Here is a 41,802-nt window from a genome sequence, read left to right as displayed (position 1 = left end):
CGCAGCATCGCCATCAGCGGATAGGCGGGACGACCGCCTTCACCCTTCGGGTAGTGCGGCTCGATCAGGGCGATCAGGCCCTGCCACGGCACCACCTGTTCCATTTCGATCAGGAACAGTTCCTTGCGGGTCTGCTTGCGCTTGCCGGCGTACTCGGCGTCGGCGAAGGTCATCTGCTTCATCGGAAAGCTCTGCGGGTGAAGTCGGCGGATTTTGCCAAATCAGGAAGTCTTTTTCAGAGTTTCCCTAACGGTCTAGACCCCAGGCATCAATCCCAGCTCAGAGCACCACCCGTCTGATACTCGATCACGCGAGTCTCGAAGAAGTTCTTCTCCTTCTTCAGGTCCATGATCTCGCTCATCCACGGGAACGGGTTGGTCGCCCCCGGGAATTCTTCCTTGAGGCCGATCTGGGTCAGCCGGCGGTTGGCGATGAACTTCAGGTATTCCTCCATCATCGCCGCGTTCATGCCCAGCACGCCGCGCGGCATGGTGTCGCGGGCGTATTCGATCTCCAGCTGGGTGCCCTGGAGAATCATCTGGGTGGCGTCGTCCTTCATCTGGGCATCCCACAGGTGCGGGTTCTCGATCTTGATCTGGTTGATCATGTCGATGCCGAAGTTCAGGTGCATGGACTCGTCGCGGAGGATGTACTGGAACTGCTCGGCGGTGCCGGTCATCTTGTTGCGGCGGCCCATGGAGAGGATCTGGGTGAAGCCGCAGTAGAAGAAGATGCCTTCCAGCACGCAGTAGTAGGCGATCAGGTTCTTGAGGAACTGGCGGTCGGTCTCCGGGGTGCCGGTGGTGAAGGTCGGGTCGGAGATCGAGCGGGTGTACTTGAGGCCCCAGGAAGCCTTCTTAGCGACGCTGGGAATCTCGTGGTACATGTTGAATATTTCGCCTTCGTCCATGCCCAGCGATTCGATGCAGTACTGGTAGGCGTGGGTGTGGATGGCTTCCTCGAAGGCCTGGCGCAGGATGTACTGGCGGCATTCAGGGTTGGTGATCAGGCGGTAGACGGCGAGCACCAGGTTGTTGGCCACCAGGGAGTCGGCGGTGGAGAAGAAGCCGAGGCTGCGCTTGACGATGCGCCGTTCGTCCTCGGTGAGGCCGTCCTTGCTCTTCCACAGGGCGATGTCCGCATTCATGTTGATTTCCTGCGGCATCCAGTGGTTGGCGCAGCCGTCCAGGTACTTCTGCCAGGCCCAGTCGTACTTGAAGGGCACCAGCTGGTTGAGGTCGGCGCGGCAGTTGATCATGCGCTTTTCGTCCACCTGCACGCGGGCGGCGGCGCCTTCCAGGTCGTTGAGGCCTTCCTGGATGTCGAGGTCGTCGAGGGCCTTCTTGGCGCGGGCGACGGCGTCGGAGTCGGCGGAGGAGACGGCGCGGGCGTCTTCCACGGAGCCGGCGGCTTCGTCGTCGAGCCTGTCGAGGGCGGCGGTGACTATGGGGGCCGCGGGCTTGGCGGCTACCGCTTCGGCGCCGTCTTCCTTGTCGAATTCATCCCAGCTGAGCATGTCGGGGCTCCTTTCTGGTGCAGCCGGCTGGCTGCGCTGTGGTTCGGTACGGGGGCCGGGAAGTCCCGGCCCCTTTCTCTAGGCTGTGCACGCTTTGGCCATGGCGGGCGGCTGCCGCTTGTGGCTCGCAGCTTGCCGTGTTGTTACTGGCAGGCTTCGCAGTCCGGGTTGTCGATGCTGCAGGCCTTGGGCACCGGGGCCGGTTGCGGGGCGGCCTGCAGGCTTTCGTCGATCACCGAGGACACGGCGTTGAGCTTGCCGGTGTTGATGGTGGATTTCTCGGTGCTGGTGGCGGCCAGGGCACGGAGGTAGTAGGTGGTCTTCAGACCGCGGTACCAGGCCATGCGGTAGGTGACGTCCAGCTTCTTGCCCGAGGCGCCGGAGATGTACAGGTTCAGCGACTGGGCCTGGTCGATCCACTTCTGCCGGCGGCTGGCGGCTTCGACGATCCAGCGCGGCTCGACTTCGAAGGCGGTGGCGTAGAGCTCCTTGAGATCCTGCGGCACCCGTTCGATCTGCTGCACGGAGCCGTCGTAGTACTTCAGGTCGTTGACCATGACCGCATCCCACAGGCCGCGGTTCTTCAGGTCGCGGACCAGGTAGGGGTTGATCACGGTGAACTCGCCGGAGAGGTTCGACTTCACGTAGAGGTTCTGGTAGGTCGGCTCGATGGACTGCGACACGCCGGTGATGTTGGCGATGGTCGCGGTCGGCGCGATGGCCATGATGTTGGAGTTGCGGATGCCCTTCTTCACGCGCTCGCGCACCGGAGCCCAGTCCAGGGTGCTGCTGCGGTCGACTTCGATGTACTTCTCGCCGCGCTGCTCGGCGAGGATCTGCAGGGAGTCGAGCGGCAGGATGCCCTTGCTCCACAGCGAGCCGTCGAAGCTGCTGTAGGCGCCGCGTTCGTCGGCCAGGTCGCAGGAGGCCTGGATGGCGAAGTAGCTGATGGCCTCCATGGACTTGTCGGCGAACTCCACGGCGGCGTCGGAGCCGTAGGGGATGTGCTGCAGGTACAGGGCGTCCTGGAAGCCCATGATGCCGAGGCCGACCGGGCGGTGCTTGAGGTTGGAGTTCTTCGCCTGGGGCACCGAGTAGTAGTTGATGTCGATGACGTTATCGAGCATGCGTACCGCGGTGCGGACGGTCTTCTCCAGCTTGGCCAGGTCGAGCTTGCCGTCGACGATGTGGTTGACCAGGTTCACCGAACCCAGGTTGCACACGGCGATCTCGTCGGCGTTGGTGTTCAGGGTGATCTCGGTGCACAGGTTCGAGCTGTGCACTACGCCCACGTGCTGCTGCGGGCTGCGCAGGTTGCACGGGTCCTTGAAGGTCAGCCAGGGGTGGCCGGTCTCGAACAGCATCGAGAGCATCTTGCGCCACAGATCCTTGGCCTGGACGGTCTTGTACAGCTTGATCTTGCCGTACTTGGTCAGCTCCTCGTAGTACTCGTAGCGCTCCTCGAAGGCCTTGCCGGTGAGGTCGTGCAGGTCCGGTACGTCGGAGGGGGAGAACAGGGTCCATTCGCGGTCCTCGAAGACGCGCTTCATGAACAGGTCCGGAATCCAGTTCGCGGTGTTCATGTCGTGGGTACGACGGCGGTCGTCACCGGTGTTCTTGCGCAGCTCGAGGAATTCCTCGATGTCCAGGTGCCAGGTTTCCAGGTAGGCGCACACGGCGCCCTTGCGCTTGCCGCCCTGGTTGACCGCCACCGCGGTGTCGTTGACCACCTTGAGGAAGGGCACGACGCCCTGGCTCTTGCCGTTGGTGCCCTTGATGTAGGAGCCCAGGGCGCGCACCGGGGTCCAGTCGTTGCCCAGGCCGCCGGCGAACTTGGAGAGCATGGCGTTGTCGTGGATCGCCTGGTAGATGCCGGAGAGGTCGTCCGGCACGGTGGTCAGGTAGCAGGAGGACAGCTGCGGGCGCAGGGTGCCGGCGTTGAACAGGGTCGGGGTGGACGCCATGTAGTCGAACGACGACAGCAGGTTGTAGAACTCGATGGCGCGCTCTTCCTTCTGCGGTTCCTCGATGGCCAGGCCCATGGCGACGCGCATGAAGAACACCTGCGGCAGCTCGAAGCGGATGCCGTCCTTGTGCAGGAAGTAGCGGTCGTAGAGGGTCTGCAGGCCCAGGTAGGTGAACTGCTGGTCGCGCTCGTGGTTCAGCGCGGCGCCCAGCTTGGCCAGGTCGAACTCGCGCAGCTTGGGATCGAGCAGTTCGAACTCGATGCCCTTTTCCACGTACACCGGCAGGGCCTTGGCGTAGAGCTCGGCCATCTCGTGGTGGGTGGCGCTCTCGGCGACGCCGAGGAAGCCCAAGGCTTCGGCGCGCAGGGTGTCCATCAGCAGGCGGGCGGTGACGTAGGAGTAGTTCGGCTCGCGTTCCACCAGGGTGCGCGCGGTCATCACCAGGGCGGTGTTGACGTCCTTCTCGGAGACGCCGTCGTAGAGGTTCTTCAGGGTGTCGCGCTCGATCAGCGCGCCGTCCACCTCGGCCAGTCCTTCGCAGGCCTCGCGGATGATGGTCTGCAGGCGGCCCAGGTCGAGCGGCTGCAGGCTGCCGTCCTCGCGGGTGACGCGGATGCTCGGGTGCGGCTGGGCCACTTCTTCGGCCGCGGCGGCGCTGCGCTTGCGCTCCTGAGCGCGGGCCTCGCGGTACAGCACGTAGTCGCGGGCGACCTTGTGTTCGCCGGCACGCATCAGGGCCAGTTCCACCTGGTCCTGGATCTCCTCGATGTGGATGGTGCCGCCGGAGGGCATGCGCCGCTTGAAGGTGGCGGTGACCTGTTCGGTCAGGCGCCGGACGGTCTCATGAATGCGCGAGGAGGCTGCGGCAGTACCGCCTTCCACAGCGAGAAAGGCCTTGGTGATGGCCACCGTGATCTTGTCGTCGGTGTACGGCACCACGGTGCCGTTGCGTTTGATCACGCGCAGCTGGCCGGGAGCAGTGGCGCTCACGTCCGGGGTTGCGTCGGCGACCGGAGGCACGCCGGCCTTAGGCTTCTCACTGGTGGTTTCGGTCTGCATGGGAGGTCTCCGCGATCTCTGAAATGGCTACGGCACCTCTGGGTGCCCTTGCACTTTGTTGACAAAAACACCCGGCGCGCGGCTTCAACCGAACGATCGGGAACTGCTTTGGGAATAGGGAAGATGTCTGGACTTCGGCACTTCCCTGGCTCCAAGTCTCGCTGGCGATTTTCGTGCCAGCACTACTACATCTTGTGGTGCGTCCTTGGGCACGGGTACACCGGAAAAGGCTCCCCGACGCGTCGCTCGCGATCCTCGGGGCATTGGCCGGCGCGGTTGCGCTGGGCCGGAATCTGGACGCTTTCTATGCACTTTCCGGGGCTCCGTGCCTGCCGCTGGTGCAACTTCTTTTAGTGTTGCGCTGTGAACCTGACCACAACATCTAGGGGGCGGTTACGGTGGCGATACAAGATAGTGCGGTGTGCCGGGGAAGGCAAGCCGTCGATCTGTGGATAACCTTGTGGGTTACTTTGGGGTAAGTTTCGCAAGCTCCGATGGTTGCTGGGCGAGATCGGAACGTGCCATTCGTCGTGCCTTTCGCGAGATTTTTTCTTGCCATCGGGCGCCCCGTGGGCCTGGTGGCCGAGACACAAGATATAGGGATTGGTCAAGAGTGGCGTGACGTCGTCCGGGGCATTGCTACAATGCCGCGCGTCGGCGGATCGGGGAGGCATAGATGGAGCAGACAGCCTGGCACATTCTGATCGTCGAGGACGACCAGCGCCTCGCCGAGTTGACCAGGGACTACCTGGCGGCCCACGGCCTGCAGGTGACCATCGAGGCCGATGGCGCCAGGGCGGCGCAGCGCATTCTCGCCGAGCGTCCGGATCTGGTGATCCTCGACCTGATGCTGCCGGGCGAGGACGGCCTGTCCATCTGCCGCAAGGTGCGCGACCGCTACAAGGGGCCGATCCTGATGCTCACCGCGCGTAGCGACGACATGGATCAGGTGCTCGGCCTGGAAACCGGCGCCGACGATTACGTGTGCAAGCCGGTACGCCCTCGCGTGCTACTGGCGCGCATCCGCGCCATGCTGCGCCGCCTGGAGGCGCCGGCCGGCGGGGAAGGGCCGCGGCGCCTGGAGTTCGGCCCCCTGGTGATCGACCAGGGAATGCGCGAGGCCTGGCTGCGCGGCGCGCCCATCGAGCTGACCAGCGCCGAGTTCGATCTGCTCTGGCTGCTCGCCTCCAACGCCGGGCGCATCCTCTCTCGCGAGGAGATATTCAGCGTGCTGCGCGGCATCGAGTACGACGGCCAGGACCGCTCCATCGACGTGCGCATTTCGCGCATCCGCCCGAAGATCGGCGACGACCCCATGCACCCGCGGCTGATCAAGACGGTGCGCAGCAAGGGCTACCTGTTCGTCGGCGAAGCGGCCGAAGGGCCGCTGTGAGCGTCCTGCGCATGTCCCGGACCGGCCGGCGCCCGGACGTCTGCCAGCCATATAGGAAGCCGCGGTGATGAAATCGATCTTCCTGCGCATCTACGGCGGCATGCTCGCCGTGCTGGTCCTGGTGGCGATGCTCGGCGTGCTCAGCCTGCACCTGGTCAACGAGGTGCGCTTCGAGCAGTACCGCGAGCGCCTGGCGCGCGGCACCTTCAATCTGATGGCCGACAACCTGCGGGACATGACCCCGGTGGAGCGGCGTCGTGCCACCGCGATCTGGGGGCGCCTGCTGGGTATCCCGCTGGGCATCGAGCCGCTCGCCGAGCAGCCCCTGGACCAGAGCATGCGCAACCGCCTGCTCGGCGGCCAGGTGCTGGTGGAGCTGACCGGCCCCCATGCGGCGCGGGTCTACCGCCTGGTCAGTGCCGAGCAGGGCCTGGTGCTGGTCGGCGAGATCCGGCAGATCAGCGAGCAGCTGGCGCGGGCCACGCTGTTCCTGCTCGCCGACGAGCTGGTGCGCTACCCGGCCGCCGAGCAGCCGGCGCGCCTGGCGCAGCTCAAGGAGGACAAGCGCTTCGGCTTCGATCTCAAGCTGGTGCGCCTGGAGAACGCCGGGCTGGATGCCGACCAGAGCCGCCGGGTGGAGGAGGGCGATACCGTGATGGCGCTCGGCAAGGGCGGCGACTCCATCCATGTGTTCGCCGGGCTGGTGGGCACGCCCTGGGTGCTGGAGCTCGGCCCGCTGTACCAGATGAATCCCTATCCGCCGCAGCTGCTGGTGCTGATCACCGTGCTCGGCCTGAGCCTGATCGGCCTGGTGGTCTACCTGCTGGTGCGTCAGCTGGAGCAGCGCCTGCAGGCGGTGGAAAGCGCCGCCACGCGGATCGCCAGCGGGCGCCTGGAGTCGCGGGTGCCGACCGGCGGTGCGGATTCGGTGGGGCGCCTGGCCGCGGCCTTCAACGCCATGGCCGAGCACCTGCAGAGTTCGCTGAACATGCAGCGTGAGCTGGTCCGCGCGGTGTCCCACGAGCTGCGCACGCCGGTGGCGCGCCTGCGCTTCGGTCTGGAGATGATCGCCGACGCCGAGACCGAGGAGGCGCGTCGCAAGTACCTGGAGGGCATGGACAGCGACATCCAGGAGCTCGACAAGCTGGTCGACGAGATGCTGGTCTATGCGCGCCTGGAGCAGGGCTCGCCGGCCCTGGAGTTTCAGAAGGTGGACCTGGCGGCACTGCTCGACCAGGTGATCGCCGACCTGGCGCCCCTGCACGGCCACATCCGCGTCGAACGCGGCCGGCTGCAGCCGGCGGAGGATGGCAGCAGCCTGGTGGAGGCCGAGCCGCGCTACCTGCAGCGCGCCCTGCAGAATCTGGTGAGCAACGCCCTGCGGCACGCCGAGAGCCGCGTGCGGCTGAGCTACCGCATCGAAGGGCAGCAGTGCCGGCTGGACGTGGAGGACGACGGCCCGGGCGTGCCGGAAAGCGCCCGCGAGCGCCTGTTCCGCCCCTTCATGCGCCTCGACGACAGTCGCGCCCGGACCTCCGGCGGCCACGGTCTGGGACTGTCCATCGTGCGGCGGATCATCTACTGGCATGGCGGCCGCGCCCTGATCGGCGACAGCCAGAGTCTCGGCGGTGCCTGCTTCAGCCTGGTCTGGCCGCGCTTCCAGGCGAGCCGGGAAGGCTGAGCCGGTAACGTCGTTGCGCCTACGTGGGGTGGAAGGAAACGCCGGGCACCATCGTGGGGCGTTTTTTCGGGTATCCGGAAAACCGGTCTAGCCCGCCAGGCCGCGTCGTTTCTGGGCTTGTTGGAAGCGGGCGCGAATATTGCTTTAAAAATCAGTTTGCGCGACCTTTCGTTTGTTCATCTTTTTTCGAGTCTGTCAAGGCATCCGTCAGCTTCCGCCAATGCATTTGTAATTAGTTGTCGCATTGTGGAAATAACGACCCCGGGGCTGCCGCTAGAATGCCGCTCACTCGACTGGAACCGCTCCCGTGACCCGCTTCCGGGCCCGGGGCGGAGACTCTTTCTACAATTCCATTTCCAGGCACGGGCCTTGGCGTATGCTGCCCCTCGCTAACCAATTCCCAGGAGTCAAAAGATGAAGAAGATCGCACTTCTCGGCGCACTGGCGCTGTCCGCCCTCTCGGCCTTCGCCACTGCCGAGGACGCCAAGCCGCTGCGCATCGGGATCGAGGCGGCCTACCCGCCCTTTGCGTCCAAGGCTCCGGACGGCAGCATCGTCGGTTTCGACTACGACATCGGCAACGCCCTGTGCGAGGAAATGAAGGTCAAGTGCGTGTGGATCGAGCAGGAGTTCGACGGCCTGATCCCGGCGCTCAAGGTGCGCAAGTTCGACGCCATCCTGTCCTCCATGTCGATCACCGAGGAGCGCAAGCGCTCGGTGGACTTCACCGGCAAGTACTACGCCACCCCGGCCAAGCTGGCGATGAAGGCCGGCAGCGTGATGAATGCCCCGGAAGACCTCAAGGGCAAGAAGGTCGGCGTGCAGCGCTCCTCGGTGTATGACCGCTACGCCACCGATGTCTTCGCCCCGGCCGGCGCCGAGATCGTCCGCTACACCTCGCAGAACGAGGTGTTCCTCGACCTGGCCGCCGGCCGCCTGGATGCCACCCTGGCCGACTCGGTGAACATCGAGGACGGCTTCCTGAAGACCGACGCCGGCAAGGGCTTCGCCTTCGTGGGCCCGGACTTCACCGACAAGAAATACTTCGGCGAAGGCCAGGGCATCGCCGTTCGCAAGGGCGACACCGAGCTGCGCGACAAGATCAGCGCGGCCATCCTGGCGATCCGCGCCAGCGGCAAGTACAAGGAAATCCAGGACAAGTACTTCAGCTTCGACGTCTACGGCGAGTAATGCCGCCTCGGGGGAGGGTGCAGGCCCTCCCCGTCAGCCCCTCAGGGGAGCACTCCGCCCGGCGCTTCGCCGTTCTCTCGAGGATTGATTCATGCTCCACGGCTACGGCTCGACCATTCTCGATGGCGCCTGGCTCACCTTGCAGCTGGCGCTGTTGTCCATGGCCCTGGCCACCGCGCTCGGCCTGCTCGGCGCGGCCCTCCGTCTGTCGCCGGTGCGCTGGCTGGCCGTGCTCGGCGACATCTACGCTACGGTGATCCGCGGCATCCCGGAACTGGTACTGATCCTGCTGGTGTTCTACGGCGGCCAGGACATCCTCAACCGGGTGGCGCCGCTGTTCGGCTACGAGGACTACATCGACATCCACCCGTTCGCCGCCGGGGTGCTCACCTTGGGCTTCATCTACGGCGCCTACCTGTCGGAAACCTTCCGCGGCGCCTTCATGGCCATTCCCCGCGGCCAGGCCGAGGCCGGCATGGCCTACGGCATGAGCCCGGCGCGGGTGTTCCTGCGCATCCTGGTGCCGCAGATGATCCGCCTGGCCATCCCCGGCTTCACCAACAACTGGCTGGTGCTCACCAAGGCCACCGCGCTGATTTCCCTGGTCGGCCTGCAGGACATGATGGCCCGGGCCAAGAGCGCCGGCGACGCGACCCGCGAGCCCTTCACCTTCTTCCTCGCCGTGGCCGCCCTGTACCTGGTGCTGACCAGCGTTTCGCTGCTGGCCCTGCGCTACCTGGAAAAACGCTATTCGGCCGGCATCAAGGTCGCCGAACTCTGACGGAACGCCCGCATGATTCTCGACTTCTCCGTGATCTGGGACAGCCTGCCGCTCTACTTCAGCGGCGTGCTGGTAACCGTCAAGCTGCTCTTGATCTCCCTGGCCCTGGGGCTGCTGGCGGCCGTGCCGCTGGCGCTGATGCGCGTCTCCAGGCAGCCATGGGTGAACTTCCCGGCCTGGCTGTACACCTACGTGATCCGCGGCACGCCCATGCTGGTGCAGCTGTTCCTGATCTACTACGGCCTGGCCCAGTTCGAGTCGGTGCGCGAGAGCGCTCTGTGGCCGTACCTGTCCAACGCCACCTTCTGCGCCTGCCTGGCCTTCGCCATCAACACCAGCGCCTACACCGCGGAAATCCTCGCTGGCAGTCTCAGGGCCACGCCGCCCGGGGAGATCGAGGCGGCCAAGGCCATGGGCATGTCGCGTGCCAAGCTATACCGGCGCATCCTCCTGCCCTCGGCGCTGCGCCGCGCGCTGCCGCAGTACAGCAACGAGGTGATCATGATGCTGCACACCACCAGCCTGGCCTCGGTGGTGACCCTGGTCGACATCACCGGCGCGGCCAAGACCGTCAACTCGCAGTTCTTCCTGCCGTTCGAGGCCTACATCACCGCCGGCGTCTTCTACCTGATCCTGACCTACATCCTGGTGCGTCTGTTCAAGCTGGCCGAGCGCCGCTGGCTCGCGTACCTGGCACCGCGCAAGCACTGAGCGAGAGCCGCCATGTACAAACTCGAAGTCCAAGACCTGCACAAGCGCTACGGTGATCACGAGGTGCTCAAGGGCGTCTCGCTGGCCGCCAAGGCCGGCGACGTGATCAGCATCATCGGCTCCAGCGGCTCGGGCAAGAGCACCTTCCTGCGCTGCATCAACCTGCTGGAGCAGCCGCATAGCGGCAAGATCCTCCTCAATGGCGAGGAACTCAGGCTGGTGCCCTGCAAGAACGGCGGGCTGAAGGCCGCCGACGCCCGCCAGCTACAGCGCATGCGCTCGCGTCTGGCCATGGTCTTCCAGCATTTCAACCTGTGGTCGCACATGAGCGCCCTGGAGAACGTCATAGAGGCGCCGGTGCATGTGCTGGGGGTGCCGAAGAAGGAGGCCATCGAGAAGGCCGAGCACTACCTGGCCAAGGTCGGCGTGGCGCACCGCAAGGATGCCTATCCGGCGCACATGTCCGGTGGCGAGCAGCAGCGCGTGGCCATCGCCCGAGCCCTGGCCATGGAGCCGGAGGTGATGCTGTTCGACGAGCCCACCTCGGCGCTCGATCCGGAGCTGGTGGGCGAGGTGCTCAAGGTGATGCAGGACCTGGCCACCGAGGGCCGCACCATGGTGGTGGTGACCCACGAGATGGGCTTTGCCCGCGAGGTATCCAATCAGCTGCTGTTCCTCCACAAGGGCCTGGTGGAGGAGCGTGGCTGCCCCAGGGAAGTGCTGGCCAACCCGCAGTCCGAGCGGCTCAGGCAGTTCCTGTCCGGCAGCCTGAAATAAGCGCGAACGGCTAGACTGCCCGACATGACCATCCATCGAATCGCGTTTCTGCTCTGGCCCAGCACCCGGCCGATGACCCTCGCCCTGGCCGAGGAAGCCCTGCGGACCGCCCAGCGCCTGCATCCCGAGGTGGTGTACGAGCAGCTCTTCCTGCAGGCCGAGCCGGTTGAGGACACAGGCGGCTGGCGCCTGCCGGGCGAGCCTTGGACGGGCCGTCTGGACGGCTTGCAGAAGCTCTTCCTGGTGGCCGACGAGCCGCCGGCGAGCCTCGCCCCGCCGCTGGCCAACGCTCTCAAGCAGCTGGCGCGCAGCGGCTGCACTCTGGGTGCGCTGTCCGCCGGGGTCTACCCGCTGGCCCAACTGGGCCTGCTGGATGGCTACCGGGTCGCCGTGCACTGGCGCTGGCAGGACGACTTCGCCGAGCGTTTCCCCAAGGCCATCGTCACCAGCCATCTGTTCGACTGGGACCGTGATCGCCTGACCGCCTGCGGCGGCCTGGCGGTGCTCGATCTGTTGCTTGCCGTGCTCGGTCGCGACCACGGCTCGGAGCTGGCCGGTGCGGTCAGCGAGGAACTGGTGGTCGAGCGCATCCGCGAGGGTGGCGAACGCCAGCGCATCCCCCTGCAGAACCGCCTCGGCTCCAGTCATCCGAAGCTGACCCAGGCGGTGCTGTTGATGGAGGCGAACATCGAGGAGCCGCTGACCACTGACGAGATCGCCCAGCATGTCTGCGTGTCGCGCCGCCAGCTGGAGCGTATCTTCAAGCAGTACCTGAACCGGGTGCCCAGCCAGTATTACCTGGAGCTGCGCCTGAACAAGGCCCGCCAGCTGCTGATGCAGACCAGCAAGTCGATCATCCAGATCGGTCTGTCCTGCGGTTTCTCCTCCGGGCCGCACTTCTCCAGCGCCTATCGCAACTTCTTTGGCGCCACCCCGCGCGAGGACCGCAACCAGCGGCGCAATGCCGGCCCCTGCGAGCAGGGCTCGGCGGTGGAGCGTGGCTGAGCCCTCTGCTGATCCAGGTCACGCCGGCGGCGGCCGTGGTGGGCTAGGTTGGCTCCAGAGGCCGGGGTTTCCTTGCGATACCTCGGAAACAGCCTCTAAGCTGCAATCAAGAGCGGCCCGCGAGTAGTGGCCGCCGGACCCGGCCACCTTGAGGAGGGGCATCATGAAACGTCGACTGAACGCATGGCTGTGGCAACTGGGCGTGGCCCTGGGGCTGATCGAGGCGCCGCGTCTGCAGCCGGTACCGGTCCGCAGCGACGAGCAGCGTCGTCAGGCCGAGGCGCGTCGGCGCCGCTGAGGCCGTCGCAACCCCTCTGATCCGGCGCCCGTCCGGGCGCCGCGCGCAGACTGCGTGCCGCTGACCTCGCAGCGGTTTCTCATCTCCATCTTTCCCCGCTTTCCGCCCGTTCCGCAGGCCGTGGCATGACCGCTGGTCGGCTCGTTGTGCTTCTCTCTCAAGCTTTTTCTGGCTTGGCTGATGCATAGAAGAGATGTCGCCCGCGTGTGCAATGGCATTGTGCTATTTGTGGATGGAATCGTGCCCGGATATCCCGGGATGGCCTGCGTGCCTGTACTAACAAGAAAAAGCCTGATGGATGGAGGCGGCAGCATGAAATGGCAATACGGACGGTTGCAACTGGGAGCCTTCCTACCGGGAAGCACTTCGAATCAGGCTTTCCGGCAGACCCTGGAGCAGGCGCTGGATGCGGTTGTGTGCATCGACGAGCGCAATCGCATCACCTTCTACAACGCCGCCGCTGAGCGCCTTTGGGGGTATTCCCGCACCGAGGTGCTGGGGCGCAACGTGAAGCTGCTGGTGCCCCGCGCCATCCAGGACCAGCACGATGCCTACGTCGATGCCAACCGGCAGAGCGGTCAGGACCGCATCGTCGGCACCAGTCGCGAGGTGGAGATCGAGCGAAAGGATGGCAGCAAGGTCTGGGGCAGCCTGTCGCTGTCGAAGATCCGCCAGGGCGAGCGCATCACCTACACCGCCTTCGTCAAGGACATCACCCGCGAGCGCGAAGCGCGGGAGATGATCAACCAGACCCTGGAGCAGGCGCTGGATGCGGTTGTGTGCATCGACGAGCGCAATCACATCACCTTCTACAACGCCGCTGCCGAGCGCCTTTGGGGGTATTCCCGCGACGAGGTGCTGGGGCGCAACGTGAAGATGCTGGTGCCACGGATGATCCAGGGGCAGCACGACGCCTTCGTTAACGCCAACCGCGAGAGCGGCCGGGACAAGATCGTCGGCACCAGCCGCGAGGTGGAGATCGAGCGCAAGGACGGCAGCAAGGTCTGGGGCAGTCTGTCGCTGTCGAAGATCCGCCAGGGAGAGCGCATCACCTACACCGCCTTCGTCAAGGACATCACCCGCGAGCGTGAGGCGCGGGAGATGATCAACCAGACCCTGGAGCAGGCGCTAGACGCGGTGGTGGCCATCGACGAGCACAACGCGGTGACCTTCTTCAACGCCGCTGCCGAGCGCCTCTGGGGCTATTCCCGCGGCGAGGTGCTGGGGCGCAACGTGAAGATGCTGGTACCGCAGATGATCCAGGCTCAGCACGATGCCTTCATCAATGCCAACCGCCAGAGTGGCCGGGACAAGATCGTCGGCACCAGCCGTGAGGTGCAGATCGAGCGCAAGGACGGCGGCAAGGTCTGGGGGCAGCTGTCGCTATCCAAGGTCCACCTCGGCGAGAAGATCGTCTACACCGCCTTCGTCAAGGACATCACCCGCGAGCGCGAGGCGCGGGAGATGATCAACCAGACCCTAGAGCAGGCGCTGGACGCGGTGGTGACCATCGACGAGCACAACGCGGTGACCTTCTTCAACGCCGCTGCCGAGCGCCTCTGGGGTTATTCCCGCGACGAGGTGCTGGGGCGCAACGTGAAGATGCTGGTGCCGCAGATGATCCAGTCCCGGCACGACGGCTATGTGGAGGCCAACCGGCGCAGCGGCCAGGACAAGATCGTCGGCACCAGCCGCGAGGTGCAGATCGAGCGCAAGGACGGTGGCACGGTCTGGGGCCAGCTGTCGCTGTCGAAGATCCGCACGGAGGGCAGGATCGCCTACACCGCCTTCGTCAAGGACGTCAGCCAGGAGCGCGAATCGCGCGACACCACCAACGCGGCCATGGAGGCGGTGCTCGCTTCCAGCAGTCGGATCGGCCAGATAGTCGCGGCCATCGATGGCATCGCTGCGCAGACCAGCCTGCTGTCGCTCAACGCGGCCATCGAGGCGGCGCGTGCCGGCGAGCAGGGGCGCGGCTTCGCGGTGGTCGCCGACGAGGTGCGCACCCTGGCCAAGCGCTCGGCGGACTCCGCGCGGGAGATCAACGGGCTGGTGGAGGAGACCAAGCAGCGCATCAGCGAACTGGCCGCGGCGCTGGAGCGCCTGAGTCGCTGAACCGTCTGCCGGGCGGCCGCGGTGCCGGCTGGCAGCTCAGCGGGTCAGCGGCAGGGCCGCGCCCAGCAGCCCGAACAGCCCGCCGCAGCAGCGATTGAAGCCCTTGCCGGCGCGCTCCAGCCAGGGCCGCACGCGGTGGGCGAGGCGCGCCAGCAGGTATTCGGTAAGCCCCTCGGTGGCCGCGAAGGTGAGTGCCATGATTGCGAACTGGCTCCACAGGGAGCGTGCCGGGTCGAGGAACTGTGGCAGGAAGGCGCCGTAGAAGAGGATTACCTTGGGATTGGAGACGGCCGAGAGCAGGCCCTGGCGCAGCAGTGCCGGACCGGACGGCGGCGTGCTGCGCGCGCTGGCCGTCAGGTGCAGTGGCGGGGCGCGCCAGATCTGCACGCCCAGCCAAATCAGGTAGGCGCCGCCGACCCACTTGAGGATGCTCAGGGCGTGGGCGGAGGTCTGCAGCAGCACGCCGATGCCGAACATCGACAGGGCCATCAGCAGGACGAAGCCGCTGACCCCGCCGACGATGGTCCACTGGGTGTGGCGGTGGCCGTACAGTGCGCCGTGGGTGAGAGTGAGCAGGCCGTTGGGGCCAGGGGTCAGCGACAGGCCGATGACCGCGACCAGGTAGAGCAGCCAGGTGTGCAGGGCCATGCTTCAGCTCCGTCCGGCCAGCGACAGCTTGACGCCGAGCGCGATGAACAGCCCTCCGATGGCTCGGTGCAGCCAGCGACCGAGGGCCTCGCCGGGACGCAGGCGGGCGCTGGCCCGGGTGGTGGCGACGGCCAGCAGCAGGCACCAGAGCAGGCTGTTGAGGTTGAAGATGCCGCCCAGGATCAGGAAAGCAAGGGTCTGGTCCGGGCTGTCCGGGGCGATGAACTGCGGCACGAAGGCCAGGAAGAACAGTGCCACCTTGGGGTTCAGGGCGTTGCTCAGGAAGCCCTGCAGGAAGACTCGCCGCAGGCTGACCGCCGACGTTCCGGCCGGCTTCGCCCGGGTGTGCGGGCGACGGAACAGCAGACCAAGGCCCAGCCAGACCAGGTAGGCGGCGCCCATCAGCTTGACCAGGGTGAAGGCGGTGGCCGAGGTGGCGAGCAGGGCGGACAGCCCGAGGGCGGCGGCGAGGATGTGCAGGCAGGTGCCGGCGGCGATGCCCAGGGCCGCTGCGGCGCCGGCCAGCCAGCCTTGGGCGGCGCTGCGGGTGATCACCAGCAGCGAGTCCGGGCCAGGCGTCAGGTTGAGCAGCAGGCCGGAGAGGACGAACAGGGTGAGGTCGTGGATTCCGAACATGGCGGGCGTCCGCAGGGCTGGGAGGCAAGTTTGGCGGATCGCGGGGAACCGGTCAAAAGAGGCGCGGAAGATGGCGTGGACGGCGAGAAAACTGTCGGACTTGTTGGCCATGGGCTATAGTCCGGCGGACTCTCAGGAGCTGGTGAGTTCTAGATTAGATCGCTGCCCGGGTTGGGCATCTTGCTAGGGATTGATCGCGAAGCGATGAACGAGCGCCGATCGAGAAATACGGCCAGACCGGGACTGTCCTTCGTGCGCCGGGCCTTCTGGCCGCGGGCCATCGGTCTGGGCGTGGGCTTTCTCGCCGTGGCCGGGGTGCTCTGGGGACTCGACGCACCGGTTTGGCTGTGGTGTCTGCTGGTGCTCTACTGCGGCGTCTGGCCGCCGCTGGCCTACTTCATCGCCGTGCGCTCGCGGGTGCCTTACGCCGCCGAGCAGCGCCACGTGCTGTTCGACTCCCTGGCCGGCGGTTTCTGGATCGCCACCATCCAGTTCAACGTGCTGCCCACGGTGATGATGCTGGCCATGCTGGCAATGAACAACACGGCGGCCGGCGGGGTGCGCTTCATCGGACTCGGTGCCCTGCTGCAACTGGCCGGGATGGGGCTGTCGATCCTCGTCTTCGGCTTCGGCTTCGCTCCGGAAACCACCCCGCAGCAGCTCTATGCCTGCATTCCCATGCTGGTGGTGCATCCGCTGACCATCGGCCTGGTGCTCTACAAGCTGGCCATCCAGCTCGGCAAGCACAAGAAGGCCCTGCGCGAGCTGAGCCGCATCGACAGCCTGACTCGCCTGTACAACCGCGGCTACTGGAAAGAGTGCCTGGTCGGCGAGTTCGAGCACTACCGGGAGACCTGCCAGCCGGCCAGTCTGGCGCTGATCGACGTCGATCACTTCAAGATAACCAACGACCGCCACGGGCACATCACCGGCGACAACGTGCTGAGTGCGGTGGGCGAGCGGGTTCGCCGCAATCTGCGCAGCGGCGACCTGGCCGGCCGCTATGGCGGCGACGAGTTTTGCATCGTGCTGCCGGATGCTGACCCGCTGCAGGCCCGGGAGATCCTCGAACGCCTGCGCGACGAGGTGGCCGGGTTGCGTTTCGAAGAGGTGCCGGAGCTGCGCATCAGTCTGAGCATCGGCGTAGCCGGCTTCGATCCGCGCATGGCCAATGCCACGGCCTGGCTGCGACCGCGCCCTCTATCAGGCCAAGCGCGCGGGGCGCGACCGCATAGTGCTGTCTACCGAGCTGGACGAGGAGGGGGCCCTGGAACCGGGCAGCGCGTCAGCCTGAGGGCTGGTCCCTGCTTTGCATGATTTCGTCTTCTCCCGCTGTCGGCCCCGGTCGCCGGCAGCAGGAGGCATTGCGTCGCGGCCCCGGGGTCGCGGGAACCAAACAACCGGAATCGAGAAGGAGTAGATATGGTCAGGCGGTGGATCGGATTGCTGACCCTGGGGTTGATCGTGGCGTTGCCGGTGCGCGCCGAAACGCTCAAGGTGGCCATGGAGGGCGCCTATCCGCCGTTCGAGGAGATCGGCGAGGATGGCCGGCTGAAAGGCTTCAACGTGGACATCGCCAACGCCCTCTGCGCGGAGATGCGGGCCCAGTGCGAGCTGGTGCGCCTCGAGTGGGACGACCTGATCCCGGCGCTCGACGACGGCCGCGCTGACCTGGTGGTCTCCTCCATGTCGATTACCGCCGAGCGCATGCAGCTGGTGGACTTCACCGAGAAATACACCCAGACCCCGGCGTTCTTCTTCGCCAGGGAAGGGCTGGTCAACGAGGTGATCCTCAGCCCGCGACGGCTGGCCGGCAAGCGCATCGGGGTGCAGCGTGACACCACCTTCGACAATTTGCTCAGCGCGCGCTACGAACCGCATGCCACCATCCTCCGCTACGACAGCGCAACCCAGGCCTACGAGGCCCTCTACAACGGCGAGGTGGACCTGGTGTTCGACGACGCGGTGTCCGGCTACATGGGCTTCCTGAACACCCCGCGCGGCGTCGGCTTCGAGCGGGTTGGCGGCAAGATCGTCTCGCCCAAGTACCTCGGCCGCGGCGAAGGCATCGCCGTGCGCAAGGGCAATGTCGAGCTGAAGGAGCGCATCAACCGGGCGCTCAGCGCGATCCTGGAGAACGGAACCTACAAGGGCATCGAACGCAAGTACTTCCAGCAGTTCTCTGTGTACTGAACGGTCCGGGACCCGGCGTTGCCGGGTCCCCTCGGGAAAGTCTTCCATTCCCCGTCTGGGGCAATGGTGACGTTTTGGGGCACAATAGTCGCCATTCGATCAATAACCCTCTCGAGAGGAACGACCGTGCATAACGTCGTCATCAGCGGTACCGGCCTTTACACTCCTGCCAACAGCATCTCCAACGAAGAACTGGTCGAGTCCTTCAACACCTACGTCCGCCAGTTCAATGCCGATAACGCCGCCGCCATCGAACGCGGCGAGATGGAGCCGCTGGCTGAGTCCAGCGCGGCTTTCATCGAGAAGGCATCGGGGATCAAGAGCCGGTTCGTGATCGACAAGGAAGGTATTCTCGATCCGCAGCGCATGGTTCCGCGCATTCCCGAGCGTTCCAACGAGGAGTGGAGCATTCTCTGCGAGATGGCCGTGAGCGCCGCCCGCGAGGCCCTGGAGCGGGCCGGGCGCACCCCCGCCGACATCGACGGGGTGATAGTCGCCTGCTCCAACCTGCAGCGACCCTATCCGGCGATCGCCATCGAGGTGCAGGCCGCCCTCGGCATCCAGGGCTTCGGCTACGACATGAACGTCGCCTGCTCCTCGGCCACCTTCGGCATCCAGGCCGCCACCGCCGCGGTGCAGAGCGGTCAGGCCCGAGCCATCCTGATGGTCAACCCGGAGATCTGCACCGGCCACCTGAACTTCCGCGACCGTGACAGCCACTTCATCTTCGGCGACGCGGCCACCGCGGTGATCCTCGAACGCGCCGACCACGCCACCTCCAGGTACCAGTGGGAAGTGGTGGGTACCAAGCTGCTGACCCAGTTCTCCAACAACATCCGCAACAACTTCGGCTTCCTCAACCGCTGCGCCGAGGAGGGCATTGGCCAGCGCGACAAGCTGTTCGTCCAGGAAGGCCGCAAGGTGTTCAAGGACGTCTGCCCCATGGTCGCCGCGCTGATCGCCGAGCACCTGGCCGAGCAGCAGCTGGATGCCTCCGACGTGAAGCGCTTCTGGCTGCACCAGGCGAACCTCAACATGAACCTGCTGATCGCCCGCAAGCTGCTCGGCCGCGACCCCGAGGTCCACGAGGCGCCGGTGATCCTCGACACCTACGCGAACACCAGCTCGGCCGGTTCGGTGATCGCCTTCCACAAGTACCAAGACGACCTGCCGGCCGGCAGTCTGGGCGTGCTCAGCTCCTTCGGCGCCGGCTATTCGATCGGCAGCGTGATCCTGCGCAAGCGCTGATCCGGCGTACCGCGGCCGGTCCCGTCCCGGCCGCGCACCCTTCGGCAATTCCCTTTCCGCCAGTGCCCGGCCGCGTGCTGCGCGCACGCGGCGGGGCCGGCGCACCTACATCTCCAGGATCACCTTGAGGGCGTGGCTCTCCGCCGCCTTGCCGAACACCGCGTAGGCCTTGAGCGCCTCGTCGAAACCGAAGCGGTGGGTGATCATCCGCTGCGGGTCGAGCTTGCCGGTTTCCACCATCTTCATCAGCTGCGGGGTAGTCACGGTGTCCACCAGGCGGGTGCGCAGGGTGATGTTGTGACTCCACAGGGTCTCCAGGTGCAGGTCCACCTTGACGCCGTGCACGCCGAGCACGGCGATGCGTCCGCCGGGGGCGATCAGCTGCTCGCAGAGCGCGAAGGTGGCCGGTACCCCCACCGCCTCGATGGCCACGTCCACGCCGCGGCCGTCGGTGAGGTTCTTCAGGGCCTCCACCACGTCCTCGTGGCTGCTGTTCAGCACCCGGCTGGCGCCGAAGCGCTCGGCCACCGCCAGGCGGTTGGCGTCGAGGTCGATGACGATCAGCTCAGCCGGCGAGTAGAGCTGCGCGGTGAGCAGTGCGGAGAGGCCGACCGGCCCGGCGCCGACGATGGCCACCACGTCGCCGGGACTTACCTCGCCGTTGAGCACCCCGCATTCGTAGCCGGTGGGCAGTATGTCGCTGAGCATCACCAGGGCTTCGTCGGGGATGCTCTCCGGCAGCGGGTGCAGGCTGCCATCGGCATGGGGAATGCGCACGTACTCGGCCTGGGTGCCGTCGATGCGGTGGCCGAGGATCCAGCCGCCGTCGGCGCAGTGCGAGTACATGCCCTTCTTGCAGTAGTCGCAGCGTCCGCAGGAGGTGATGCAGGAGATCAGCACGCGGTCGCCAGGTTTGAAGCGGCTGACGCCGTCGCCGACGCTCTCCACCACGCCGACCCCCTCGTGGCCGAGGATGCGTCCCGGCTCGCAGGTCGGCACGTCGCCCTTGAGGATGTGCAGGTCGGTGCCGCAGATGGTGGTCTTGACCAGCTTCACGACGGCATCGGTGGGTTGCTGGACCTGCGGCTTCTCGCGTTCTTCGACGACCAGCTGGCCGGGGCCCTGGTAGACGATGGCTTTCATGGCATACCTCCGCTCATGGGGTTGGGGTTCGATCCGGGGTGAAACGCCTGACCACCCACTTCTCCAGTTCCGCTACGCCGAACAGTAGCAGGCCGGCGGCGATGACCCGCAGCCATTCCTCGCCGCTCAGGCCGACCGAGCCGAACAGTTTCTGTAGGGGTGGGGCATAGGTGTAGAGCAGCTGCAGCATGGCGCAGCAGGCCAGGGAGAGCAGCACGTAGGGGTTGCCGAACAGGCCCTCGCGGCTGAGCACCGTGTGCAGGATGTGGCGGCTGTTGAGCAGGTAGAACATCTCGCAGACCACCACGGTGTTGACCGCCATGGTCCGCGCGTTAGCCAGGCTGGTACCGCGTTCCAGCTCCCAGAGGAACAGACCCAGGGCACCGGCCATCATCACTACCGAGACCATGCATACCCGCCAGACGAAGAAGCCGGACAGCAGCGCCTCGTTCGGGGCGCGTGGCGGGCGTTGCATCAGCCCCGGCTCGCCGGGCTCGAAGGCTAGGGCCAGACCCAGGGTGCTGGAGGTGGCCAGGTTGATCCACAGCACCTGGGCCGGGGTCAGCGGTAGGGTGAGCTGGAAGAGGATCGCGGCGATCACGATCAGTGCCTCGCCGCCGTTGGTTGGCAGCATGAACAGCACGAACTTCTTGAGGTTGTCGTAGATCGCCCGGCCCTCGCGCACCGCGCGGCCGATGGTGGCGAAGTTGTCGTCGGTGAGTACCACCTCGGCAGCCTCCTTGGCTGCCTCGGTGCCCTTGCGGCCCATGGCCACGCCGACGTCGGCGCGCTTCAGGGCCGGGGCGTCGTTGACCCCGTCGCCGGTCATGGCCACCACCTGGCCGCTGGCCTGCAGGGCTTCCACCAGGCGCAGCTTGTGCTCGGGGCTGGCCCGGGCGAACACTTCGACGCCGGGCAGGGTGTCGCGCAATTCCTGGTCGTCGAGCATCTCGATCTCGGCACCGGTCATTGCAGGCTGGTCGCGGCCGATGCCCAGCTGGGCGCCGATGGCCCGGGCGGTCTCGACATGGTCGCCGGTGATCATCTTCACCGCCACCCCGGCGCTGCGGCATTCGGCCACCGCGGCGATGGCCTCCTCGCGGGGCGGGTCGATGATCCCCACCAGGGCCAGCAGGGTGAAGCCGCCCTCGGTGTCTGCGAAGCTCAGGCTCAGCTGCCCGCCGTCCACCGGCTTGATCGCCAGGGCCAGCAGGCGCAGTCCGCGGGCGGCGATGTCGGTGGCCATGCGTCGCCAGTAGTCCGGGTCGAGGGGCGCGGCGCTGCCATCGAGCATTCGCTGGCTGCTGCACATCTCCAGAACCCGCTCCGGAGCGCCCTTGAGGCAGATGAAGGCCTGCCCCTGGTGGTCGTGGTGCAGGGTGGCCATGAAGCGGTGTTCCGACTCGAAGGGGATCAGGTCGCGGCGCGGCAGCTCGCTGCTGAGCAGTGCCGGATCGTAGCCGAGCTTGAGGGCCAGGGTGCACAGCGCCCCTTCGGTGGGGTCGCCTTCCAGTTGCCAGTGGCCGTCTACCTCGTGGACCCGGGCATCGTTGCAGAGCAGGGCGACCCGGCCGAGCTCGGCGAGCGTCAGGTGGTTCGCCGGGTCTATCGGCTGGCCGCTATCGAGGCAGAAGCCGCCCTGAGGCACGTAGCCGGCGCCGCTGACCTCGATCACCTGGTCGGCGGTGACCACCCGCTGCACGGTCATCTCGTTGCGGGTCAGGGTGCCGGTCTTGTCCGAGCAGATCACCGTCACCGCGCCCAGGGTCTCCACCGCCGGCAGGCGGCGGATGATGGCGTGCTGCTGGGCCATGCGCTGCACGCCGAGGGCGAGGATGATGGTCATGATCGCCGGCAGGCCTTCGGGGATTGCCGAGGCGGTCAGCGCCACCACCATGAGGAACATCTCCGCCGGGGGCTGCTGGCGCCAGAGGATGCCGAGCACGAAGGTGGCCGCGGCGCAGCCGAGGATCACCAGCGCCAGCCAGCGGCTGAAGCGGTCGATCTGGCGCAGCAGCGGAGTGCTGCCGAGCTGTACCTGTTCCAGCAGGGCGCCGATGCGGCCCAGCTCGGTGGCGCTGCCGGTGGCCACCACCAGGCCGAGGCCCTGGCCGCTGGTCACTAGGGTGCCGGAGTAGGCCATGCTACGCCGGTCGCCCAGGCTGGCCTCGGCGGCCACCGGCTCGGCGCTCTTCTCCACCGGCACGGATTCGCCGGTCAGCGCCGCTTCGTCGATGTACAGGTTCTTCACGCCGAGCAGGCGCAGGTCGGCCGGCACCTTGTCGCCGGAGGCCAGGACCACCACGTCGCCGGGTACCAGTTCGGCGGCATCGATGGCCAGTCGGGCTCCGTCGCGCAGCACCAGGGTCTGCGGGGCGAGCAGGTCGCGGATGGCGTCCAGGGCCTGTTCCGCCTTGCCTTCCTGGAGAAAGCCGATCAGCGCGTTGACCACCACGGCGACCAGGATCACCAGGGTGTCGACCCAGAGGCCGAGCAGCGCGGTGATCAGCGCGGCGACCAGCATCACGTAGAGCAGCACGTTGTGGAACTGCCGCAGCAGGCGGCGCAGGGCGCTGGGCCGCGGTGGCTCGGGCAGGCGGTTTGCGCCGTGGCGGGCGAGGCGCTCGCTGGCCTCTGCCGTGGACAGGCCGGCCTGGCTGCTGTCTAGCGCCGCGAGGGCGTGTTCGACGGGCAGGGCATGCCAGTCACGGGTCGGAGGCATAGTGCTCTGCATGGGCTCGGTTCCGTCTTGGCCGTGACCTGCAACAGGTCCGGTGTCCGTTTTTTCGTGTTCTTCCAGCGTAGTTGCTCGACGGCCGGCTAGGCTTGATTTGAATCAATCGGGCCGGAGCGGTTCTGGGTTACAATAGGAGCTCGAGAAACCAGCATCCGAGGAGATAGCACAATGAACAAATTGTTGGTGGCCACCGACCTTTCCCCTCGCTCGGACAAGGCCGTGCAACGGGCTGCCCTGCTGGTCCGGCGCTTCGGATGCGAATGGACCCTGGTCCACGTGATCGACGACGACGCGCCGCAGCGCCTGATCGAGCGCCGTCTGAGCGACGCCCGGGAACTGCTCGAGGACCGTGTCGAGGGCCTCGCCTTGGTGGCCGGGCAGCGCCCGCGGGTGATGGTCGAGGTCGGCTCGGTGGAGTCGACCATCAATGAGATCGCCCTGGGCACCGGCGCCGAGCTGCTGGTCCTCGGCATGCACCGCAAGAACCTGCTGCGCGAGATCTTCGTCGGCACCAGCGCCGAGCGGATCATCCGCAGCAGTCGCTTGCCGGTGCTGAGGGTGGCCGGCAGCGGCGAGGACGACTACCGCAAGGCGCTGCTGGCCGTCGACCTGTCCGCCGACAGCGCCCATGCCATCCAGACCAGCCGTGCCCTGGGCCTGCTGGACGGCTGCGAGCTACACGTGGCGCACGTATTCGAGGCCTTCGCCAAGGGCGAGATCCTCATGTCCGCGGCCGAGGCCACAGTGGTCGCCGCCGCCACCCGAGAGGCCCGCGGCCAGGTGGAGGCGGAGCTGAGCAGCTTCCTCGCCGAGCAGCAGCTGGACCTGCCGGCTTCCCAGGTGCATCTCGAGGAGGGCTTCTCGGTGGTGCAGCTCAAGCGCTGCATGGAGAAGCTGGATCCCGACCTGGTGGTGATCGGCACCCACGGGCGCAGTGGCCTCAAGAAGCTGATGCTCGGCAGCGTGGCCGAGACCCTGCTCGGCGAGGTGGCGCGCGACATCCTCTGCGTGCCCATGCCGCCGCGCGACTGAGGCCCGGCCCTGGCGGGTAGGACGCCTGCCCGCCATCTACGCTTCTGCTGACCTGAATCACGGAGCCTGCCGCGGGGAGTGGTGACAATTCCCTGCAAGGACCTGAACACGAGGCATTCATGACGCGCAATGCACGCAAATGGTTGGGGCGTGGGGTCGTCGCAGTGATCCTGGCCGGCGCCGCCGCCCTGGCCTGGCAAGCCCTGAAGCCCAACGGCCTGCCCGAGGGTTTCGCCAGCGGCAACGGCCGCATCGAGGCTACCGAGGTGGACGTGGCTACCAAGATGGCTGGGCGGGTCGCCGAGCTGCTGGTGGACGAGGGGGATTTCGTCGAGGCCGGGCAACTGGTGGCCAGGATGGACACCCAGGTGCTTGAGGCCCAGCTGCACCAGGCCCAGGCCCAGGTGCGCCAGGCCGAGAACGCCCAGCTCACCGCCAGCGCCCTAGTGGCCCAGCGGGAGAGCGAGAAGCAGACCGCCGAAGCGGTGGTGCGCCAGCGCCAGGCCGAGCTGACCGCGGCGCGCAAGCGCTTCACCCGCACCGAGGCGCTGGTTCGCCGCAATGCCCTGGCCCAGCAGCAGCTGGACGACGACCGGGCCGTGCTGCAAAGCGCCGAGGCGGCCCTGGCCGCGGCCCGGGCCCAGGTGCTCTCCGCCGAGGCGGGTATCGCCGCGGCACGCTCCCAGGTGGTGGAGGCGCAGTCGGCGGTGGAGGCCGCCCGGGCCAGCGTCGCCCGCCTGCAGGCGGACATCGACGACAGCCTGCTCAAGGCGCCGCGCGCCGGCCGTGTGCAGTACCGCGTGGCGCAGCCCGGCGAGGTGCTGGGTGCCGGTGGCAAGCTGCTCAACATGGTGGATCTGGCCGACGTCTACATGACCTTCTTCCTCCCCGCCAGGCAGGCCGGGCTGGTGGAGCTGGGTCAGGAGGTGCGCCTGGTGATCGACGCGGCGCCGCAGTACGTGATCCCGGCGCGGGTCTCCTACGTGGCCAGCGTCGCTCAGTTCACTCCGAAGAGCGTGGAAACCGCCAGCGAGCGCGAGAAGCTGATGTTCCGCGTCAAGGCGCGCATCGACCCCGAGCTGCTGAAGAAATACATCACCTACGTGAAGACCGGCGTGCCGGGCATGGCCTACCTGCGCCTGGAGCCTGACGCCGAGTGGCCGGCCGAGCTGCAGATCAAGGTACCGCAATGAGCGTTCCGGTCGCCCGGCTCACCGGCGTTGGCCTGCGCTACGGCGAGACCCGCGCCCTCGACGCGGTGGACCTGGAGATACCGGCTGGCGGCATGGTCGGGCTGATCGGCCCGGACGGCGTCGGCAAATCCAGCCTGCTGGCCCTGGTGGCCGGAGCGCGGAGGATCCAGAGCGGCGAGGTGCAGGTGCTCGGCGGCGACATGCGTGATCGCCGCCACCGTCGGCGGGTCTGCCCGCGCATCGCCTACATGCCCCAGGGCCTCGGCCGCAACCTCTACCCGACCCTTTCGGTGTTCGAGAACGTCGACTTCTTCGGCCGCTTGTTCGGCCACGACCAGGCCGAGCGCAGGAGGCGCATCGCCGAACTGCTGGAAAGCACCGGACTGGCCCCCTTCGCCGAGCGTCCGGCAGGCAAGCTGTCCGGCGGCATGAAGCAGAAGCTCGGGCTGTGCTGCGCGCTGATCCACGACCCCGACCTGCTGATCCTCGACGAGCCGACCACCGGGGTGGACCCGCTGTCGCGCAACCAGTTCTGGGAACTGATCGGCCGCATCCGCGCCGGCCGCGCGGGGATGAGCGTGATAGTCGCCACCGCCTACATGGAGGAGGCCGAGCGCTTCGACTGGCTGGTGGCCATGGATGCCGGCCGGGTGCTGGCCACCGGCAGTCCGGCGCAGCTGCGCGGGCAGACCGGCTGCGACTCCCTGGAGGCGGCGTTCATCGCCCTGCTGCCGGAGGAGCGGCGCAGCGGCCACCGCGCCCTGGTGATCCCGCCGCGGCGGAGCACGGGCGGCACCCCGGAGATCGCCATCGAGGCCCACGACCTGACCTGCCGCTTCGGCGACTTCGTCGCCGTGGACCATGTGAGCTTCCGCATCGAGCGCGGGGAAATCTTCGGCTTCCTGGGCTCCAACGGCTGCGGCAAGTCCACCACCATGAAGATGCTCACCGGCCTCTTGCCGGCCAGCGAGGGCGACTGCGCGCTGTTCGGCCAGCCGGTGGACGCCAACGACATGGCGACCCGCCGGCGGGTCGGCTACATGTCCCAGGCCTTTTCCCTGTACCGCGAGCTGACGGTGCGCCAGAACCTGGTGCTGCACGCCCGGCTGTTCCACCTGGCGGAGAAGGAGATCGAGCCGCGGGTGGCGGAGATGCTCGAACGCTTCGACCTGGCCCGGGTCCAGGACGAGCTGCCGCCGAGCCTGCCCCTGGGTATCCGCCAGCGTCTGTCGCTGGCCGTGGCGGTGATCCACAGGCCGGAGATCCTGATCCTCGACGAGCCCACCTCGGGGGTCGACCCGGTGGCCCGCGACGGCTTCTGGCAGCTGATGGTGGAGCTGTCGCGCAACGACGGGGTGACCATCTTCATCTCCACCCACTTCATGAACGAGGCGCAGCGCTGCGACCGCATCTCCCTGATGCACGCCGGCAAGGTGCTGGACAGCGACACTCCGCAGCGCCTGATGGAGAAGCGCGGCCTGCCGACCCTGGAGGCCACCTTCATCGCCTACCTGGAGGAGGCCGCCGGCCTCGCCGGCAAGCCGCCGGCTGCGGCCGCGTCGCCGGTGCAGGCCGCCGCCGCGGTGCGCCCGCAGCGCAGCAGCTTCAGCTGGCAGCGGCTGTTCAGCTATGCCCGCCGGGAAAGCATGGAGCTGCGACGTGACCCCATTCGCCTGACCCTGGCCCTGTTGGGCACCGTGCTGCTGATGTTCATCATCGGATACGGCATCAGTCTGGACGTGGAGGATCTCAGCTACGCGGTACTCGACCGCGACCAGACCACCACCAGCCAGGCCTATGCGCTGAACATCGCCGGCTCGCGCTACTTCGTCGAGCACGAGCCGATTCGCGACTACGCCGAGCTGGAGCGACGCATGCGCAGCGGCGAGCTCAGCCTGGCCATCGAGATTCCGCCCGGCTTCGGCCGTGATCTCAAGCGCGGCGCCAACCCGGAGATCGGCGTGTGGATCGACGGCGCCATGCCAACCCGCGCCACCACCATCAAGGGCTACGTGCAGGGCCTGCACAACGACTATCTGCGCGAGCTGGCCCGCGAGGCCGGAGTGCCGGCCTCCGCCGGGGCGGCCAGCAGCGAGGTGCGCTACCGCTACAACCCGGATGTGGAGAGCCTCGCGGCCATGGTCCCGGCGGTGATCCCGCTGCTGCTGATCATGATCCCGGCGATGCTCACCGCCCTGGGCGTGGTGCGCGAGAAGGAGCTGGGTTCGATCACCAACCTCTACGTCACTCCGGTGACTCGCCTGGAGTTCCTGCTCGGCAAGCAGCTGCCTTACATCGCCATGGGCATGGTCAACTTCCTGCTGATGAGCGCCCTGGCGGTGCTGGTCTTCGAGGTGCCGCTGAAGGGCAGCTTCGCCACCCTGCTGTTGGGCGCGCTGCTGTTCGTTACCACCTCCACCGGCCTGGGGCTGCTGCTCTCCACTTTCATGCGCAGCCAGATCGCTGCGGTGTTCGGCACCGCCATCGCCACCATGATCCCGGCCATCCAGTTCGCCGGGCTGATTCACCCGGTGTCCTCCCTGGAGGGCCTGGCGGCCTGGATCGGGCAGATCTATCCGGCCACCTACTTCCTGGTGATCAGCCGCGGGGTGTTCTCCAAGGCCCTGGACTTCACCGAGCTGTGGGGCTACTTCGTGCCGCTGCTGCTGACCATTCCGCTGCTGACCCTGCTCAGCGTGCGCTTCCTGAAGAAACAGGAGGACTAGGGCGATGCCGCAGACCCTGGCCAACATCCTGCACCTGGGCATCAAGGAGTTCCGCAGCCTGGGCCGTGACTACGCCATGCTGGCGTTGATCGTCTGGGCCTTCACCCTGGGGGTCTACAGCTCCGCTACCGGCCTGCCGGAGACCCTGCAGCACGCCCCCATCGCCATCGTCGACGAGGACCGCTCGCAGCTCTCCACGCGTATCGTCAACGCCTTCCAGGCCCCTTACTTCCGGCCCCCGGAGCTGATCGACCAGCGCGAGATGGACCGCGGCCTGGACACCGGGCGGTACACCTTCACCCTGGACATCCCCCCGGACTTCCAGCGCGACGTGCTGGCCGGGCGCCAACCGGCGATCCAGATCAACGTGGACGCCACGCGCATCGCCCAGGCCCTGTCCGGGGCCGGCTACATCCAGACCATCATCGCCACCGAGGTGGACGAGTTCGTCGCCCGCTACCGCGGTGGCGCCCCCCTGCCGGCGCAGCTGGCGGTACGGGTGGCCTTCAACCCCAACCTCACCCAGTCCTGGTTCGGCGGGGTGATGGAGGTGATCAACCAGATCACCATGCTGTCGATCATCCTCACCGGCGCGGCGCTGATCCGCGAGCGCGAGCATGGCACCGTGGAGCACCTCCTGGTGATGCCGCTGACCGCCTTCGAGATCATGGCCGCCAAGGTCTGGTCGATGGCTCTGGTGGTGCTGGTCGCCGCGGCCTTCTCGCTGCTGGTGGTGGTGCAGGGCTGGCTGGCGGTGCCGATCGGTGGCTCGGTAGCGCTGTTCCTGCTCGGCGCCGCGCTGCACCTGTTCGCCACCACCTCCATGGGCATCTACCTGGGCACGGTGGCGCGTTCCATGCCGCAGCTCGGCCTGCTGACCATCCTGGTGCTGATCCCCCTGCAGATCCTCTCCGGCGGCACCACGCCGCGGGAGAGCATGCCGGAGCTGGTGCAGAACGTCATGGAGCTGGCGCCGACCACCCACTTCGTCAGCCTGGCCCAGGCGATCCTCTACCGCGGTGCCGGGCTGGAGATCGTCTGGCCGCAGCTGCTGGCGATCACCGCCATCGGCGCGGTGTTCTTCCTCGCCGCGTTGCGCCGCTTCCGCAGGACCATCACCCAGATGGCCTAGACCCAGGGCGTCTGCGGGGATGCTTCACTCGCCGAGCAGTCGGGCCAGCCTGGCTTCCAGTTCGGCGATCCGTGCCTCCAGGGTCTGCAGGCGTTCCTCGTGGTCATTGCTACCGCGCGCCGCAGCCGGGTCCCGGGAAGCGGCGAGCACTGCCTCCAGCTCCTCGGCGCGGCCCAGGCGGTGCATGTAGCGGTCCTCGCGCTGGCCGCTCTGACGCGGCAGCTGCGTAGCCAGACCCCGGGCGATCAGGCGCTCCAGCTGGTGGCGCACTTGTTCGGCGTCGTCGAAGGCGTACAGCCGGGTGCTGCGGGTCAGCAGCTCGTTGACCGTCTGCGGGCCGCGCAGCAGCAACAGGCCGAGCAGGGCGAGCTGCGGCGGGGCCAGCTCCAGCTTGCGGTCGGCGCGCTGCTCCCAGCGGTCGGCACGGCTGGCCATCTGCAGGTGCACCAGCTGGCGCTCCTCCAGGCTGCGCAGGGCGGCACCCAGCTCGCCGGCGTCGATGTTCATCACCGGCTCTCGGCTGGTCTTCTGGTTGCAGGCCAGGAGCAGGGCGTTGAGGGTCAGCGGATAGGTTTCCGGGGTGGTCGCCTGCTTCTCGATCAGGCTGCCGAGGGCGCGTACCTCGATGGCGCTCAGCGGGTTCTCGGCGAAGGGGCTGGGGGCTACGTCGGACATGGCGCTATGCATCCGTGACTTAAGGGGGCCATAGGCTATCCCGATCGGCGCCGCGCGGATACGTCTAGTGGCCGCGTCCCGGTTGGGCCGCGCGGCCGCTGTTCCAGGGCACCGGGATGCCCTTCAGCCGGGCTGGCGGCTTCTCCGGCGGCTCGGGCGGTCGGGGTGGCGGAGGATGGTGCGGGTAGGGCGGCTGCGGCGGCCAGGGCCGGTAGGCGGGCTGCGGCCGGCGGTAGTAGGGGTAGGGCGGGTAGAAGGCGTCATCGGGCTCTTCCACGGTCTCCGGCGGTTGTACCGGGGCGGTCTTGGGAGCGGCCGTCTGGCGCGGCCGTTCCGGCTCCGGCGCAGGCGGCCTGGGAGTGGCCAGGGGGACCGCGGGGCCGGTGCCGCTCGGCCGCGGGTTGCTGATCTCCAGCTGGCGTTCCAGGGTCTGGCCCGGCGGGCAGCTGCCCTCCGTGTAGGTGACGTTGCCGGCGTGGTCCAGGCACTTGAGCACCGTCGCCGCGCCGGCGTCGGCCAGTGGCACGGCGAGCAGCAGGGACAGCAAGCAGTGCGAAGTCTTCATCGGCGCTCCACGGGAAGGGCCCGCCGGTGGCGGACTTCCTCCAGTGTATCAGCGCTTACAGGGTTTCCGCGTCGCGCGCCAGGGCCGCCGGGCTCTTCACCTCGCCGTCGATGCAGGCGGCGGCGGTGAACAGCACGTCGGTGGAGGAGTTCAGCGCGGTTTCCACCGAGTCCTGCAGCACGCCGATGATGAAGCCGACCGCCACCACCTGCATGGCGGTCTCCCCGGAGATGCCGAACAGCCCGCAGGCTAGCGGTACCAGCAGCAGCGAGCCGCCGGCCACCCCGGAGACCCCGGCGGCGCAGATCGAGGCCACCACGCTGAGCAGCAGGGTGCTGGGCAGGTCGACGCTGATTCCCAGGGTGTGCACGGCGGCCAGAGTCAGCACGGTGATGGTGATGGCCGCGCCGGACATGTTGATGGTGGCGCCCAGTGGGATGGATACCGAGTAGGTATCCTCGTGCAGGCCGAGACGCTGGCAGAGCTGCAGGTTGACCGGGATGTTGGCCGCCGAGCTGCGGGTGAAGAAGGCGGTGATGCCGCTCTCGCGCAGGCAGGTGAAGACCAGCGGGTAGGGGTTGCGGCGGATCTTCCAGAACACGATCAGTGGGTTGACCACCAGGGCGACGAAGAACATGCAGCCGAGCAGCACGGCGAGCAGGTGGGCGTAGCCGAGCAGGGCGTCCAGGCCGGACTCGGCGAGGGTCGCGGCGACCAGGCCGAAGATGCCCAGCGGCGCGCAGCGGATCACCACGCGGACCACCAGGGTCACCCCGTTGGCCAGGTCGTCGAGCATGTGCCGCGAGGTCTCGCTGCCGTGGCGCAGGGCCAGGCCGAGGCCCAGAGCCCAGGCGAGGATGCCGATGTAGTTGGCTCGCTGCAGGGCGTTCACCGGGTTGTCCACCACGCTGAGCAGCAAGCCGCGCAGCACCTCGGCGATGCCGCCCGGAGGGTTCAGCCCGGCGTCCTGGGTGGCGCTGAGTGCCAGCTCCGAGGGGAACAGAAAGCTGGCCAGCACCGCCACCAGGGCGGCACTCAGGGTGCCGATGGCGTACAGCACCAGGATCGGGCGGATGTGGGTCTGCTGGCCCTGGCGGTGGTTGGCGATGGCGGCGATCACCAGCACGAAGACCAGGATGGGCGCCACCGACTTCAGGGCGCTGACGAACACCTGGCCGAGCAGGCCAACCTCCCTGGCGGCGCTGGGCCAGAGCAGGGCGACGGCGATGCCGGCGAGCAGGCCGACGAGGATCTGGACGACCAGGCTGCCATGAGTCAGGTAATGCAGGAGGGGGCGAAGTGGGGCACTCATGATGCGATTTCGGAGCCGTTTTCGATCAGGCTAGCGGGGGAGCGCCCCACCGGCCACGGGGAAGCGCGCGAGTTTACGAGGAATCGGTGCGCCTGGGGTGTTTTCCGGCGATTTTCCGACCAGTTGCAGGGGGGCTGGAAGGAAAACGGCCTTCCCCCGACGGTGAGCACCAGGCTCCAGAGGAAGGCCGGCAGCAGGAGTCGTCCAGGGAGGGGAAACGACCCTTGAGCGTGCTCCAGTCTAGGGGCGCAGCGGCCGCGGCCCGTTGATCCGGATCAAGGCCGGGCGGCAGCCGGCGTGGCGGCGGCTTCCTCCTGCGGGCGGATGATCACCGTGCCGGTCATCCCGGCGGCCAGCAGCACGCCCTCGGGCACCTCGTCGATGTGGATGCGCACCGGGATGCGCTGGGCCAGGCGCACCCAGTTGAAGGTCGGGTTGACGTCGGCGGTCAGCTCGCGGCTCTGCGGGTTGTCGCGATCGTAGATGGCGCGGGCGATGCTCTCCACGTGGCCGCGCAGGGATTCGCCGCTCATCAGTTGCACGTCGGCCGGGTCGCCGACCTTCAGGTGCGGCAGCTTGGTTTCCTCGAAGTAGCCGTAGATCCAGTAGGAGTGGCGGTCGACCACTGCCAGCTTGGGCTCGCCGGCACGGGCATAGTCGCCGGCGTACACCGCCAGGTTGGTGACGTAGCCGTCCACCGGGGCCAGCACCCGGGTGCGCTCCAGGTCAAGGCGGGCGGATTCCAGGATGGCCAGGGCCTGCTGGTAGTCGGCCTCGGCGGCCGCCGCGGTGTTGCTGGCGTCGTCCAGGCTCTCGCGGGACACCACGCGGTTGTCCATGGCCGCGCGGCGGCGGGCGTTGAGCCGGCGCATCTCCAGGGTGGCCTTGCGTGAGGCGACCAGCGCTTCGGCCTGCTGCACAGCGATCTCGTAGCGGCGCGGGTCGATGCGCATTAGCAGGTCGCCCTTCTTCACCATCTGGTTGTCGCGCACCGGCACCTCCACCACGATGCCGGAGACGTCGGCGGCGACGTTGATCACCTCGGCGCGCACCCGGCCGTCGCGGGTCCAGGGCGAGTCCATGTAATGGGTCCACAGGCGCTGCCCGATCAGCACCGCGGCAAGCAGGATGGTCAGGGTGGCCAGTACGCTGAAAACGGATTTGAGGCTCATGGTCGGTTGACTCAGCTATAGACGAACAGCGCCATGCCCCCGTAGAGGCAGACGAACAGGCAGATGCGGAACAGCGCCGGGTGCCAGGTGAAGCGGTACAGGCCGATCCAGGCGAGCACCCGGTCGAGGCCCCAGGTCACCCCTAGGGCGATGAGGAACAGCAGGGTCACGGTGGGCAGGTAGACACCGTGCAGGGCGATTTCACGCGGCATGGCGGGGCTCCGGTGCGGGTAGCGGTGGCAGCGGCGAATGGGGGTTGAGCAGCGAGGCGCGGATGAAGTGCAGGTAGCTCAGCACGCGGCGCACCGGGGCCTGCTCGAAGTGCAGGGCGTAGGGCTCGGCGGCCTCGCGGGCGCTGTCGATGGCTTGCTGCACGGCATCCAGGGCGCGCTGGCGGTTCTCCGCGCTGGGCTGCACGAACAGGCGGATCAGCGCCCGGCCCATGGCGCGGATGGCGCGCCGCCAGGGCACCTCGGCGGCATAGGGGGGGAGCGCGGGCAGGGCGTCCTGCTCGCGGCGCAGCTCGATCACCGCATGGCCCACCTCGAGGACCAGGAACATCCAGCGCAGCAGGCTCTCCTGGGCCTCCGGGCTGCGTGCCGCCAGGCCGTAGGCCTGCACTACCAGGTCGCGGGTGCCGCTCTCGAAACCGGTCACCAGGTTCTGCGCCGGCGCGCTCACCGCGTAGACCACGCGCCTGCGCAGATCGCGCTCCAGGCGCCGCCACAGCCAGGGCGCGTTGGGCGGCAGGATCACCGCGATCAGCGCTGCGGAGACCAGCATCGACAGCACCAGGGCGATGTAGTTGTTGATCAGTCCGGAGGGGTCGAACAGGGTACGGTTGGCCGGCAGCGAGGCGAAGGCGAAGAAGATCAGCACCCCGGGGCCGTAGCCGGCCCAGCGCGGCCGGGTGCAGAGAAAGGCGCCGAAGGCGATCACCGGTGCGGTGACCAGGACGAGCATCGTGAAGCCGTCGATCTGCGGCAGCACGAAGAGCCCGACGACGATTCCGAATACGCTGGCGATGGCCGCGCCGCCGGCCATCTGCAGGGCGATCCGCGGTGGATTCGGCGAGCTGGACACCAGGGAGGTGACCGCCACCGCGTTGAGGGCGAACATGCCGCCACTGGGCCAGGCGGTGAGGATCCAGAAGGCCCCGAACAGGAGGATCATCAGCCCGGCGCGGATCCCCGCCACGGTCGCGGCCAGCAGGTTGGCCTTGGGGGTGAAGTCCTGTCCCCACTGCTCGCGCTGGTGGCGGTGGGCGGCCAGGGAGGCGTGGGTCAGGCTGTAGTTGTGCAGGTCATCGATCAGCCGGTAGAGCAGCTCGGCGCAGCTATCGAAGTCCAGCAGGGTCTCCTCGTCCACCGTGCCGAGACAGGCGCGGGCGGTGCGGATCGCTGCGCGGGTCTCCACGCTCAGGCGCTCCAGGCGTTCCGCCAGGCGGGCAGCGTCCTCGATGGTCAGCGGCCGGTTGCGCAGCGGTTCGAGGAGCTGCTCCAGGGGCTCCACGCAGGGCTGGATGGCCGCCAGCAGGTCCTCGCGGCCCTGGCGATGCAGGCGCTCGCGCAGCTGGTGGAGGGCGTGGAAGCGCGTGGTGAGGGTCATGAACTCGCTGTTCAGACGGGCCAGGCGGCCGCTGCGCAGGCGGGTGTGCGGGTCCTCGAAGGAGCTGGCTGCGCGCAGCGCCTCGAGGCCTACCGCCTCGCTGGAGAAACGCACGCTGCCGGCGACGAAGGCGCGGCGCTCGAGCTTGCGGCGCAGACCGTCGAGGAGGAAGGCGGCGAAGGCGCCGAAGCGCAGGTACAGGGCGTTGTGCAGCGCCGCGGTGGTGGTCTTGGGCAGGATCACCGCGCTGACCAGGGTCGAGCAGCCCACCGCCACGCTGATCTCCAGCAGGCGCCAGATGGCCTCCATGAAGGCGGTTTCCGGGAGAGTGGTGGCGGGGATGCCGATCAGGGTGGCGGTGTAGCCGGCCAGCACGCAGGCGTAGCCGCGGTAGTCGCGGTAGCGGGCAGCGCCGGCGGTGCACAGGCCGATCCACAGCGCCGCGCTGAGCAGGAACAGCACCCTCTCCTGGGCGAACAGGGCGACCAGGGTGACCATCACGGTCAGGCCGATCAGCGAGCCGAGTAGCCGGTAGAAGCTCTTGGCGAACACGTGGCCGCTCTGCGGCTGCATGACGATGAACACGGTGACGCAGGCGGTGCTCGGCGAGGGCAGCTCGAGGCGCATGGCCAGCCACATGGCCAGGTAGGCGGCGGTCATCACCTTGAGGATGTACACCCAAGTCACCCCGTCGCTGCGCGCCCACTCGAGCGTCGCGCGGCGCAGCATCTCGGCGCCGGGCAGGGAGGAGGTGCGATTCATCAGGGCTTCCGCACCGGCACCGTGGCCGGTTCCAGGACGTTTGGCGTCGGGCTGTCCTCCGGCGCGGCCAGACCGCCGCCGAGGGCCACGGCGAGGTCGGCGCGCACCGCCAGGCGGCTGGCCTCGACCTTCTGCTGGATCAGCTGCTGCTGGAACAGGCTGGTCTGCGCGTGCAGCACGTTGAGATAGTCGGTGAGGCCGCCGTCGTAGGCATCCTGGGCGAGCCGGTAGGCGGTCTGCGCGGCGGCCACCGACTGGGCGGCGAGCTGCGCCTGGTGCTCGGCGGACCTGAGGCGGATCAACTGGTCGGAGATGTCCTTGAGGGCGGTGACCAGGGTCTGGTTGTACTGTGCCACGGCCGCGTCGTAGGCTGCCGCGGCCTGGCCGAGCTGACCGCGCAGGCGGCCGCCGTCGAACACCGGCAGGCTCAGTGCGGGGCCTGCGGTGTAGTTGAACTTGTGGCCGCTGAACACCCCCAGCATGCTGCCCTGCACGGCGTTGTAGCCGAGGCTGGCGATCAGGTCGATGTTCGGATAGAAGTCGGCGCGCGCCACGTCCACGCCCTTGGCCTCGGCCGCCACCTTCCAGCGCGCGGCGACCACGTCCGGGCGGTGGCCGAGCAGTTCGGCGGGTAGCTTCGAGGGCAGGCCGGGGGTGCCGCTCAGGCGCAGGCGCGGCCGCTGCAGGCTGGCACCGGCCCCCGGGCCCTTGCCGGCCAGGGCGGCCAGCTGGTTGCGGTTGAGGGCGATGGCTTCCTGCAGGGCGTCGATCTTGCGGCGGGTCTCCGGGATCGGCACCTGCGCCTGGCTGACCTCGAACTCGGTGCCCAGCCCGCCGTCCAGCCGGCGCTGGGCCAGCTCTAGCATCTCCTGCTGCTGGGCGAGCATGGCTTCGCCGATGTCCAGCTGGGCGTAGTGCAGGGCGAGCATCACGTAGCTGCGCACGATGTTGCTTTCCAGTTCCAGCTGGGCCACCCGCGCCTCGGCGGCGGCCAGTTGGACGAGGTTGCGCGCCCGCTCGCTGTTGCTCCGCTCGCGGCCCCAGAAGTCCAGCGGGTAGCTGAGGCCGAGGGCGGCGTTGCTGAACCAGGTGGTGGTATCGGCCAGTTCGCCGGGGCCGTAGAAGAAGTCGGTCGGCCAGTGGTGACGCTGGATGGCGGCCTGGGCGTCGGCCTGGGGCTGCTCCGCCGCCTCGGTGGCGCCGGCCAGGGCCAGGGCCTGGCGGATGCGCGCGGTGGCTTCGGCCAGGGTCGGACTGTCGCGCAGGGCGCTGTCGATCAGCGCGTCCAGCTGCGGATCGCCGTATGCCGCCCACCAACGCACCTCAGGCCAGCCAGCCTCCTCGGCGGCGGCGCGGATGGCGGCGTCGGTGGCCAGGGTCTCGGCCTGCTGGCGCTCGGCCTGCGGGGCGAGGCCGTCGGTGCTGATGCAGCCGGCGATTATTGACGAAACGACAAAGGAGCCTAGAAAGGCCAGTCCTCGTTGGATTTTGGAAGGCACGCGAGACGTTCCTGGGGAGGGAATCATGCGAATGGCCGGGAAGGCCGGAATGGGCCGGCATTCATTGTAAGAAGCGGGGAGGGGTGGAATAACCGGGCAAACGGCGATTATTTGTTGTCGTTTCTGCAATAATCGCCGGCTTGCGTGCTGTCACAATCTTCCCATTTCCTTCCGCACGGAGGTTTCCATGGACACCCTGCAGGCCATGAGGGCTTTCGTCAGCGTGGCGGAAACCGGCAGTTTCACGGCCGCCGCCAAGCAACTGAAGACCACGGTCGCCCAGGTTTCCCGGGGCGTTTCCGGTCTCGAGGCACGCCTGCGCGCGCCTGCTCAACCGCACCACCCGGCGCATCGCCCTCACCGAGGCGGGCGAGCGCTACCTGCTGCGCTGCGAGCAGATCCTCGCCTACATCGAGGACGCCGAGGCTGAGGCCAGCGATGCCCATGCCCGCCCGGCCGGACGCCTGCGCATCCATTCGATGACCGGCATCGGCCAGCACTACGTGATCCGCGCCATCGCCGAATACCGCAAGCAGTACCCCGAGGTCTCGGTGGACCTGACCATGGCCAACCGCGTCCCCGACCTGCTCGACGAGGGCTACGACGTGGCCCTGGTGGTGGCCAGCGAGCTGCCGGACTCCGGGCTGGTGTCGCGCTGCATCGGCAAGACCTATAGCATCCTCTGCGCCTCGCCGGAGTACCTGGCCCGCCGCGGTCATCCCAAGGTGCTCGCCGACCTGGCCGAGCACGATTGCCTGCGCCTGCTGAGCCCGGTGATGTCGCTGGACAAGTGGCTGTTCGACGGTCCCTACGGACAGGAGATGATCGCCCTGGCGCCGTCGCCCTTCCAGGTCAACGTCGGCGACGGCATGACCGAGGCGATCCGCTGCGGCATGGGCATCGGCGTGCTGCCGGTGTATTCGGCGATCGCCGGCCTGCGCGATGGCAGCCTGGTGCGGGTGCTGCCGCACTACCGGATGCAGCGACTGAACGTCTACGCCCTGTACCCCTCGCGGCAGTACCTGGACGCCAAGATCAAGACCTGGGTGGAGTTCCTCCATGAGCGCCTGCCGGCGGCTCTGGAGGCGGATGAGCAGATCGTCATGGGCGGCTAGAAAGCTTAAGGCCCGCGCGACAGATGGAGTGAAAGGAGCATCACACTCGATCTGTCGGGCGGGCCTCGATGGGGGCTGGTCCTTCAGCGCGTATAGGATTACGCCAGCCCGTGTGAAAGTTTTGTGAAAGTGCGTGGAAAAGTTCCGCGGCGGGCGCTTTGGCCCGTGCTAGACGCGCGGAATGTGACCTGCCCAACATTTTTTTTGCCTGATGGAAAGCCCCTGCATGTCCAACCCGCCTGCGGTTCGTCCCAGCATCCTCCACCTGCCCGCCGGCGACTGGGCCACGGTGCTCGACTGCCTGTGCGCGCGCTTTCCGGCCATCGACCGGGACACCTGGCTGGCGCGCATGGCCCGCGGCCGGGTGCTGGATGGCGAGGGGCGGGCCCTCGGTCCCGCGCATCCCTACCGGGAAGGCCTGCGCGTGCAGTACTTCCGCGAGGTGGCCGACGAGACGCCGATTCCCTTCGAGGAAGGCGTGCTGCACGTCGACGAGCACCTGGTGGTGGCCGACAAGCCGCACTTCCTGCCGGTGATGCCGGCCGGCGAGTACGTCGAGCAGACCCTGCAGGCGCGCCTGATGCGCCGTCTGGGCAATCCGCACCTGGTGCCGCTGCACCGCATCGACCGGCACACCGCCGGGCTGGTGCTGTTCTCCGCCAATCCGGCGAGCCGTGGCCGTTACCAGGCGCTGTTCCGCGAGCGGCGCATCGCCAAGCGCTACGAGGCCATCGCCCCGGCGCTGCCGGATCTGGTCTTCCCACTGACCCGCGCCACCCGCCTGGCGCCCGGCGAGCCCTTCTTCCGCATGCAGGAGGTGGCCGGCGAGGCCAATACCGAGACGCGCATCGAGGTGCTGGAGCGCCGTGGCCCCTGGTGGCGCTACGCGCTTTTCCCGGTGACCGGCAAGAAGCACCAGCTGCGCGTGCACCTGGCGGCCCTGGGCGCGCCCATCTGCCACGACGGCTTCTACCCCGAGCTACGCGATCGTCCGGAGGATCCGGACGATTACGCCCGGCCGCTGCAGCTGCTGGCCCGCGAGCTGGCCTTCGTCGACCCGCTGTCCGGCGCGCCGCGGCAGTTCGTCAGCCGCCTGCAGCTACGCTTCCCCGAGGCGTAGGGCGTCGCGCTCCTTATTCCCTTCCTGTCCGAAAAGTTCCCCTGTCACAAAACTTTTTCATAAGTGACATCCGCCCGTCACAGGGCCCGATCAGGATTCCCTACCAGTACCCGCGGCCCGGCCGCGGGTTTCCTTCAAGACCTACAGGGGAATTCATCGATGACCAAGCATTCCGCCGGTTTCGCCGCCAGCGCCCTGGCCCTGGCCGTTTCCGCGCAGGCCTTCGCCGGCACCGTGACCACCGACGGCGCCGATCTCGTGATCCGGACCAAGGGCGGCCTGGAGGTCGCCACCACCGACCAGGAGTTCAGCTTCAGGGTCGGAGGTCGCGTGCAGGCCGACTACAGCCGCTTCGATGGCTTCTACACGGTCAACGGCAACTCCGCCGACGCCGGCTATTTCCGCCGTGCCTTCCTGGAGATCGGCGGCGTGCTGTTTCGCGACTGGGCCTATCAGGTGAACTACGACTTCTCCCACAACGCCGGTGGCGACAACCGTTCCGAGGACGGCTACCTGGACGAGGCCTCGCTGGCCTACAACGGCCTCCGGCCGCTGGCCATCAAGCTCGGTCGCTTCGACCCGGAGTTCGGCCTGGAAAAGGCCACCAGCTCCAAGTGGGTGACCGCCCCGGAGCGCACCGCCGCCTATGACCTGGTGGACTGGACCAACAGCCACAACGGCGGCCTGGGCATCCAGCTTTCCGGCGCGGCCGGCGATTCCCTCTACGGCTCGGCGGGCCTCTATGCCAAGGACGCGACCAATGCCGACGCGGACGGCGACAGCACCCGGCAATTCAACCTGCGTGGCGTGTTCGCCCCGCTGCACGAGGCCGGCAACGTGCTGCACCTCGGCCTCAACTACGCCTTCCGCGATCTCTCCGACACCGCCTTCGACGGGCGCATCCGCAGCCGCCTGGGCATGCGCGGGGTGAGCACCGACGGCGGCCAGGACGCCGGCAGCAACGGCAATCGGCTGGTCCTCGGCGGTGCCAACAACACCCCGGCCGGCGCCTACGGCGACGACCGCGCCTGGGGGCTGGAGGCGGCCTGGGCGCGCGGCCCCTTCTCGCTGCAGGGCGAGTACGTGGCGCGTTCCCTGGAGGCCGACGACACGGCCTTCGAGGACATCGACGCCAAGGGCTATTACCTGCAGCTGGCCTACACCCTGACTGGCGAGGCGCGCGGCTACAAGCTCGGCAGGTTCGATGCGGTCAAGCCGGCCAACAAGCAGACCGGCGCTTGGGAACTGTTCTACCGCTACGACCACCTGGCGGTGGAGGACGACAACGGTGCCTTCGCGGCCATCGACGACGTCGAGGGCAAGGTGCACAACCTGGGCGTCAACTGGTACGCCAACGAAGCGGTCCGGCTCTCTGCCGCTTACGTCAAGGCCAGGGTGGACAACGCCAGCAACGCCAATGGCGACGACGATGGCGACGGTTTCGTGGTGCGCGCCCAGTACGTGTTCTAAACCTGCAAGAGGCTCCTTTGCGTTTTCCTTCGCCCCGCTCCGCGCGGGGCTTTTTTCTGCGCGACTGGCGATATAGTGCAGCCTTTGACCGTCGGAACCCCGCCATGCCCGTCCAGCGCATCGATTCCCTGCACGCCGTGGCCGCCGAGGCCTGGGATGCCCTGCTGCCCGAGCCGCAGCCCTTCCTGCGTCATGCCTTCCTGTCCGCCCTGGAGGACAGCGGCAGTGTCGGCCCCGGCAGCGGCTGGCAGCCGGAGCATCACCTGCTGGTCGAGGACGGCCGCCTGCTGGCGGCTCTGCCGGCCTACCGCAAGAGCCATTCCTATGGCGAGTACGTGTTCGACCACGGCTGGGCGGATGCCTGCCGGCGCGCCGGCATCGCCTATTACCCCAAGCTGCTCGGCGCGGTGCCCTTCACCCCGGTGCGCGGGCCGCGTCTGCTCGGCCGGGCGGAGGCGGCCGGAGAGCTGCTCGATGGGCTGGTCGCCGGGCTGGAGGCGCGTGGCCTGTCCGGGGCGCATATCAACTTCACCGAGGACTCGGCCGACGCCTTGCTGGGCGCCCGGGAGGGCTGGCTGGAGCGCCTCGGCTGCCAGTTCCACTGGCACAACCGCGGCTACCGGGACTTTCAGGACTTCCTCGACGCTCTGGCCTCGCGCAAGCGCAAGCAGCTGCGCAAGGAGCGCGAGCAGGTGGCCGGGCAGGGCATCGCCTTCGACTGGTACGCCGGGCACGAGCTGGGCGAGGCGGACTGGGACTTCGTCTACGCCTGCTACGCCAACACCTATCAGGTGCGCGGCCAGGCGCCCTACCTGCGCCGCGCGTTCTTCAGCCTGCTGGCCGAGCGCCTGCCGGCGGCGATCCGCGTGGTGCTGGCCCGCCAGGGGCGCCGGCCGGTGGCCATGGCCTTCAGCCTGGTGGACGGCGAGACGCTCTACGGCCGCTACTGGGGCTGCCTGGCGGAGTTCGACCGGCTGCACTTCGAGACCTGCTTCTACCAGGGCATGGACTACGCCATCGCCCATGGTCTACGTCGCTTCGATGCCGGCGCCCAGGGCGAGCACAAGCTGATCCGCGGCTTCGAGCCGACGCTCACCCGCTCCTGGCACTACCTGCGGCACCCCGGCCTGCGCCTGGCGGTGGCCGAGTTCCTCGATCAGGAGCGCCAGGCGATACGCGCCTACGCCGAGGAGGCGCGCGGCTACCTGCCGTACCGTCAGGGCTGAGGCGCGGCTCAGACGGCCCAGTTGTCCGGCAGGTTGAGGAAGTTGACCAGCTCGCGCAGGCGGCCGTGGTCGCGGCCGTTGAAGTGGAAGGCCAGG

At 67.8% G+C, this 41,802-nt stretch carries 34 protein-coding genes and 1 pseudogene (1 of these 35 cut by a window edge); 20 read left to right on the top strand and 15 right to left on the bottom strand.

The genetic code is table 11. The features are described 5' to 3' along the window. The 3 genes from H165_RS0106095 to H165_RS0106085 form a co-directional block, all read right to left on the bottom strand. Nucleotides 1-182, bottom strand: a 182-nt coding sequence (locus H165_RS0106095; protein WP_017938024.1) for an IS5/IS1182 family transposase, incomplete at its 3' end; no start/stop codon positions are given. Nucleotides 183-268: 86 nt separating this feature from the next. Continuing rightward, a complete protein-coding gene (locus H165_RS0106090) occupies nt 269-1,516 on the bottom strand; it encodes a ribonucleotide-diphosphate reductase subunit beta (protein WP_017938023.1) in 1,248 nt (415 codons plus the stop codon). A gap of 143 nt (nt 1,517-1,659) precedes the next feature. Further along, nucleotides 1,660-4,542 carry a ribonucleoside-diphosphate reductase subunit alpha gene (locus H165_RS0106085; protein ID WP_017938022.1) on the bottom strand — a complete coding sequence of 961 codons (2,883 nt, stop codon included), beginning with the start codon at nt 4,540-4,542 and terminating at the stop codon, nt 1,660-1,662. 676 nt (nt 4,543-5,218) lie between these two features. Between H165_RS0106085 and H165_RS0106080 the strand changes: the two genes are divergently transcribed. From H165_RS0106080 to H165_RS20085, 9 genes are all read left to right on the top strand, one after another. After that, a complete protein-coding gene (locus H165_RS0106080) occupies nt 5,219-5,935 on the top strand; it encodes a response regulator (RefSeq protein WP_017938021.1) in 717 nt (238 codons plus the stop codon). 67 nt (nt 5,936-6,002) lie between these two features. After that, entirely contained in the window at nt 6,003-7,616 is a 1,614-nt protein-coding gene (locus tag H165_RS0106075) for an ATP-binding protein (RefSeq protein WP_017938020.1), read from the top strand. Nucleotides 7,617-8,030: 414 nt separating this feature from the next. Further along, on the top strand, nt 8,031-8,807 hold the full coding sequence (locus H165_RS0106070) for an ABC transporter substrate-binding protein (RefSeq protein WP_017938019.1): 777 nt from the start codon (nt 8,031-8,033) through the stop codon (nt 8,805-8,807). A 91-nt stretch (nt 8,808-8,898) separates the two neighbouring features. Further along, nucleotides 8,899-9,588, top strand: a complete 690-nt coding sequence (locus tag H165_RS0106065) for an ABC transporter permease (RefSeq protein ID WP_017938018.1) — start codon at nt 8,899-8,901, stop codon at nt 9,586-9,588. A gap of 12 nt (nt 9,589-9,600) precedes the next feature. Continuing rightward, nucleotides 9,601-10,299 carry an ABC transporter permease gene (locus H165_RS0106060; protein ID WP_017938017.1) on the top strand — a complete coding sequence of 233 codons (699 nt, stop codon included), beginning with the start codon at nt 9,601-9,603 and terminating at the stop codon, nt 10,297-10,299. 12 nt (nt 10,300-10,311) lie between these two features. Next, nucleotides 10,312-11,076, top strand: a complete 765-nt coding sequence (locus H165_RS0106055; protein WP_017938016.1) for an ABC transporter ATP-binding protein — start codon at nt 10,312-10,314, stop codon at nt 11,074-11,076. A gap of 24 nt (nt 11,077-11,100) precedes the next feature. Continuing rightward, nucleotides 11,101-12,081, top strand: a complete 981-nt coding sequence (argR, locus tag H165_RS0106050; RefSeq protein WP_017938015.1) for a transcriptional regulator ArgR — start codon at nt 11,101-11,103, stop codon at nt 12,079-12,081. 163 nt (nt 12,082-12,244) lie between these two features. After that, complete coding sequence (locus H165_RS20090; protein ID WP_017938014.1) at nt 12,245-12,379, top strand: PA1414 family protein; 135 nt, start codon at nt 12,245-12,247, stop codon at nt 12,377-12,379. 312 nt (nt 12,380-12,691) lie between these two features. Continuing rightward, nucleotides 12,692-14,494, top strand: a complete 1,803-nt coding sequence (locus H165_RS20085; RefSeq protein WP_155943585.1) for a PAS domain S-box protein — start codon at nt 12,692-12,694, stop codon at nt 14,492-14,494. Between the two features lie 36 nt (nt 14,495-14,530). On the opposite strand, the gene H165_RS0106035 is transcribed toward H165_RS20085, so the two are convergent. Then, nucleotides 14,531-15,142 carry a LysE family translocator gene (locus H165_RS0106035; protein ID WP_017938012.1) on the bottom strand — a complete coding sequence of 204 codons (612 nt, stop codon included), beginning with the start codon at nt 15,140-15,142 and terminating at the stop codon, nt 14,531-14,533. A 3-nt stretch (nt 15,143-15,145) separates the two neighbouring features. Then, nucleotides 15,146-15,778, bottom strand: coding sequence for a LysE family translocator (locus tag H165_RS0106030; protein WP_017938011.1), 633 nt, complete (start codon nt 15,776-15,778; stop codon nt 15,146-15,148). A gap of 204 nt (nt 15,779-15,982) precedes the next feature. Between H165_RS0106030 and H165_RS18415 the strand changes: the two genes are divergently transcribed. The 3 genes from H165_RS18415 (at nt 15,983) to H165_RS0106015 (ending at nt 19,219) form a co-directional block, all read left to right on the top strand. Next, nucleotides 15,983-17,095 carry a diguanylate cyclase gene (locus H165_RS18415; RefSeq protein WP_345938825.1) on the top strand — a complete coding sequence of 371 codons (1,113 nt, stop codon included), beginning with the start codon at nt 15,983-15,985 and terminating at the stop codon, nt 17,093-17,095. Nucleotides 17,096-17,200: 105 nt separating this feature from the next. Next, on the top strand, nt 17,201-17,971 hold the full coding sequence (locus H165_RS0106020; protein ID WP_026146397.1) for a transporter substrate-binding domain-containing protein: 771 nt from the start codon (nt 17,201-17,203) through the stop codon (nt 17,969-17,971). Nucleotides 17,972-18,097: 126 nt separating this feature from the next. Further along, on the top strand, nt 18,098-19,219 hold the full coding sequence (locus H165_RS0106015) for a beta-ketoacyl-ACP synthase III (RefSeq protein WP_017938009.1): 1,122 nt from the start codon (nt 18,098-18,100) through the stop codon (nt 19,217-19,219). Nucleotides 19,220-19,324: 105 nt separating this feature from the next. Here H165_RS0106015 and H165_RS0106010 read toward each other — a convergent pair whose 3' ends face one another. Beyond that, nucleotides 19,325-20,362 carry a zinc-dependent alcohol dehydrogenase family protein gene (locus H165_RS0106010; RefSeq protein ID WP_017938008.1) on the bottom strand — a complete coding sequence of 346 codons (1,038 nt, stop codon included), beginning with the start codon at nt 20,360-20,362 and terminating at the stop codon, nt 19,325-19,327. Nucleotides 20,363-20,375: 13 nt separating this feature from the next. Continuing rightward, entirely contained in the window at nt 20,376-23,096 is a 2,721-nt protein-coding gene (locus tag H165_RS0106005) for a cation-transporting P-type ATPase (RefSeq protein ID WP_017938007.1), read from the bottom strand. A gap of 171 nt (nt 23,097-23,267) precedes the next feature. Here H165_RS0106005 and H165_RS0106000 point away from each other — a divergent pair, with 171 nt between their 5' ends. From H165_RS0106000 to H165_RS0105985, 4 genes are all read left to right on the top strand, one after another. Then, on the top strand, nt 23,268-24,131 hold the full coding sequence (locus tag H165_RS0106000; RefSeq protein ID WP_017938006.1) for a universal stress protein: 864 nt from the start codon (nt 23,268-23,270) through the stop codon (nt 24,129-24,131). A gap of 119 nt (nt 24,132-24,250) precedes the next feature. Beyond that, complete coding sequence (locus H165_RS0105995) at nt 24,251-25,324, top strand: HlyD family secretion protein (RefSeq protein ID WP_017938005.1); 1,074 nt, start codon at nt 24,251-24,253, stop codon at nt 25,322-25,324. Then, on the top strand, nt 25,321-28,050 hold the full coding sequence (gene rbbA, locus H165_RS0105990; RefSeq protein WP_017938004.1) for a ribosome-associated ATPase/putative transporter RbbA: 2,730 nt from the start codon (nt 25,321-25,323) through the stop codon (nt 28,048-28,050). The genes H165_RS0105995 and rbbA overlap by 4 nt, the downstream gene beginning before the upstream one ends. Nucleotides 28,051-28,054: 4 nt before the next feature. After that, nucleotides 28,055-29,182, top strand: coding sequence for an ABC transporter permease (locus tag H165_RS0105985; RefSeq protein ID WP_017938003.1), 1,128 nt, complete (start codon nt 28,055-28,057; stop codon nt 29,180-29,182). A gap of 24 nt (nt 29,183-29,206) precedes the next feature. On the opposite strand, the gene H165_RS0105980 is transcribed toward H165_RS0105985, so the two are convergent. The 7 genes from H165_RS0105980 to H165_RS0105945 all read right to left on the bottom strand — a co-directional run bounded on the left by H165_RS0105980 (nt 29,207) and on the right by H165_RS0105945 (nt 36,802). Continuing rightward, entirely contained in the window at nt 29,207-29,857 is a 651-nt protein-coding gene (locus H165_RS0105980; protein WP_017938002.1) for a YceH family protein, read from the bottom strand. 64 nt (nt 29,858-29,921) lie between these two features. Continuing rightward, entirely contained in the window at nt 29,922-30,422 is a 501-nt protein-coding gene (locus tag H165_RS0105975) for a DUF4124 domain-containing protein (protein WP_017938001.1), read from the bottom strand. Nucleotides 30,423-30,477: 55 nt separating this feature from the next. After that, nucleotides 30,478-31,734 carry a serine/threonine transporter SstT gene (gene sstT / locus H165_RS0105970; protein WP_017938000.1) on the bottom strand — a complete coding sequence of 419 codons (1,257 nt, stop codon included), beginning with the start codon at nt 31,732-31,734 and terminating at the stop codon, nt 30,478-30,480. Between the two features lie 275 nt (nt 31,735-32,009). Further along, nucleotides 32,010-32,906 (bottom strand): efflux RND transporter periplasmic adaptor subunit, encoded by an 897-nt coding sequence (locus H165_RS0105960; protein ID WP_017937999.1) that lies wholly within the window; start codon nt 32,904-32,906, stop codon nt 32,010-32,012. Between the two features lie 11 nt (nt 32,907-32,917). Further along, complete coding sequence (locus H165_RS0105955; RefSeq protein WP_017937998.1) at nt 32,918-33,118, bottom strand: DUF1656 domain-containing protein; 201 nt, start codon at nt 33,116-33,118, stop codon at nt 32,918-32,920. After that, nucleotides 33,108-35,276, bottom strand: coding sequence for an FUSC family protein (locus tag H165_RS0105950; protein WP_017937997.1), 2,169 nt, complete (start codon nt 35,274-35,276; stop codon nt 33,108-33,110). The genes H165_RS0105955 and H165_RS0105950 overlap by 11 nt, the downstream gene beginning before the upstream one ends. After that, nucleotides 35,276-36,802, bottom strand: a complete 1,527-nt coding sequence (locus H165_RS0105945; RefSeq protein ID WP_051059485.1) for an efflux transporter outer membrane subunit — start codon at nt 36,800-36,802, stop codon at nt 35,276-35,278. The genes H165_RS0105950 and H165_RS0105945 overlap by 1 nt, the downstream gene beginning before the upstream one ends. Before the next feature lie 160 nt (nt 36,803-36,962). Between H165_RS0105945 and H165_RS18410 the strand changes: the two are divergent. The 4 genes and pseudogenes from H165_RS18410 to H165_RS0105925 all read left to right on the top strand — a co-directional run bounded on the left by H165_RS18410 (nt 36,963) and on the right by H165_RS0105925 (nt 41,706). Then, nucleotides 36,963-37,890: pseudogene (locus tag H165_RS18410) on the top strand (LysR family transcriptional regulator). Between the two features lie 226 nt (nt 37,891-38,116). After that, nucleotides 38,117-39,010 carry a pseudouridine synthase gene (locus tag H165_RS0105935; protein WP_017937994.1) on the top strand — a complete coding sequence of 298 codons (894 nt, stop codon included), beginning with the start codon at nt 38,117-38,119 and terminating at the stop codon, nt 39,008-39,010. Nucleotides 39,011-39,169: 159 nt separating this feature from the next. Then, the gene (locus H165_RS0105930; protein ID WP_017937993.1) at nt 39,170-40,480 is read left to right on the top strand and encodes an OprO/OprP family phosphate-selective porin; all 1,311 of its coding nucleotides are present in this window, start codon (nt 39,170-39,172) and stop codon (nt 40,478-40,480) included. Between the two features lie 104 nt (nt 40,481-40,584). Beyond that, nucleotides 40,585-41,706, top strand: a complete 1,122-nt coding sequence (locus tag H165_RS0105925; protein WP_017937992.1) for a GNAT family N-acetyltransferase — start codon at nt 40,585-40,587, stop codon at nt 41,704-41,706. A gap of 8 nt (nt 41,707-41,714) precedes the next feature. On the opposite strand, the gene H165_RS0105920 is transcribed toward H165_RS0105925, so the two are convergent. Next, nucleotides 41,715-41,802, bottom strand: the 3' portion of a protein-coding gene (locus H165_RS0105920) for an LOG family protein (RefSeq protein WP_017937991.1). Its footprint extends 986 nt past the window's final position; only the last 88 of its 1,074 coding nucleotides appear in the window; the start codon falls outside the window, past its right edge; it ends in the stop codon at nt 41,715-41,717.

This window comes from Pseudomonas thermotolerans DSM 14292, assembly GCF_000364625.1.
Lineage (GTDB): Bacteria > Pseudomonadota > Gammaproteobacteria > Pseudomonadales > Pseudomonadaceae > Aquipseudomonas > Aquipseudomonas thermotolerans.
The sequence above is the reverse complement of the archived record's forward strand: the minus strand, read 5'-3'. Positions and strand labels throughout refer to the sequence as shown.

Coding starts and splice junctions, on each gene's coding strand:
- argR (WP_017938015.1), top strand. CDS start 11,101: ATGACCATCCATCGAATCGCGTTTCTGCTCTGGCCCAGCACCCGGCCG.
- H165_RS0105945 (WP_051059485.1), bottom strand. CDS start 36,802: ATGATTCCCTCCCCAGGAACGTCTCGCGTGCCTTCCAAAATCCAACGA.
- H165_RS0106070 (WP_017938019.1), top strand. CDS start 8,031: ATGAAGAAGATCGCACTTCTCGGCGCACTGGCGCTGTCCGCCCTCTCG.
- H165_RS0105930 (WP_017937993.1), top strand. CDS start 39,170: ATGACCAAGCATTCCGCCGGTTTCGCCGCCAGCGCCCTGGCCCTGGCC.
- H165_RS0106090 (WP_017938023.1), bottom strand. CDS start 1,516: ATGCTCAGCTGGGATGAATTCGACAAGGAAGACGGCGCCGAAGCGGTA.
- sstT (WP_017938000.1), bottom strand. CDS start 31,734: ATGAGTGCCCCACTTCGCCCCCTCCTGCATTACCTGACTCATGGCAGC.
- H165_RS0105955 (WP_017937998.1), bottom strand. CDS start 33,118: ATGCCGCGTGAAATCGCCCTGCACGGTGTCTACCTGCCCACCGTGACC.
- H165_RS0106030 (WP_017938011.1), bottom strand. CDS start 15,778: ATGTTCGGAATCCACGACCTCACCCTGTTCGTCCTCTCCGGCCTGCTG.
- H165_RS0106055 (WP_017938016.1), top strand. CDS start 10,312: ATGTACAAACTCGAAGTCCAAGACCTGCACAAGCGCTACGGTGATCAC.
- H165_RS0105925 (WP_017937992.1), top strand. CDS start 40,585: ATGCCCGTCCAGCGCATCGATTCCCTGCACGCCGTGGCCGCCGAGGCC.
- H165_RS20090 (WP_017938014.1), top strand. CDS start 12,245: ATGAAACGTCGACTGAACGCATGGCTGTGGCAACTGGGCGTGGCCCTG.
- H165_RS0105960 (WP_017937999.1), bottom strand. CDS start 32,906: ATGAGCCTCAAATCCGTTTTCAGCGTACTGGCCACCCTGACCATCCTG.
- H165_RS0105935 (WP_017937994.1), top strand. CDS start 38,117: ATGTCCAACCCGCCTGCGGTTCGTCCCAGCATCCTCCACCTGCCCGCC.
- H165_RS0105995 (WP_017938005.1), top strand. CDS start 24,251: ATGACGCGCAATGCACGCAAATGGTTGGGGCGTGGGGTCGTCGCAGTG.
- H165_RS0106080 (WP_017938021.1), top strand. CDS start 5,219: ATGGAGCAGACAGCCTGGCACATTCTGATCGTCGAGGACGACCAGCGC.
- H165_RS0106000 (WP_017938006.1), top strand. CDS start 23,268: ATGAACAAATTGTTGGTGGCCACCGACCTTTCCCCTCGCTCGGACAAG.
- H165_RS0106005 (WP_017938007.1), bottom strand. CDS start 23,096: ATGCAGAGCACTATGCCTCCGACCCGTGACTGGCATGCCCTGCCCGTC.
- H165_RS0106060 (WP_017938017.1), top strand. CDS start 9,601: ATGATTCTCGACTTCTCCGTGATCTGGGACAGCCTGCCGCTCTACTTC.
- H165_RS0105980 (WP_017938002.1), bottom strand. CDS start 29,857: ATGTCCGACGTAGCCCCCAGCCCCTTCGCCGAGAACCCGCTGAGCGCC.
- H165_RS0105975 (WP_017938001.1), bottom strand. CDS start 30,422: ATGAAGACTTCGCACTGCTTGCTGTCCCTGCTGCTCGCCGTGCCACTG.
- H165_RS0106085 (WP_017938022.1), bottom strand. CDS start 4,542: ATGCAGACCGAAACCACCAGTGAGAAGCCTAAGGCCGGCGTGCCTCCG.
- H165_RS0106035 (WP_017938012.1), bottom strand. CDS start 15,142: ATGGCCCTGCACACCTGGCTGCTCTACCTGGTCGCGGTCATCGGCCTG.
- rbbA (WP_017938004.1), top strand. CDS start 25,321: ATGAGCGTTCCGGTCGCCCGGCTCACCGGCGTTGGCCTGCGCTACGGC.
- H165_RS0106010 (WP_017938008.1), bottom strand. CDS start 20,362: ATGAAAGCCATCGTCTACCAGGGCCCCGGCCAGCTGGTCGTCGAAGAA.
- H165_RS0106065 (WP_017938018.1), top strand. CDS start 8,899: ATGCTCCACGGCTACGGCTCGACCATTCTCGATGGCGCCTGGCTCACC.
- H165_RS0106020 (WP_026146397.1), top strand. CDS start 17,201: ATGGTCAGGCGGTGGATCGGATTGCTGACCCTGGGGTTGATCGTGGCG.
- H165_RS0105985 (WP_017938003.1), top strand. CDS start 28,055: ATGCCGCAGACCCTGGCCAACATCCTGCACCTGGGCATCAAGGAGTTC.
- H165_RS0105950 (WP_017937997.1), bottom strand. CDS start 35,276: ATGAATCGCACCTCCTCCCTGCCCGGCGCCGAGATGCTGCGCCGCGCG.
- H165_RS20085 (WP_155943585.1), top strand. CDS start 12,692: ATGAAATGGCAATACGGACGGTTGCAACTGGGAGCCTTCCTACCGGGA.
- H165_RS18415 (WP_345938825.1), top strand. CDS start 15,983: ATGAACGAGCGCCGATCGAGAAATACGGCCAGACCGGGACTGTCCTTC.
- H165_RS0106075 (WP_017938020.1), top strand. CDS start 6,003: ATGAAATCGATCTTCCTGCGCATCTACGGCGGCATGCTCGCCGTGCTG.